Genomic DNA, 57,671 nt, shown 5'->3' on the forward strand with positions numbered 1-57,671 from the left:
CGTGTTCGCTCTTCGGATGGGTGACGACGAGGACCACCTCGTGGTCGGAGTCCAGCAGCGCCTGAAGCGTGCGGTGACCCCAGGTCTGGTAGCCGAGCATGACGACCCGCATGACGTCCTTCCCTTCAACGACTCATTGCAAGGTAAGCCTTACCTTATCTAGCATGGGCCTGCCTGAGGAGGCGATGCCAAGGTGAAGTCACCGCTCATGGGTTCCGACGTCATCCACGACGTCATCGGAATCGGATTCGGTCCATCAAATCTCGCGCTGTCCATAGCGGTCGAGGAGCACAACACAGGCCTTTCGGCAGACCGCCGCCTCAACGCCCTGTTCCTGGAGCGCCAGCCGCGCTTCGGCTGGCACCGGGGCATGCTCATCGACGACGCCACGATGCAGGTGTCCTTCCTCAAGGACCTCGTCACCCTGCGCAACCCGACCAGCGACTACAGCTTCCTCTGCTTCCTGCGCGAGCGGGGCAGACTGATCGACTTCCTGAACCAGAAAACCCTCTTCCCGCTGCGGATGGAGTTCCACGAGTACTTCGAGTGGGCCGCCGCCCGGGTCGCCCACCAGGTCTCGTACGGCAGCGAGGTGGTCTCCGTCGACCCGGTGCGCGACGACGACGGCGAGGTGGCCTTCTTCGACGTCACCTCCCGCGACATCGCGGGCTCCGGCGAGACCGTGACCCGCAGGACCCGCAACGTCAGCGTGGCCATGGGTCTCGAGCCGCATGTGCCGCCGGGTCTCGAACTCACCGAACTCGTCTGGCACAACAGCGAGTTGATTCCACGTGCCACCCGACTGGGCGAGTCGGGCGCCCCGGTACGACGGGCCGTCGTGCTCGGCGCCGGACAGAGCGCCGCCGAGGCGGTGGACTACCTGCACCGCACCTTCCCCGAGGCCGAGGTGTGCTCGGTCTTCGCCAAGTACGGCTACACCCCGGCCGACGACAGCCCGTTCGCGAACCGCATCTTCGACCCCGAGGCCGTCGACGTCTACTTCTCGGCGCCCTCCGAGGTCAAGCAGTCGCTGATCGACTACCACCGCTCCACCAACTACTCCGTGGTCGACATGGAGTTGATCGAGGCGCTGTACGCCACCTCGTACCGGGAGAAGGTGGCGGGCCGGGAGCGGCTGCGATTCCTCAACGTCTCGCGGGTCCGCTCCGTGGAACCCGGCGCCGACGGCGGCCTGGAGGTCGCCGTGGAGTTCCTGCCCACCGGTGAGCGCCAGGTGCTCGCCGCCGACGTGCTGGTGCTCGCCACCGGCTACCGGCCGCGCGATCTGGCCACGCTGCTCGGCGAGGCGGCCAAACTCTGCCTCCGGGACGACGGGGACGCCGTCCGCGTGGGCCGGGACCACCGGGTGGAGACCGCGCCGGAGGTGACGGCCGGCCTCTACCTCCAGGGCGGAACCGAGCACACCCACGGGCTGACCAGCACCCTGCTGTCGACGGTCGCCGTCCGGGCGGAGGAGATCCACCGCTCCGTGCTGGCCGGGAGGCCGGCAGGCTGACCCACCCCGACTCCCCGGGCCCGGAGGGTACGGTCCCTTCCGGGCCCGGGGTCCGCTGCGGCATCGGGCGCCGCCGTCCCCGTGGGCTCGGCGCCCCGACCCGGGACGACGCGCCCGGCCGCGCCCCGGATTCACCCCCGTGCCCGGGGCTCCGGCTCCGGGCCGCCGATCACGTCCGCGACGCCCCGGACGGTTCTGACCGCCCCGCAGGTGGCCGCTATCCAGTCCATGGCCATCCGGTGATCGTCGGGCGCCCGGTCGGCCACCGCGTCCGCGACGACGAAGGGCTCCATGTCCTGCATCCACGCGTCGGCCGCGGTCAGCAGCACCTGCGTCCGGGCGAACACCCCGACGATCACCGGCTGATCGCGCCCCAGCTCCTCGAGCCGGCGGCGCAGCCCGGTGCCCGCGAAGGCGCTGAACCGCTTCGCCACCAGCACGCTGTCGCCGACCTGCGGCCGGATCGCGTCCACGACGGCCCGCGAGCCGTCGCCTCCGGGCAGCCGCGGATGGCCGAAGGCGGTCCCCCGCCCGGCCGGCCCCCGCTCGGCGGTGGTCAGGGTGTAGAGCACGGGAATCCCCGCCGCCCGCGCCGACTCCGTCAACAGGCCGACCCCGGAGACGAGTTGAGCGACCGGCGCGGAGCACTCCCGCAGGACGCGCAGGAAGTGGTTCTGGGCATTCAGGACCACGAGGGCGGCGCGCCGCGGCTGGACGGCCCAGCCCGACCGGTCCGGTGGCAGCGTGGCCGGGCCGGGCATGACGTACGGGACCATGTCGGGTGACGGCATGCGCATCGGCCTCTCACCGGTCGTCTGACCACGTCGGGCACACGGGGAGCGTGGCCGGGCCGCCGCTCCCCGCCTCAGTACGGCCCATGGGTCCAGCGGCCGTCCGTCATCGTGGCGTGCACGGGCATCGCGCGCAGGGCGTCCGGGCCGGCCCCCGACGGGTCCAGGTCGACGACCACCAGGTCGGCCGGGTCCCCGACCCTGATGAGCCGGCGTCCGCGGGCCGCCGCGACCAGCGCGTCCCGGACGGACAGGCGCTGCTCCGGATGCCAGGCGGGGCGTTCGTCGTCGGTCCGGCCGACGGCCGACGCGATGGCGAGCCACGGGTCGAGCGGCGAGACCGGGGCGTCGGAACCGAACTCCAGACGGGCCCCGGCGGCGAGCAGATCGGCGTAGGCGAAGGCGCGTCCGGTGCGCCCGGCCCAGTGCCGGTCCGCCACGTCACGGTCGTCCGTCGCGTGCCGGGGCTGTACGCCCGCCGTGACGCCCAGCCGCGCGAACCTCGGCACGTCCTCGGGGCTCAGCAGCTGCGCGTGCTCGATCCGGCCTCGGCAGCGCACCGCCTCGAAGGCGTCCAGGGCCAGCGTGTTGGCGTGGTCGCCGATGGCGTGCACCGCGGGTTCGACACCGTGCGCGGCGGCGTGCCGCATCAGCCGTACCAGCTCGTGCGGCGCCGTCTCCTCGATGCCGTGGGAGTGCTCCGTGCCCTCCAGCCCCGGATAGGGGTCGCGGCACAGGGCGGTGCGGGTGTTGAGCGAGCCGTCGGTGAAGAGCTTCAGCGGGCCCACCCGCACCAGGCCGCCGGGCGCGCCGACCTCGTCCCCCGTGCGCAGTCCACGCTCCACGGCCGCGTCCAGGCGGCTCGGGTAGATCGCGGCCGACACCCGCACGGCCGGCCGGAAGGCGGCCGAGCGGCGCTCCCAGTCCCCGACCGTGTCGCCGAACTGGAAGTCGATGACGCCGGTGACCCCGCGGGCGGCGGCGGCCTCGCAGGCGTCCGCGATCCAGCCGTCGACCACCGCGGCCGGCGCCTTGGGGAGGGCCGACAGGACCTCGTGGCACTCGGTCTCCCTGACCAGGCCGGTGGGGTGGTCGCCCCGGCCGACGAGGGCGAGACAGGCGGAGTTCAGCCAGGCGGCGTGCAGATCGGCGCTGACGAGGGCGACCGGCCGGCCGGGCAGGACCGCGTCGAGGAGCCGCTTGTGCGGGGCGTCGGGCCACAGCCCGTCCCGGAACCCGTAGCCGAAGAGCACCGTGCCGTCGGGCGCCGCGCCGCCGCGTTCCCGCACCAGTTCGGCGACCGCCCGCGCGGAGGTGGTCCCGGCGAGGTCCAGCCGGTGCCGGGCGCTCGCCCACTCCGCCATGTGGACGTGGGCGTCCCACAGGCCCGGCAGCAGCACCCGCCCGTCCAGATCGACGACGCGCCCGCCGTCGGCCGGCGCCGCCCGTCCCCCGGCCTCCGCGTCCGCGACGACATGGGTGATCCTGCCGTCCGCGATCCGCAGCCGGGCGAGCGGGCCGCCGGCGCCGAGCCGTACCCGGTCGAGCGTCAGCGCGGCGCTCGCGTAGTCCGCCATAAGAGCCTCTCTCTGCGGCGGGCGTCTCTCCGTACCCCGGAACCCGCCCGGTAAAGTTAGGCTTACCTTACCTGGTGATCGCGCTCCCGTCCCCCGGTCCGCCTCACCCAATGAGGGGGTTGGGCAACGGCAGATAGCGGGCGTCGGCGCCGTCCGCCTCCGTCCAGCGCAGCAGCAGGTTCGTCTTGCCGGGCAGGGTCGGCGCGGTCAGCAGGGCGGCGGCCTCGGGAAGGTCGTGCCGGGCCAGTTCGCGACGGACGGCCGGCCAGGGGTCGAGGCCGGGGTGACGTTCGGCGAGCGCCGCCGCGACCTCCCACAGATGGTTCACGACCAGGCAGTACACCAGCCGCTCCCAGCCGGCCGCCCGCTCCACGTCCGGCAGCAGTTTCACGCCCTCGGCGTCCCGGAACAGGGCCCGCACGGGGGTGCCTTCCGCGTCCACGGCGATGAGCGTGTTCTGGAGATGGGCCTCCAGGACCACCCCGTGGTCGGCGAAGGCCGTCAGCGCCGGCGGGACGACGACGGCCAGATACGCCTCCCACCAGGCCGCCGGGTCCGCCGCGGGGGCCGGCGGGCTGCCCTCGAAACCCTCCACGAGACCGGCGGCCAGCAGCGGGGTCGTGCCGGGCGGCAGAGCGCCCTCCAGTCCGTCGCGGACCACGACGGCGAGCTCCTCGAAGGCGAACGCGGCGGTGCGGTAGCCGCGGTCGCTCAGCCAGACCGCCCGGTGGCGGCCGTCGGGGCCGCCGTCGTCCGCCGCGAAGGCCCGGACCACCGCCGCGTCGGTCCGGCGCAGTTTCAGCAGGTCGTGCCGCCACAGCCGGCGGATGTCGTTGGTGATGCGGACGTCGAGGCTGAACTTCAGGCACAGGTCCCGCTCGGGTGCGTACAGCGTCCGCACGGCGGCCGTCGGCCAGGCCTCGAAGCCGGTCGTGCCGAGCCGGACCAGGCGGCCGTCGGCGAAGGCCGGGGCGAGCTCCCGTCCGGCCAGTTCGAGCTGCCAGGGGTGGGCGGGCAGCAGCCGGTAGCCGGGCGGGGCCGTGCCGAGGGCGTCCAGCGCGGAGGTGTCTCCCTCCTCGACGACCGCGTCCTCGCGCAGCCCCAGCAGGACCAGCCCGAAGCGGGCGTGGGCCTCCGGGGCGTACGGCAGCCAGCCGGCCGGCGGGCCGCCGCCGCGCGCCTTGGGGGCGGGATGGTGGGGGTGGCCGGTGAGGAGCGACTGCTCGGAGCGCAGATAGGCGCCGGGCGGCGGGGTGGCGTGCGCCCGTGCGGTGAGCATCGCGGCCACCACGTCCCTGCTGTCGGTCATCTCGGCGGGCAGTTCGTGGTTGTCCAGCCCGGTGTGCCCGCGCAGCACCTCGGCGACGGTCGCGACGAGTTCCGCGTGACCGAGGCGGTGCCAGGCGCCGGCCGTGTACACCTCGGGCTCGGCGGGCCGCCGGGCACCGCGCACGCGCAGCAGCCGGTCGCTGCCGGGCGAGCCGTCGCCGGGCAACCGGTACACGAACCGGCCGTCGTCGCCCGGCGGGCGGGGCAGCGGTTCGGCGACCTCCCGCAGCAGACAGTTCAGCAGCGGCGCGGCCGCGAGTGCGTCGGCGCGCTCGGCGACGCCGTCGGCGGACGCCGCGGCCTCGGCGGGCGGGGGGATGAGGTCCACGCGATCCACTGGTTCCCTGGTTCCCTACGGTTCTTCCGGGCGGAGACGATCAGTATCGCTGTCGTCACGGCCCCTCCGTGACGTCGTACCCGCACCCTCAGGAGCCCACCCGTGCACCGTCCCCCCACCGCCGAGGCCGAGCTGGCCGCGGAACTGGCCGCCGTCCGTCCCTCGCTCGGCCCGCGGTTCACGGCCGCGCTGCCCGGGGCGCGGGCCGCCGTGCTGACCCGGCTGTGGCGGGCCCTCGTCCACGAGCCCCTGCCGTGGATCGCGCACCGCGGACGGTCCGGCGGGGAGAGCCTGCTGCGGCTGCGCGACGGCCGCCGTCTGCACGGCCCGCGCGCGGATCCGTACGCGACCGCCGCCTATGTGACGGACGTACGGCTGGACGGTGTGGCGTACGAGGATCCCGCGCGGCTGATGACGGAGCTGGCGGTGCCGCACGGCGCGGGCTTCGCGGGTGAACTCGGTCACAGTGTCGCGTCGTTGGCGCTGTCACGGGCCGGGCAGGAGCCCGGCTTCGCCTCCTTGAAGGATCCGGACGAGTGGCCGGTGCACGACTGGGAGTGGGAGCAGCGGGTGGTCGACGGGCACCCCTACCACCCCAACTGCCGTGCGCGGCCCGGCTTCTCGGTGGCGGAGCAGCTGGCGTACGGGCCCGAGCACCGGCCCTCGGTGCGGCTGGGCCTGCTGCCGGTGCCGGCCGCCGAGTGTCTGGTGTCCGGCGAGTGGCCGCGGGAGCTGCGGGACGGGACGCGGCTGGTGATCCCGGTGCATCCGTGGCAGGCGGCGCACGTGCTCAAGCGGTCCTGCGAGCGGGAGGTCCCCGCGCATCCGCTGATGTCGTTGCGCACGCTCGCCCTTCCCGGCGGTCCGCACGTCAAGACCGCCCTGAGCACCCGGCTGACGTCCTCCGTCCGGGACATCTCCGTCGGCTCCATCGCCGCCTCCGCGGCCCTCTCGGCGTTCGCGGAGACCCTGACCCCGCACACGGACGGCCTGCTGCACATGACCCGCACCCTGGGCGCGGCCACCGCGAACTCCCCCGATCTGGCGGCCGTGTTCCGCGAATCACCGAGCGTGTTCGGGGCGCCGGGCGAGCACGTCGTCCCGGTGGCCGCCCTCGCCGGCACCGAACTGCCGCGCTCCCCCGCCTGGTCGGCGGAGTTCGCGCGGCTCGCGCTCACTGTCGGACTGCGGCTGCTGGAGCTGGGCGTGGCCCTGGAGGCGCACGGCCAGAACCTGCTGGTCGTGCTGTCGGCTTCGGGCGCCCCGCTGCGGCTGGTCTACCGCGACCTGGCCGACATCCGGGTCAGCCCGGCCCGGCTGGCCCGGCACGGCATCCCGCTGCCGGACGAACTGCCCGAGCGCATCCGCACGGACGACGTGACCGCGCTGCGGCGCAAGCTGTTCGGCTCCCTGGTCGCGGGCGCGCTGGCCGCGACGGCGGGCAGCCGCCCGGCCCTGCGGGCGGCCCTGGAGACGGCCGTGCGGGATCTCCCGCGCTCGCCGGACCTCGTGGCGTTGTGCGAGGAACCGCTTCCGGCCAAGGCGCTGACGCTGATGCGGCTGTCGACGGGGGCGCCCGGGGACCAGTGGGCCCCGCTGCCCAATCCACTGACTGTGTAGGTGTGTTGACCGGAAGACGAGCGCCCGGCGCCGCCGGAGTCCGAGCCCGATGCCGAAACCCGTTCCGCCGCCGTTTTGTGGCGGGACACCTCTGATCAATAGGATCCGCCGATGATCAGAACACAACGGCTGGCGGCGGGCGTCTGCGCCTTGCTCGCCGCGCTCACGGCCGGGATCGCGTTCCCGGCCGGGGCGGTCGCCGACGAGACCACCGCCACCGCGCCCAAGGTCGACCTGGTCCTCGACGTCAGCGGTTCGATGCGGACGAAGGACATGGACGGCGGGACGCGGATGGCCGCGGCCAAGCAGGCGTTCAACGAGGTGCTGGACGCGACCCCGGAGAACGTTCTCCTGGGCATCCGCACCCTGGGCGCCAACTACCCCGGCGACGACCAGAAAACGGGCTGCAAGGACACCGCGCAGCTCTACCCGGTCGGCCCGCTGGACCGGACCGAGGCCAAGACCGCGGTGGCCACCCTGTCGCCCACCGGCTGGACACCCATCGGCCCGGCCCTGCTGAAGGCGGCCGACGACCTCGACGGCGGCACCGGCTCCAAGCGCATCGTGCTGATCAGTGACGGCGAGGACACCTGCGCTCCGCTCGACCCGTGCGAGGTGGCCCGTGAGATCGCGGCCAAGGGCATAGGCCTGACGATCGACACGCTCGGCCTGGTGCCGAACGTCAAGATGCGCCAGCAGCTCAGCTGCATCGCCGAGGCGACCGGCGGCACCTACACCTCGGTGGAGCACACCGACGAACTCACCGACCGGGTCAACCAGTTGGTCGACCGGGCCGCCGACCCCGTGGTGACGCCGGTCGCCACCGAGGGCGCGGCCTCCTGCTCCGCGGCGCCGGCCCTGAAGTCCGGCCTGTACACCGACCGCGAGGAGTTCGGCCAGGAGCGCTGGTACAAGGTCGACGTCGAGCCGGGCCAGGAGCTGCGCGCCTCGGTGAGCGTGTCGGCGGACCGCACCATGAACCCCGACTACGGGGTGCTGCTGCGCGCGGTCACGGTGCACGGCCGGGAGATCGTGCGCGGTGAGGCGGCCGGCAACGGCCGTACCGACGTCATCTCGACCGGTCTGCGCTACCCGAAGGCGGAGAGCGACGAGGACGAGGCTCCCGCCGAGACGGTGTGCGTGCAGGTGACCAACTCCTACTCGGCGGCCGCGGGGGTGAAGACCACGCCGGGCATGCCGCTGGAGCTGACCGTGGACGTGGTCGACGGCCCGTCGCAGGCGAGCGACGTGGCCTCCTTCGGCCTCGGGCGCGGCTGGTGGCTGCTGGGCGTCCTGGTGCTGTTCGGCTTCCTCGCGGGTGTGCTGTGGGGCTGGGTGTCCCGCTGGCGGGTCGCGGTCTGGAGGACCAACTGATGCGAATCACACGTGTGTTGAGCGGAGCCCTGCTGGCGCTCGGTCCGGTGCTCGGGCTGACCCTCGGGCCGGCGGCCGTACCGGCCGCGGCCGACTCCACCCCGTCGGCGAGCCCGTCGGACGACAGCTCCGCGCCGACCGAGGCGGGCACCTCGTTCCGTACGGCGACGGAGATCGACCAGGGGCAGACGGCGACGGCGAGCGGGTCGGCGGGCGACTACCTGTACTGGTCGTTCCCGGCGGACACCGGCCAGCGTCCCACCGTCAAGGCGACGGTGAAGCTGCCTCAGGCCCACTCCACGCAGACCTGGCAGGTCGACGTGTACGACGGTCTGCGGCGCCGCCAGGCCTGCCAGTACGGCGCCCAGACGCGCACCGCCGCCCAGGGCACGGCCTCGCTGGAGCTGGCCTGTGTGCTGCGCACGGTCCGCGGCTGGTCGGAGCCGTGGGCCGACGACCCGCTGCCGGGCACGTACTACGTCCGGTTGACGGCCCTCGACCTGAAGGCGGCCGATCTGGGTCTGCCGGTCGGCGCGGAACTGCGGGTGGACTCCAAGGACATCGGGGGCGCCGCGGCCGTCGACGGTTCGCTGGCGGAGCCGCTGGTTCCCGGCATCGCCGTCACGTCCCAGGCGGACGAGGACGATTCCGACGACTCGTCGGCCACGGCCGTGCTGTCCAGCATCGAGCCGGACGACGGCTGGGCGTCCGGCTGGTGGTCCGACCGCTGGGTCTGGACCGCGATCGGCGCGGTGCTGGCCGCCCTCGCCGGGATCGGCGGGTACACGCTGACACGCGGATCGGGACGGCCACGGCACGTACCGCCGGGCGCGTGAGCGTCGGTTGACCGATCGCCAGAAGGCCCGCCGCTCCACAGCGGCGGGCCTTCTGCCGTCCCCGCCGCCCGCCCCGCCGCCCCGCCGCCCGCACCGAAGCCCGCTCCGCCGCCCGCGCCAAGGCCGCTCGCCGTCCGCACCGAAGTCCGCCCCGAAGTCCGCCCCGCCGTCCGTGACGCCGTCCCCGCGCGCTCTCCCGCGCCCGCCTCATGCCTCCCGCAGGGCTTTGGCCAGGGTGCCGTCACCGCCGACCTCGATCCGCCCGGCCCGTACCGCGTCGAGCACGCCCAACTCGCCCTGGGCGACCGCCGTGCAGGTGTCCGTGTCGAGGACGAGTCGCGCGTCGGGCTCACCGGGCGCGGGTCCGTCGCCGTACACCCGCCCGTCCTCCGCGCCGGCGTACAGATGGAAGACCCCTTCGTCGAGCCGGACCTCGACGAGTCCGGCGCCCCCGGCCCCCTCGCCGTCGAGCCCGCGCAGCAGGGGCAGCGCGAACCAGTGCGCACGCAGGGCGTCGGTGGGCCGCCGCTCGCCGAGTTCGCCCTCACCCCACTCCCCCAGGGCCTGGAGGACGGGCAGCAGCTCCCGTCCGCGTCCGGTGAGTTCGTACACGTAGGCCGCCCCCGGCGGGGGCAGGCGGCGCCTGGTGGTCAGCCCGTCCCGTTCCATGTCCTTCAGCCGTGAGGCGAGCACGTCCGTGCTCACACCCGGCAGATCGGCGTGCAGGTCCGTGTAGCGGCGCGGGCCGGCGAGCAGCTCCCGGACGATCAGCAAGGTCCAGCGGTCGCCCACGACGTCGAGCGCGCGGGCGGCGGAGCAGTACTGGTCGTAGCTTCGGCGAGGTGACATGGCACGCAGTCTAGACATGTCGTTGGACTTTCCAAGCTGGAACTTGGTAAAACCAAGCAACACAACGAACCGGAGGGGCGAGCGCGCATGGAGTTCCGGCAGTCGAACAAGCTGAGCGAGGTCTGCTACGAGATCCGCGGCCCGGTGATCGAGCACGCCGACGCGCTGGAGGCGGCGGGCCACAGCGTCCTGCGCCTGAACACCGGCAACCCCGCGCTCTTCGGCTTCGAGGCGCCCGAGGAGATCCTCCAGGACATGATCAGGATGCTCCCCCAGGCGCACGGCTACACGGACTCGCGGGGCGTCCTCTCGGCCCGCCGGGCGGTGGCGGGGCGCTACCAGACGCTGGGGCTGGAGGTGGGCGTCGACGACGTGTTCCTCGGCAACGGCATCTCCGAGCTGATCTCGATGGCGGTCCAGGCACTGGTCGAGGACGGCGACGAGATCCTGATCCCGGCGCCCGACTTCCCGCTGTGGACGGCGGTCACCACGCTCGCGGGCGGCAAGGCGGTGCACTACCTCTGCGACGAGCAGGCCGACTGGTACCCGGACCTCGACGACATGGCCTCGAAGATCACCGACCGCACGAAGGCCGTCGTGATCATCAACCCGAACAACCCCACCGGCGCCGTCTACCCGAAGGAGATCATCGAGGGCATCCTCGACCTGGCCCGCCGGCACGGCCTGATGGTCTTCGCCGACGAGATCTACGATCGGATCCTCTACGACGACGCCGTCCACCACTCGGTCGCCGCGCTCGCGCCCGACCTCGTGGTCCTCACCTTCTGCGGCCTGTCGAAGACGTACCGGGTGGCCGGCTTCCGCTCGGGCTGGCTGGTGGTCACCGGCCCGAAGCAGCACGCGAAGAGCTACCTGGAGGGCCTGACCATGCTGGCCTCCATGCGGCTGTGCGCCAACGCCCCCGCGCAGTACGCCATCCAGGCCGCGCTCGGCGGCCGCCAGTCCATCCACGAGCTGACCGCCCCGGGCGGGCGCCTGCACGAACAGCGCACCGTGGCCTGGGAGAAGCTCAACGAGATCCCCGGGGTGTCGTGTGTGAAGCCGAAGGGCTCGCTGTACGCGTTCCCGCGTCTCGACCCCAAGGTGCACAAGATCCACGACGACGAGAAGTTCGTCCTGGACCTGCTCCTGAGGGAGAAGATCCAGGTCGTCCAGGGCACCGGCTTCAACTGGCCGACCCCCGACCACTTCCGCATCCTGACCCTGCCGCACGCGGACGACCTGGAGGCGGCGATCGGCCGGATCGGGCGGTTCCTCAGCGGGTACCGGCAGTAGGCGCCGACGGGGCGGGGCCGTCGGACCCTGTTCCCCCGGCCGTCGATCGCCGGCGTGCGCCCGCCCGGGTCCTGTGTCACGGTGCTCACAGGCCTGGCAGGAAGGGGCACGCGCGCGTGGGCGACCTGTTTCTCGTGCGGCACGGGGAGACCGAATGGTCACGCTCGGGCCGGCACACCGGATCGACGGACGTCCCGCTCACCGAGCGCGGCCGGGACGAGGCACGACGGCTGGAACCGCTGATCCGTTCGCACCGGATCGGGGCCGCGTTCGTCAGCCCGGCGCAGCGGGCGCGGGAGACGGCGGAGCTGATCGGACTGCACGAGTTCCAGGTCGACGCCGGCCTGCGCGAGTGGGACTACGGCGGCTACGAGGGCGTCACGACGGCCGAGATCCAGCGGACGCGACCGGGCTGGTTCCTGTTCACGGACGGGGTCGCGGCCGGCCCGCCCGACCGTCCCGGGGAGACGCCCGAGCAGGTCGGCGAGCGGGCCGACCGGGTGCTGGCCCGGATCGACGCGGCACACGCCGAGGCCGGCGCCGAGGAGAACGTGGTGCTGGTGGCGCACGGGCACTTCCTGCGGGTGCTGACCGCCCGTCGGCTCGGCCTGCCGGCGTCGGCCGGAGCGCTGTTCCAGCTGGCCACGGGAACGCTGTGCCGGCTGGGCACGGAGCACGGGCGGCCGGTGATCGCCGCCTGGAATGTCAGACCCGGGCCGTAGCCTTCGATGAGGCCCCCGCCGGGGGCGGCACTCGAGGGGAGCACGCCGTGACACGACCGCCGACCGCCGCCCAGCGGCGTGTGATCGACGCCGCCGACCCGGTCACCGGGCGGCTGCGGGGCACGGCGACCCAGCTGGCGGCGCTGGTGCGGCACGGACTCGCCTTCCGGCACCCGCGCCCGCCGCACGACCATTTCCTGACCCCGGCGGGGCATCGGACACGGGAGGCGGTCCCGGCGCCCGGCGCCGCGTCCGAAGCCGCTCCGCAGGACACCTCGCGACTCGCTCCCGGGCCGCCGCCGGCGGACACCGGGGTCTTCGCCGCGCGCGTCGGCGGCGAGGAGGAGACCGGACAGGCCGCTCCCGCCCGGGCCCGCGAGGTGCACAGCGCCTGGCAGGGCCTGCTCGAACTGCGCCGGATGACCAACCCGGACGGCGGCACGGACCGGCCGTGCGGCTGGGAACGCACCCACCTCGTGCGGGCCGCCGCGCTGGCCCTGGAGGCGGCCGGCCACCCTCCCGCCGGTCCGCGGGGCACCGACGGCTACCGGGTACGGGCGACCCCGCAGCCGGAAGCGGTGTCCGTGCACGGACCGGACGACGCGACACTGCGCGCCTGCGGGGCGACGCTGGAGAGGGCGGGCTGGCAGACGGGCGAGCACACCGATCCCCGCACGAGAGCGCGCTATCTGCTGGCCTCCCCGCGCCGGGTGTGAGGGACATGCCAAGATCGACGGTCAGGCACCGACATCGAGAAAGCGAGAAGGGGACACCGTGAGCGAGCCGTTCTCCGTCCGGATCACCGTGCGCGGATACGAGACCGACGTGCAGGGGCACCTCAACCAGAGCGTGTACATCAACTACGCGGAACACGCTCGCTGGGCACTGCTCCAGGCCGCGGGCATCACCCAGGCCGGTCTGCGCGCCAAGGGGGTGGGCCCGGTCGCCCTGGAGACGACCATCCGCTACCGGCGCGAGCTCCTCGCGGGCGACGAGGTCGACGTGACCTGCGTCTTCGAGTGGGGCGACGGCAAGACGTTCCGGATCCGGCAGACCATCACCAAGGCGGACGGCACGGTGTCCGCCGAACTCACCTCGGTCGGCGGGCTGCTGGACCTCACGGAACGCAGGATGGTCGCCGAACCGACGGTCTACTTCAAGGAACTGGCCACGGATCCCGGCCTGTTCGGCCTGTAGTCCGGCCGGGGTTCGGCCGGTGGTTCGGCATGCAGTCCGGCCTGCAGTCCGGCCGGGGGTTCACACCGGTTCCGTCTCCCGCTCGGTGTCGTAGGCCGCCCGGGCCTCGGCGATATAGACCCGGTTGCGCTCGGCCCAGTTCGTCAGACGCTGCAGGGTCTCGTGCAACTCCTGCGCCACCGGGGTCAGTTCGTATTCGACCTTGGGCGGCACCGTCGGATGCACCGTGCGGGTGACGAGCCCGTCGCGCTCCAGGTTGCGCAGCGTGAGCGTCAGCATGCGGCGGCTGATGCCCTCGATACTGCGCTCCAGCTCCGTGAAACGGATGGGGCCGTGCGCCGCCGCGACGAGGATCTGCACGCTCCACTTCCCCGAGACCCTGTCAAGAACCTCTCGCACCGGACAGGCGTGCGCGTTCACGACCTGCGCGGTAACACCGGTGTTCCCCTGGGACATCGAAGTGCCTCCTTATGCCGTTCTCCATGGTTACCCACGATGGTCCCCGTTACAAGTCGTGCACCAAGGGTTCCCCCGGAGAATGTGGAGGCCACGCCGCCATGACGGCCACAGCCGAGTCCCCGACACAGACATCGACACACACATCGTCGCCGCCACCGACACCGGAGCATCCGTCGGCATCGAAACGAACCCGCTCCCGCTGGGCGTCCCTCGCCGTCCTGTGCGCGGGAACCCTGATGACGATCCTGGACGGCAACATCGTCACTGTGGCGATGCCCGCCATCCAGAGCGACCTCGGGTTCAGCGGCCCGGGGCTGGCCTGGGTCGTCAACGCCTACCTCATCCCCTTCGGCGGTCTGCTCCTGCTGGTCGGCCGGCTCGGCGACCTGGTGGGACGCAAGCGGATGTTCACCGCGGGCCTCGCGGTGTTCACCGCGGCGTCCGTGCTGTGCGGGGTCGCCGGCAGCCAGGGGGTCCTCATCGCGGCACGCGCCCTGCAGGGTGTCGGCGGGGCGATGACCTCGGCGGTGGTCCTGGGCATGCTCGTGACGCTCTTCCCCGAGCCGCGCGAACAGGCCCGCGCCATCGCGGTGTTCAGCGCGGTCGGCGCGGGGGGCGGCGCGCTGGGCACGTTCCTGGGCGGTGCGCTCACCCAACTCGTCAACTGGCACTGGATCTTCCTCATCAACCTCCCGATCGGCATCGTGGCCTGGCTCGCGGCCGTCCGCGTCCTCGCGCCGGAGAACGGCGCCGGGCTCGGCAGGGGCGCCGACTACCCGGGCGCGGCCCTGGTCACGAGCGCGCTGATGCTGACGGTGTACGTCATCGTCGGCGCCGGCGACCGCGACGGCGCCGCCACCGCGCTCCTGGCCCTGCTCGCCGCGGCCCTGTTCACGGGGTTCGTGCTGCGCCAGGCCCGGGCCGCGCGCCCGCTGCTGCGGCTGCGACTGTTCCGCTCCCGGCTGCTCAGCGGGGCGAACGCCGTCCAGATACTGATGATCGCGACGATGTACGGCTTCCAGTTCATCGGCGCGCTGTATCTCCAACGCGTTCTCGGCTACGGCGAGTTGGCGACCGGAACGGCGTTCCTGCCCGCGCCGGTCGCGATCGGCCTGCTGATGCTGGTCCTGTCCGCGCGGACCATCGGCCGCTTCGGCCCGTACCGCGTCCTGCTGGCCGGCCTGGTGCTGATCACCGCCGGCATGGCACTGCTGAGCCGCGCCCCGGCCGACGGCTCCTACGCCGCCGACTTCCTGCCGCCCATGCTGCTGCTGGCCGCGGGATTCGCCGCCGCGATGCCCGCGCTGACCGGGCTGGCCATGGCGGGAGCCCGGGAGGAGGACGGCGGCCTGGCGTCCGGGCTCTTCAACACCACGCAGGTGGTGGGCGGTTCGCTCGGCCTCGCGGTCCTGTCGACCCTGGCCGCGAGCCGCACGGACGACCTGCTGGGCGTGGGCGCGCAGCTGCTGCCGGCCACGGCGGAGGGCTACCGACTGGCGTTCCAGGTCGCCTCGGTGACCGCGGCGACAGCCCTGACACTCGCGGCGACGACCCTCCGCACGAAGCGCACGCAGGAGGACGGGGGCTGAGAGCGACGGGGCCGAGAGCGGCGGGGGCCGAGAGGGCGAAGGGCCGGCGAGGGGGAGGCCCGGCAGGGAAGCCGCAGCGAAGCCGCAGAGCGAAGGGCCGGCGAGGCGGGCGGCCGGGCGGGCGGGCGAAGGCGGGGCGGACGGGTGTGGAGCCCGGCCGGCCCGCCCGCCCCCGCTTCCTCACGCCGTCCCGAAGGCCTCCCGGTGGTCCCGCGCCCATGCGCGGTACGTCCGCGCCGGACGCCCCAGCAGTTCCCGCAGGTCCTCGGTGACGACGGCGTTCCCGCCTCGGCGGACGTACGCGGATCCCCTCGTGATCCCGTCCGCGACGGACCCGGCCTGGCCCAGGCCGAGGAGGTACTCGCGCACCTCGTCCGGGGCCAGGTCGTGTGTCGTCACCGGCCGGCCGAGGACGTCCGCGAGGACGGCGGCCTGGCCGGGCACGCTGATGGTCTCGGGTCCGGTCAGCGTGTACGTCCGCCCCGCCCCCCGCTCGTCGAGGAGGACCACGGCCGCCGCCTCGGACACGTCCCGCGGGTCGACGACGCCCTGGAGCCCGTCGCCGCTCAGGTTCGGCACCGGCTCGTCGGCGCCGATCGACCGCGCCCACCCGAGCGTGTTCGAGGCGAACGAGGAGGGGCGGAGCACCGCCCACTGCGCCCCGCTCTCCCGGACGGCCCGCTCACCGGCGACATGCCACTCCCCTGCCGGGCCCACCTCCGCCTCCCCGGTGCCGATCGCGGACAGCTTGACCAGCCGTCCCACGCCCGCGGCCCGCGCCGCCGCCACCAGTGCGCCGTCGTGCTGCACGGACGGTCCGGGCAGACCCACCAGGAAGGCCGCCGTCACCCCGGACATCGCCGCCTCCAGGGAGGACGGGTCGAGGTAGTCCCCACGTGCCACCTCGACCCCCGAAGGCGCCTTCGACCTCGCCGGGTCGCGGGTCAGGGCACGCACCTTCTCGCCGCGCGCGGCCAGAAGTCGTACGAGTTCGCTGCCGATGGTGCCCGTGGCACCGGTCACGAGAATCATGCGGACCACGCTGACGTCCGCCCACGCCGCGTCTCTAGGAAATTCCGGCACGCTTCGGCCGCCCGGGGGAACCCGGGCCGCGCTTACCGTGGAGACGTGACGAACAGCAAGGTGGATCCGACAGACCCGCCGCCCCCGTCCGCGTCCTCACCTCCGTCCCCGCCCCTCTCCTCACCTCGGTCCCCGTCCCCGTCTCCGTCCCCGTCGGAGCGGGCCCTGCCCGTCCCGTCCGCGCTGCGCCCCTGGTTCACCGGCATCGGGGCGGTCACGGTCGACGGCCCCTTCGACGACGCCTTCGCGCACGTACCGGACACGGACACGAAGGTGGTCGTCCGTGAAGAGGAGAGCGGGCGACGCGACACCCTGGTGGTGGGCCCGCGCACCCGCGCCTCGTACCACACGGACCTGCACAGACGGTCGGTGTCGTGCGTCCAACTGCGCCTGGAACCAGGAGTGGTGGGCCCGCTGTTCGGCGTGGCGGCGGTGGACCTCGTCGGCCGGGTGGTCCCGCTCGGCGACCTGCCCGCCGGTACGGCCCGGCGTCTCGCCCGCGAGCTGACCGGGGTCGCGCGGGACGGGCTCACGGCACGTCTGGCGGACCTGCTCCCGCCCGTCGGGGACGGCCCGCGCGAGCGGCTGCTGCGGGCCGCCGTCGACGCCCTGTCGACCCGCCCGTACCGCACCCCCGCCCCCGTACGCGAAGTGGCCCGGGAACTCGCCGTCAGCGAACGCCAGTTGCGCAACCTGTTCGCCGACGGCGTGGGTGTCTCCCCCAAGCACTACGCCCGTATCGACCGGCTGCGCCACCTCCTCACGCACGCGGCATCCGCCTCGTGGGCCGAACTCGCCGCCGCCACCGGCTACTACGACCAGTCCCACATGACGGCCGACTTCCGCACCCTGATGGGTGTCCCGCCACGGGCGTTCTTCACCGGGCGGCTCCCCCGGGCCACCCCCTGTCAGGCACTACGGCAGGGGTGAATCCGGATGCGGGCAGCCGTACGGACCTGCGATGCTCCGGTCCCATGTCCGTACGACGCGTGAAACCCAGCCTCTACATCTCCGTCGATGTCGAGGCGGACGGCCCGATCCCGGGACCGTACTCGTTGCTGAGCCTGGGCGCGGCGGTCGCGGGGCGGCAGGACGCCGACGGGTTCACCGCGGCCGACCCCACCCGGCAGACCTTCTACCGTGAACTACGTCCGATCAGCGACGAGTTCGTACCCGAGGCGCTGGCCGTGAGCGGACTCGACCGGGGGCGTCTGGCCAAGGAGGGGCTCGAACCCGCCCTGGCCCTGGCCCAGTTCACCCGCTGGGTGCGCGAGGTGAGCGCCGACGCCCAGCCGGTGATGTGCGGCTACCCGGCGTCGTACGACTGGACGTTCCTGTACTGGTACCTGATCCGCTTCACCGGGGAGAGCCCCTTCGGGCACTCCGGCTGCCTCGACATGAAGACGCTGTACGCCACCAAGGCCGGGCTGCCGCTGCGGGCGGTGGCGAAGCGGACGATGCCGGCGCACCTGCTGTCCAGGCGCCCTCACACCCATCATGCGCTGGACGACGCCGTCGAACAGGCCGAGTTGCTCGCGAACCTCATGGCGTGGCCGGGGCCCGGCTCGCCCGGCCGAGTTCCTCCCCCGCCTCCATCGGGTGGGTCACGTCCGCCGCGTTCCGCCCCCGGCCCAGGTGATGGAAGACCAGGTTGAGCAGGACGGCGGCCAGGCAGCCCGTGGAGATGCCCGAGTCCAGGACGATCCTCGCCGTCTCCGGGAAGGCGTGGTAGAACTCCGGCGCGGTGATCGGGATGATGCCGACGGCCAGGGAGACGGCGACGATCAGGACGTTGTCGTCCCTCTCCAGGCCGGCCCGGACCAGCGTCTGGATACCGCTGGCGGCGACCGAGCCGAACAGGACGACGCCGGCGCCGCCGAGCACCGGACGGGGTACGACGGCGATGAGCGAGGCGGCCACCGGGCACAGGCCCATCAGGACGAGGAAGCCGCCGCCGGTGGCGACGACATAGCGGCTGCGGATCCTCGTCATCGCGACCAGGCCGATGTTCTGGGCGAAGGCGCTGCACATGAAGCCGTTGAAGACTGGGCTGAGCGCCGAGCCCAGGGTGTCGGCACGCAGACCCGCCGCGATGGTCCGCTCGTCCGCCGGGCGTTCGACGATCTCCCCCAACGCCAGCATGTCCGCGGTGGATTCGGTCATCGAGACCACCATCACCACGCACATCGACAGGATCGCCGCGAGCTGGAACTGCGGGGCGCCGAAGTGGAACGGGGCGGGAAAGCCGATGACGTCCGCGTCGGCCACCGGCCCGAAGTCCGTGCCGCCGAAGGGGATCGCGACGAGCGTGCCGACGACCAGCCCGAGCAGGACGGCGATCTGCTTGACGAAGCCGCGCGTGAAACGGCGCAGGAGCAGCACGATCAGGAGGGTCGCCGCCGCGAGACCCAGGTTCGTCGTCGAACCGTGGTCGGGTGCCGCGGGGTCGGGGCCCTGCGCCCAGCCGAAGGCGACGGGGAGCAGGGAGACGCCGATCAGGGTGATGACCGTCCCGGTGACGACCGGCGGGAAGAAGCGGACCGCCTTGCAGAAGACGGGCGCGGCCAGAAAACCGAGCAGGCCGGCGACGATCACCGCGCCGAAGATGACGGGCAGGGCGTCCCGCTTGTCGTCGGCGGAGGCCACGATCGCCGTCATGGGGGCGACCCCGGCGAAGGTGACACCGTTGACGAAGGGAAGGCGGGCGCCGATCTTCCAGACGCCCAGCGTCTGGAGAAGGGTGGCGAGGCCGGCCGTGAACAGGCAGGCGCCGGTCAGGAAGGTGAGTTCGGTGCCGGTGAGACCTGCGGCCGCGCCGACGATCAGGGGCGGGGCGACGACGCCCGCGTACATGGCGGCCACGTGCTGAAGGCCGCTCGTCGCCATTCTGAGGGCGGGGAGTTTCTCGTCGACGGGGTGGTCGACTGCATGCGGGGTCACGGCGGCTCTCCTCCGGTCGGGTACACGTCGGCTCTGACGCGGGAATCAGGGAGGTGGTGCGGCGGTGCTGGAAGTACCGGGAAACGTGCGGCACTTGAGAACGGGAGGCGCCCGGAGACGGGGTGCTCCGACACGGGGTGCCCGGACACGGGGTGCCCGGAGACGGGGTGCCAGGAGACGGGGGTGCCTGGAGACTGGGGGCGTCCGAGGACGGAAGCCTCTGGCGCCAGCGCCGGGGACGGGGACGGGGACGGGGACGGTGGGAAACCGTTCCGGGGCACGCGCGTCCGCGCGCGCCCCGGCCACGGCTACCGGTCGAGGGCCGTCCCCCTCGACCGGAGTTCAGTGCCCGCGGGGACCGGGTCCCTCACAGGGCGGGCGTGTTCAGCCCTGAGCGGCGATGCGCGCCAGCCGCTGCGCCTCGTCCCGCGTCGAGCGGGCGATCGCGTCCTCGTCGGCGTGCAACAGACGTCCGTGGTCGACGATCTGACGGCCGTTCACGAAGGAGGCGGTGACGGGGGCGGCCGCGCCCAGGACCAGGGCGGCCACCGGGTCGGCGATCGAGGCGTGGGCGAGGGTGTCCAGCTTCCACAGCACCAGGTCGGCCAGCTTGCCGGGCTCCAGGGAGCCGATCTGTGCGGCGCGGCCCAGGACCTGGGCGCCGCCGTACGTACCGAGGCGCAGCGCCTGACGGGCGTTCAGGGCGGTCTCGCGGTGGGCGCCGAGGCGGTTGATGAGCAGGGCGTTGCGCAGCTCGGTGTGGAGTTCGCCGGACTCGTTGGAGGCCGTGCCGTCGACGCCCAGGCCGACCGGCACACCGGCCCTCAGCATGTCGGGGACCCGGGCGATGCCCGCCGCCAGCCGGGCGTTGGACGACGGGCAGTGGGCGACGCCCGTCCCCGTCCGGGCGAAGGCGTCGATGTCGGAGTCGTTCATGTGGACGCAGTGCGCCATCCACACGTCCTCGCCGAGCCAGCCGGTGGACGCGAAGTAGTCGGTCGGGCCCATGCCGAACAGCTCGTGGCAGAACTTCTCCTCCTCGACCGTCTCCGAGCCGTGGGTGTGCAGGCGCACGCCGAGCCGGCGGGCCAACTCGGCTCCCTGGCTCATCAGTTCGGTGGACACGGAGAAGGGCGAGCAAGGGGCGACGGCGACCTGGGTCATGGCGTCGAAGGAGGCGTCATGGTGCCGGCGGACGGTCTCCTCGGTGGCGGCTAGGGCGCCCTCCAGGGTCTCGACGGCGAAGTCCGGGGGCAGCCCGCCGTCCTTCTCGCTGCGGTCCATGGAGCCGCGGGCCAGGGTGAAGCGGACGCCCATGTCACGGGCGGCGCCGATGATCGCGCCGGAGAGGTCGCCGGAGCCCTTCGGGAAGACGTAGTGGTGGTCCATGGCGGTGGTGACGCCGCCGCGGGCCATCATCGCGAGGGAGCCCTGGGCGGCCGCGCGGACCATCTGCTCGTCGATGCGCGCCCAGGTGGGGTAGAGGGCGACGAGCCAGTCGAAGAGGTTGTGGTCGGTCGCCAGGCCCCGGGTGATCCACTGGTAGAAGTGGTGGTGGGTGTTGACCAGGCCCGGGGTGACCAGGTGCCCGGTCGCGTCGATGCGGCGCTCGACGTTCTCCAGGCCGTCCGGGGCCCTGCCCGCGCCGAGCGACTCGATCCGGTTGCCGGCGAGGACGACGTGACCGTTCGCGTACTCGGTGTCCTGGGCGTCGACGGTCGCGATCGAACAGTTCTCGATGACGGTGCGCCGGTCTGCTGCCATGGTTTCGTCCTTTTCACTCAGTGGACTCTGGTGGAGAGGGCACGGCAGGACCCCGGGAGTTTGAGTGCCGTGGCCGGTGAGGCGCGGGCTCGCCGGCCGCGGGTGCCGAAAATGGAGCGGTTCGGAAGGGGGCGGTTCGGAAGGGACGCCCGGAAGGGGGCGGTTCGGAAGGGGGCGGCTCAGAGGTTGGTGAGGTCCACCGGGATCCTCGCCTCGCAGCCGTCCCGCAGAACGGTGGCCTCGATCAGGCCGTAGGGGCGGTCGGCGGCGAGGTAGACGGCTCCGTCGGCGGTGTCGTTCTTCAGCCCGAACGGCTTCAGGTCCACCAGGAAGTGGTGCTTGTTGGGGAGCGAGAACCGGACCTCGTCGATCTCGCCGCGGTGGTCGATGATCCGCGCGCCCATGGCGTACAGGGTCTGCTGGAGGGAGAGCGAGTACGTCTCCGCGAAGGCCAGCAGCATGTGCCGCTTCACCTGGGCGTACGACTCCTCCCAGTCCGGCGTGCGCTGGTCGTCGTCGGACCAGCCGAAGCGCCAGCGGCTGGACACCTCGGTCGCCAGGATGCGGTCGTGCGCCTCGGGCAGGGTCGTGTACTTGTCCTTGACGTAGCCCCAGAACTCGGAGTTCGTCGAGTTCATGACGGTCAGGTCCTTGAGCCCGGAGACGACCTCCCAGGAGGAGCCGTCGTACGTGATCTGGGCGAGGCGCGTCTCCTGGCCCTTGCGGACGAAGGAGTGTTCGTCGTCGCCGGGCGTCTCGATCCGCTCCCAGGAGTACTCCTCGATCCGGATCCGCGCGGTCCTGATCGGTTCCTGCGAGGTCACGAAGTGGCGGGCGAGGTGGATGCCGAACTGCTCGGCGGACTCGATGCCGTGCTCCTTGGCGAACGCGTACACCGTGTTCTTGGTGGTGTCGGTCGGCAGGACGTTGGCGTTCGAGCCGGAGTAGTGGACCTCGTCCATGTCGCCGCTCAGCGACACGGACACGTTGAGGTCCTTGATGTGGTGGGTGGCGCCGTCCCGCGTGATCTTCACGACGCGGTTCTCGGCCTTGCCGTACTGGTTCTGTCCCAGGAACACAGGGCGGCCGGGGTGGGAATGGGCGGTCATCTAGCTAGCTCCCTCGGTAAACGGAGTAGCCGAACGGGTTGAGCAGCAGCGGTACGTGGTAGTGCTCGCCCGGCTCGACGGCGAAGGTGATCGCCACCTCCGGGAAGAACACACGGGTGGCACCGCTGTCCCGATTCGCGGGGGCGTCCTGCTGCGCATCGGCTTGCTTCTTCTCGGATCGCTCGAAGTACGCCTCCACGGCGAAGTCGAGCCGTACATGGGTGGTCCCCTCCGGCAGCGCCGGCAGGTCCTTGCAGCGGCCGTCCGCGTCGGTCGCGGAACCCCCGAGCGCCCGCCAGTCTCCCTCCTGCCCGTGCCGGGCGTCGCGGCCCGAGCGGGCGGAGAGGTGGACGGCGACTCCCGCGGCGGGCCGGCCGACGGAGGTGTCCAGGATGTGGGTGGACACCGATGCGGTGCTGCTGGTGCTCATGGGGTGCGTCAGTCCTCTTCGACGAGTCGGGCGAGGCGGATACGGTTGATCTTGCCCAGCTCGACGCGGACGATCTCCCGTTCCTGCTCCGGCACGTTGCCGATCCGCTCCTCGACCGCGTCGCGCATCTGCTCGCCGGTGCGACCGGTGGCGCAGATCAGGAAGACATGGCCGAACTTCTCCTGGTAGGCCAGGTTCAGTTCGAGCAGCTCGGCCCTGAGCTCCTCGGAGGCGCCGGCCATGCCGCGCTGTTCGCGGGCCGAGGTCGGGTCGCCGGGCTTCGGGCGGCCGATCGGCGGATGCCCGGCCATCGCCTCCGCCAGGTCCGTGGCGGTCAGGTCGGCCATGGCGGCGTCGGCGGCGGCGTACAGGTCGGCGGCGGTGACGTAGGGGCGGGCCGCGAGCAGTCGGGTGACCCACGCCGTGGAGGCGCACGCCTCGTGGAGCGCGGCGCGGGCCACGGACTCCTCGAGGTCGTTGAACCGGGCCAGGCCCGGGGATGGGGAAGTCGAAGTCACGGGAGCCTCCGTGGCCGCGAGACGGCCTTCGTGCTTGAGCGGGCTGCGGTCAGCTAACGCCTGTCCGCGACATCACGTCAACACTTTGTTGAAAATTCCGGGTAACGAAACCCGGCGGCCCCTCGACCGCCCCGGAGCCTCCCGCGGGAGACCGCTCAGGCCTCTTTCTCCCTGTTTAGGTAGTTGTAGACCGTGAAGCGACTCACCCCGAGGGCGCTCGCCACGGTCTCCACACCGTGCCGTACGGAGAAGGCGCCACGCGCCTCGAGTATCCGCACGACCTCTTGCTTGGCCTTGCGGTCCAGATCGGGGAGCGGTCTGCCCTTCCTGCGCTCCATGGCGGCGAGGATGTGGTCGAGGGAGTCGGCGAGCTGGGGCAGGCGTACGGCGACGGCGTCGGCCCCCTCCCAGGCCAGGACGACGTCGTCGACGCCGGCCTCGTCCGGCGGGATCATCTCCCCGCCCATCGCGTCGACCAGCGGCTTCACGGCCGCGATGAAGGCCTCGTCACCGGAGGTGCTCACACGCCCTCCCCGAAGACGTCGCCGTCCGCGGCCGCGCCCCGGTCCGCATCCCCGATGACGTTGACCTGGAGCGAGATACGGGTGGCGCCCGCGCCGAGGGACTTGCGCAGCAGGGCGTCCACGGCGGCGAGCACGGCGTCGCCGGCACCCTCCACGGTGTTGCCGAACGGCCCGACATCCACCGCGTCCAGATCGGCCGCCTCGATCACCTCACGGGCGGCCAGCGCGTGCGCGGGTGCCTCGTCGAGGTCGAAGGGCTCGGTGGTGAACTCCACTTTCAGTCGCATCGCGCCCTGCACCTCTCTCGACGGGACCGGACCGTCGGCGCCCGGACCCCGACCCTAACGGACCGGGCGGACGATCACCCGGGACTCGGGATTCCACCTCGGCCGGGCTTCGACGCCCCCTCGTCCTCTTGACAAGCCGCCCGACCGAACGGCAATCTTCCAATAAGCAGAAAACAACTTCCGCAATACGGAAACACTCGATACGGAAGGGAGCGCGGAACCCCTATGGGATTCGAGGACCAGCGCTTCAACGTCAACCTGTCGATCCTCTTCACGGAACTCCCGCTCCTGGAGCGCCCCGCGGCCGCCGCCGCGGCCGGCTTCAGCGCGGTCGAGCTGTGGTGGCCCTGGATCGACTCCCCCACCCCGCACCCGTCCGAGCTGGACGCCCTGCGCAAGGCGATCGAGGACGCGGGCGTACAGCTCACGGGCCTCAACTTCTACGCCGGTGAGCTCCCGGGCCCCGACCGTGGCGCCCTGTCGCTGCCCGGCGAGGAGTCCGAGCGGTTCCGCGCCAACATCGACGTGGCCGCAGGCTTCGCGCAGTCCCTGGGCTGCGGCGCGCTCAACGCGCTGTACGGCAACCGCCTCGACGGCGTGGACCCGGCCGAGCAGGACGCGCTCGCGCTGGAGAACCTGGTCCTCGCGGCCCGGGCCGCGCACCGGATCGGCGCGATCCTGCTGGTCGAGGCGCTGAACCGGCCCGAGTCGCCCCGCTACCCGCTGGTGAGCGCGTCGGCCGCGATCGGGATCGTCGACAAGGTCGACGAGGCGACGGGACTCGGCAACGCGAAGTTCCTGATGGACCTGTACCACCTGTCGATGAACGGCGAGGATCTGCCGTCGGTGATCGAGCGGTACGCGTCGAGGACCGGCCATGTGCAGATCGCCGACAACCCGGGCCGTGGCGCGCCGGGCACCGGCTCGCTGCCCCTCGAGGACCTCCTCGACCGGCTGCGGAAGGCCGGGTACGACGGCTGGGTCGGCCTCGAGTACAAGCCGGGCGACCGTCCGAGCGCCGAGGCCTTCGACTGGCTGCCCCGCTGATCCCCCGTACCGAGAGGCACCCCCGATGAGCAACGCAGTTCCCGCACGTCCCGCACTTCCCGAACGTCCCGAACTTCGCGAACTTCCCAAGATCGCCTGGATAGGCCTCGGCATCATGGGCTCGCCCATGTCCGAGAACCTCGTCAAGGCGGGTTACGACGTCACCGGCTTCACCCTGGAGCAGGACAAGCTGGACCGGCTGACCGCCGCCGGCGGCAGCGCCGCGGGATCCATCGCCGAGGCCGTCCGTGACGCCGACGTCGTGATCACGATGGTGCCCGCCTCCCCCCAGGTCGAGGCCGTCGCCTACGGCCCCAAGGGCATCCTGGAGAACGCGCGGTCCGGGGCGCTTCTGATCGACATGTCCTCGATCACCCCGCAGACCTCCATCGACCTGGCCCGGGCGGCGAAGGACAAGGGCATCCGGGTCCTCGACGCCCCCGTGTCCGGCGGTGAGGCCGGCGCCGTCGAGGCCGTGCTGTCCATCATGGTGGGCGGCGAACAGGCCGACTTCGACGAGGCGGAGCCCGTCTTCGAGGCGCTCGGCAGGACCATCGTGCTGTGCGGTCCGCACGGCTCGGGCCAGACCGTGAAGGCCGCCAACCAGCTGATCGTCGCCGTGAACATCCAGGCGTGCGCCGAGGCCGTGGTCTTCCTGGAGAAGTCGGGCGTGAACCTCAAGGCGGCGCTCGACGTCCTGGGCGGCGGGCTCGCCGGCTCGACCGTGCTGGCCCGCAAGAAGGACAACTTCCTCGGCCGCGACTTCAAGCCGGGCTTCCGGATCGACCTGCACCACAAGGACCTGGGCATCGTGACGGACGCCGCCCGCACCGTCGGCGCGGCCCTGCCCGTCGGCGCCGTGGTCGCCCAGCTGGTCGCGAGCCTGCGCGCGCAGGGCGACGGCGGACTGGACCACTCGGCCCTGCTGCGGGCCGTCGAGCGCCTGTCGGGCGCGCGACTCTGAGACTTCCGGGCGGCGGCGTCGCTGACATCTGTCCTGTCGCGCCCAGGCGGCGACGCCGCCCGGAAACCACTGCCGGCAACCTCTCGACGCCCGATACGCACCGTCCCGGCGTCAAGTGAACACCAGTCTCGCGTACGGGATCTGACGGTAGGTCATGATCTCGCACGCGCGGCCCGCCGCCGTACCGTGCGACCCGGATGAGGGTGATCGCCGGGTACGGACGCGGGCAGGGCGAGGACCGCGGCGGCGTGCGAGCCAGTGCGGTGGTGAAGGAACGGGGCCCGCTTCTCGACCTGAGGGAAGCCCGCTCCCGGCTCCGTCGCAACCCGCCGCGGTCCCTGCCCCCACTTCCGACCACACCCCACCGCACCCCGCCCCACCCCCCGCCCTCCTCCCGAGAGCTCCGTCCGGCGGCGCGAACGTCCTGTCGCGCCCGGCCTCGCGCCGTCGGACGGCCACCCGTGCCGCAGCGCTCCCCCGTCAGCAGGACCGACGAGGGAGCGCTGCGCGTTGCCCTGCGGACAGGGCGTCGATCTGGATATGAATACGAATATGAACGATTCACCGCAATATCCGCACATCGTGGTCCACCCTCCGGCGCTGGACGGGTCCCGGCGGGTCACCTCGGGTGATGCCGTGCTCGGAGTCGCCTCGCATCTCGACGACGTCGTCGAGATCCTGCGCCTGGCCGACCTGGACCGGATCGAGGTGGAGGAGAGCGACCTCATCGAGTGGCAGGGCGGCGGGCCCGACGACTGGCCCGGACTGTCGGAGGAGCACGGGCGGCACCACCCCGAGCAGCCCGAGGAATAGGGGAGGAGCAGGGAAGGAGCAGGGAAGGACGGAGGAGGAGTGGAGGAGGAGCGGACCGGGCGCGCCAACCTCAAATCAACCTCTGAACTCTGTTCAACAGGCTTCAACCACCCCTGGGAAAGGGCACATTGTGGTCACGCGGGGCCCGCCGACACGGGGGCGGCGGGCCTCGTTCCCGGGGGTGAGGACATGAGCGGTGGTACGTCGGTCCGGCTGGATCCGTACGAGGTCGCGCTGCTGCGGGGCGGTCCGCGGGCGGCGGTCACGGTGGCCGTGCTCACCCTTCAGCTGAGGGGTCTGGTCGACGCAGGCCGGCCGGGCCGGATCCGGGCGACGGCGGCGCGAGACGCGACGGGGGCGAGAGGGGTGACGGCGGCGGGGGCGGCGACGGGGGCGACTCCGGTCGAGGACCCGGCAGACGGTCGGCCCGCCACGGACGCCCTGCATGCCCCGTCCGGCCCGCATGTCCCGTCCGGCCTGCCCGAGGCGGTGTACGCGGCGCTGCAACGGCCCGCGAGCATCGCGGAGTTGGAGGCCCGGCCGGATGTGCGGGAGACGCTGTCCGGGGTGCGGGCCGGACTGGTGGCGGCCGGGATGCTGCGCTCCCTTCCACCGCGCCGGACCCGCGCGGCTCGACGTGCCCTGCGCGCCCTGCGGGACGGGCATCCTCTGCCGGCCGACAGGAAAGGGCTGGCGCCGGATGACATCCTGACGGCGGTGGCCCTGTACGGCGAGTCCGCCCTGAATGTCGTGGCGGCGCGCTTCGCCCTGCGGGCAGGTCTGATCGCCCGGGCCGAGGTGGCGGACAAGGGGTTCCACCGGCGCTCGCCGCGGGGCGGCGGCACGGGCGGCACGATGTACTCCTGTGGAGACGGGGGTGGCGGGGGCGGAGGCGGGGGCGGCTCGGACTGAGCCACCCTCCCCCTCCTCCTCCCCCTCCAGAAACAGGCCCAGAAAGCGCCTACCGGACTTACGCACGGCAACGCTTTCGGAAAACGCGTACGAAAAGGGCGGCCCATCCCCCGGGACGGGCCGCCCTTCACGACGACACCAAGCCTCGCCAGACCATCGGCATCAGACCTTCGGCGTCTACCTTCGACATCGGGCCATCCGCGTCAGACGTTCAGCATCGGGCCATCGGCGTCAGCCGCTGAGCCTCAGACCTTCAGCGTCCTGATGGATGTCGGCGCATGCCCCGGCTCGGTGGCGAGTTCCTCGAACTCCACCACGTTGCCGATGTCGTTGGTGCCGCTCATCGAGATGTTGGTGACGCGCTCCAGGATCGCCTCCACGACGACCGGCACCTGGAACTCGGCGGCCAGCTTCTTGGCCTGCTCGAAGGCGGCCCCCAACTCCGCGGGGTCCGTCACCCGGATCGCCTTGCAGCCGAGGCCCTCGGCCACCTTGACGTGATCGACGCCGTACACGCCCAGCTCGGGCGAGTTGATGTTCTCGAACTCCAGCTTGACCTGGAAGTCGATGTCGAACGCCCGCTGCGCCTGCCGGATCAGCCCCAGGTAGGAGTTGTTGACCAGGACATGGACGTACGGGATCTTGTGCTGCGCGCCGACCGCCAGCTCCTCGATCATGAACTGGAAGTCGTAGTCCCCGGAGAGGGCGACGACCTGCGCCTCCGGGTCGGCCTTCGCCACGCCCAGCGCCGCCGGGATCGTCCAGCCGAGAGGACCCGCCTGGCCGCAGTTGATCCAGTGGCGCGGCCGGTAGACGTGCAGCATCTGCGCGCCGGCGATCTGCGAGAGACCGATGGTGGTGACGTACCGGGTCTCCGGGCCGAAGGCCTTGTTCATCTCCTCGTAGACCCGCTGCGGTTTGATCGGGATGTCGTCGAAGTGCGTACGGCGCTGGAGGGTCGCCTTCTTCTCCTGCGCGGCGGCCGCCCACGCGGAACGGTCGGGAAGCGTGCCCGCCTCCCTCGACTCCCTCGCCGCCTCGACGAAGAGCCGCAGAGCCGCCTTGGCGTCCGAGGCGATCCCGTAGTCCGGAGCGAAGATCCTGCCGATCTGGGTGGGCTCGACGTCGACGTGGACGAAGGTGCGGCCGGCCGTGTAGACGTCGATGCGGCCGGTGTGCCGGTTGGCCCAGCGGTTGCCGATACCGAGGACGAAGTCGGACTCCAGGAACGTGGCGTTGCCGTAGCGGTGCGAGGTCTGGAGCCCGACCATTCCGGCGTTCAGCTCGTGGTCGTCCGGGATCGCACCCCAGCCCATCAGCGTGGGGACGACCGGAGTACCCGTCAACTCGGCGAATTCCAGAAGGAGTTCCGTCGCGTCGGCCGTGATGACACCGCCGCCCGCGACGATCAGCGGCCGCTCGGACGCGTTCAGCATGGCGAGCGCCTTCGCGATCTGCGCACGGGTCGCGGCCGGCTTGTAGACGGCCAGCGGTTCGTACGTGTCCACGTCGAACTCGATCTCCGTCTGCTGGACGTCTACCGGCAGGTCGATCAGGACCGGGCCCGGCCTGCCGGACCGCATGACGTGGAAGGCCTGCTGGAAGACGCCGGGGACCTGGGCCGCCTCCAGGACGGTGACCGCCATCTTGGTCACCGGCTTGGCGATGGAGGCGATGTCGACGGCCTGGAAGTCCTCCTTGTGGATCACGGCGGTCGGGGCCTGGCCCGTGATGCACAGGATCGGGACGGAGTCGCCGATGGCGGAGTACAGCCCGGTGATCATGTCGGTGCCGGCCGGGCCGGAGGTGCCGACACAGACCCCGATGTTGCCCGGACGGGTACGGGTGTAGCCCTCGGCCATGTGCGAGGCGCCCTCGACGTGACGGGCGAGGGTGTGGTGGATGCCGCCGGAGGCCTCGAGCGCCGCGTAGAAGGGGTTGATCGCCGCGCCGGGGACACCGAACGCGCTGGTGACGCCCTCACGCTTGAGGATCTCGACTGCCGCGCGGGCAGCGGTCATACGAGCCATGGACTACTCCTGCTTCGACTGCTTCAGCTGCTTCAGCTGTCGGATTCGCTCTCCCGTCGCGCCCCGCGGTGAGCCCTTCCATCTGGTTCGAGCGTTTGCGTACTTCTGAACTTCCGCAATACGGAAACTAGTTTCTACTATCTGGAAGTAATGTAAGTGGGCACGCGAAGGTCGTCAAGAGACGGACAAGCGCAGGCCCGAGGAGGACGATGGGGCCATGTCCGAGAGCGTGCCGGTGCGCTGCCCGGCCTGTCGGCGCGAGCGCCTCTACACCGCACCGTGCTACCCGTGCGCGTGCGGTGCCCCCGTCACGCCTGTGCTCGACCGGCGGACGACGCCGACGACCGTCGTCCACCGGGCGTGGGACGACGAGTGGGTCGCCCTGAGGTGCCCCGCCTGCCACCGCCGCCACCAGTGGCCGCACCCCGAACTGGGCTGCGCCTGCGGAGCGGTGATACGGATCCCGGTCACCGACCCGACCCCCGATGCGACCCCCGATCAGACCCCCGACACGAAGCCGGGATCGGAGCTTGGGACAGGGCCCGGGGCACAGGGAACCGGGCCCGAGCCCGAACCGGGGACGGGGCCCAGGCCCGAGTCGGGGACGGGGCTCGGGTCGGGCCACGGCACGGGGCTCGGGGCAGAGCCGGGGGCAGAACCTGAGGCAGAGCCGGGGGCGCAACCTGAGAAAGAGCCGGGGGCAAGGCCGGGGCCCGAGCCGGCGGCGCCGACATCGCCGTCGGCACCGCCGCTCCCATCCCCACCGGCACCGCCACCCGCACCCGCACCCGCACCCGCACCCGCACCCGCACCCGCACCCGCAGCAGAACGGCGGGTCTTCCGACCGGTCGCCATCCGTACCGCCCGCGACGCGGTCACCGCCGCCGCGCTCTATCTGAACTGGCTCGGGCACGGGGACATCCGGCGGGCCGATCAGCGGCCGACCTCCGGCATCGGCCTCGCCGCCCGCGGGCTGGTGGCCCAGGTGGACCCCAGCGTGCGCCCGGCCTCACTGCGGGACGTGGAGTGCCTGTGGCTGACGGCCATGACGGAATCCGCGGACTGCGTCTACTTCTCCCTCGCCGGGTACGCCGAGGACGCCCGGGCCCGCGCCGACCAACTGCGCGTCCCGCTCTTCGTCCTGGACCTCACGGGCACCCCGCAGCCGGTCAACGCCATGGCCGACGCCCTGGACGCCGGGGGCGTCTGAGGCGACGAACAACGGGCAACGCACGACAGGCGACGGCCGACGGCCGACGGGCGACGGCCGACGGGCGACGGGCAACGGGCAACGGGCAACGGGCGACAGGCGACAGGCGACAGGCGACAGGCGACAGGCGACGAGCAACGGCCACCGCTAAGGGGCGTACCCCTCCCGCAGTTCGATCTTGCGTACCTTCCCGGAGACGGTCATCGGGAAGGTCTCCATGATCCGCAGCCTGCTGGGGATCTTGTAGTGCGCCAGCCGGCCCTCGCAGTGGGCGCGCAGCTCCTCCAGCGACAGCGGGTCCGCCGCGTCGGCCGGGATCACGCAGGCGAGGACCTCCTCGCCGTACCTCTCGTGCGGGACGCCGACGACCTGGACGTCCCGGATCCTCGGGTGGCCGTAGAGGAACTCCTCGATCTCGCGCGGGTAGATGTTCTCCCCGCCTCGGATGATCATGTCCTTGATCCGGCCGACGATCTCGACGTAACCGTCCTCACGCATCACCGCCAGGTCCCCGGTGTGCATCCAGCGTCCCGCGTCGATCGACTCGGCGGTCTTCTCGGGCTCGTTCCAGTAACCGAGCATCACGCTGTAGCCGCGGGTGCACAGCTCGCCCGCGACTCCGCGCGGCCGGGTCACCCCGTCCACCGGGTCCACGACCTTCACCTCGATGTGCGGCAGGACCCTGCCCACGGTGCCGGTGCGGTGCTCCAGATCGTCCTCGCGGCGGGTCTGGGTGGAGACGGGCGAGGTCTCGGTCATGCCGTAACAGATCGACACCTCCGCCATGTTCATCTCGGCGACCACCCGTTTCATCACCTCGACCGGGCACGGTGAGCCCGCCATGATGCCGGTGCGCAGGGAGGAGAGGTCGTAGGTCGCGAAGTCGGGCAGGTTCAACTCCGCGATGAACATGGTCGGGACGCCGTACAGGGAGGTGCACCGCTCCTGCTGGACCGCCTCCAGCGTGGCCTTCGGGTCGAAGGACGGGGCCGGGACGACGATGCAGGCGCCGTGCGAGGTGGCCGCAAGGTTTCCCATCACCATGCCGAAACAATGGTAGAAGGGCACCGGGATGCAGATCCGGTCCTGCTCGCTGTAGGCGATCGACTCGCCCACGAAGTAACCGTTGTTGAGAATGTTGTGGTGGGACAGGGTGGCTCCCTTGGGGAAGCCCGTGGTGCCCGAGGTGTACTGGATGTTGACCGGGTCGTCGCAGGACAACTCGTTTCTGCGGGTGCGGAGGTCCTCGTCGAGGTCGGGCGTTCCGCGCCGGAGCAGGGCGTCCCAGCTCGGATCTCCGAAGTAAACGGTCTCCCGCAGTTGCGGGCATCTGCCGCGTACCTCCTCGACCATCGCCCGGTAGTCGCTCGTCCGGTGGCTGAGCGAGGCGAACAGCACGGAGATCCCGGCCTGTCGCAGGACGTACTCGACCTCGTGCGTGCGGTACGCCGGGTTGATGTTCACCATGATCGCGCCGATGCGGGCGGTGGCGTACTGGACGAGCACCCACTCGGCGCAGTTGACCGCCCAGATGCCCACCCGGTCGCCCTTGGCGACCCCGCTCGCGAGCAGCGCGCACGCCAGCCGGTCGACGTCCTCGACGAACCGGCGGTACGTCCAGCGCCGCCCGGACACCACGTCGACCAGCGCCTCGCGGTCCGGCCATCGCCTCGCCGTCCGGTCCAGGTCGGCGCCGATGGTGTCCCCGAGCAGCGCGGTCGCGCTCGTCCCGTGCGCGTACGACGCCCCGCTCACCGGAAGTCCTCCTCGCGGTACTCGTCGGGCGAACCGGCCTCGGTCGCCTCCCGCAGCTCGATCCGGCGGATCTTGCCGCTCACCGTCTTGGGCAGCGGGGCGAACTCCAGGCGGCGGACGCGCTTGTAGGGGGCGAGGACCTCGCGGGAGTGCTCGAACAGCACCTTCGCGGTGTCGGGTCCCGGCTCCCAGCCCTCGGCGAGCACGACGTACGCCTTGGGCACGGCGAGGCGCAGTGGGTCCGGGGCGGGGACGACGGCCGCCTCGGCGACCGCCTCGTGCTCCAGCAGCGCGCTCTCCAGCTCGAAGGGGCTGATCTTGTAGTCGGAGGCCTTGAAGACGTCGTCGGCCCGGCCGACGTAGGTGATGTAACCGTTCTCGTCACGGCTGCCGATGTCACCGGTGCGGTAGTGGCCGCCGGCCATCGCCTCCGCCGTCCGGTCGGCGTCGCCGTGGTAACCGGTCATCAGGCCGACCGGCCGGGCCGCGAGGTCCAGCGCGATCTCGCCCTCCTCCGCACCCGGGGCGCCGCTCACCGGGTCGAGGAGCTCCACCCGGTAACCGGGGCTCGGCCGGCCCATCGAGCCGGTCTTCAGTTCCTGGCCGGGACTGTTGGCGATCTGCACGGCCGTCTCGGTCTGCCCGAAGCCGTCCCGGACGGTCACTCCCCAGGCGCGCCGCACCTGCTCGATGACCTCGGGGTTGAGCGGCTCGCCCGCTGCCACCGCCTCCCGGGGCGGGGTGCGCAGCTGGGTGAGGTCGGCCTGGATGAGCATCCGCCAGACGGTGGGCGGGGCGCAGAACGTGGTCACCCCGGCCCGGTCCATCTCGTTCATCAGCCGGGCCGGGTCGAAGCGGGTGTAGTTGTGGATGAAAACGGTTGCTTCGGCGTTCCACGGGGCGAAGAGGTTGGACCAGGCGTGCTTGGCCCAGCCGGGCGAGGAGATGTTGAGGTGCACATCGCCGGGCCGGAGCCCGATCCAGTACATCGTCGACAGATGTCCGATCGGATACGAGGTGTGGGTGTGTTCCACCAGCTTGGGGCGGGCGGTCGTGCCGGAGGTGAAGTAGAGCATCAGCGGGTCGTCGGCGAGGGTGGGGCCGTCGGGCGTGAAGCCGGCCGGGGCGGTGCGGGCGTCCTCGAACGGCTGCCAGCCCTCGGGTGCGCCGCCGACCGCGATGCGCCGGTAGTCGCCGGGGACCTCGTCGAACTTGCCGGTGTCCTCGGTGCGCACGAGGACGTGCCGGATGCGGCCGCGTTCGACGCGGTCGGTGAGGTCGGCGGGGCCCAGCAGCGGAGTGGCCGGGACGACGACGGCGCGCAGCTTCATCGCGGCCAGCGCGGTCTCCCACAGTTCGGCCTGGTTGCCGAGCATGACGAGGATCCGGTCCTCGGCGGCGACGCCCTGCCCGCGCAGCCAGTTCGCGAGCCGGTCGGAACGCTCCGCCAGTTCGGCGAAGCTGAGACGGGTTTCAGAACCGTCCTCTTCCACGATGTGCAGGGCGGTGCGCCCGTTGCCGTCGGCGATGACGTCGAACCAGTCGAGGGCCCAGTTGAAGCGTTCCGGGCGGGGCCACTCGAAACGCTCGTAAGCGGTTGTGTAGTCCTCGCGGTGTTCCAGCAGGAAGTCGCGGGCTCTGCGGAAACGTGCCGTCGCCGTCGCCGTCGTCATCTGTCCTCCGTGCTTTCTCGGCCTGCTCGGTCGTGCACCTTCGGGGCGCTCCCAGCCCCTGCGGCTCATCCCCGTGGTGCCGGACCATTGCCGGGCGGCTCTCTGCCATCGTGTAATCCGTGGTGCAGGTCTCACTACCCCCGGACGGGGGTGTGCGGCACCACGCCGCGCGGAAAGGGCGAGAACGTGGCGGCAGACGCGGCCGGAACGGTGGAGATTCGCGGTGCGCTGGCGCGGCTGCGGCGGGCGACGGGGCTGCCGGTCGCCTTCGGCGGTCTGGTGGAGCCGGGGCGGCAGCGGATGCGGATCAGCGAGTTCAGCGGCGCGGCCGGTCTCGCGCTGCGCGGGCTGGCGGTGACCTCCGGCAACGGCCTCGGCGGCAAGGCGGTGGCACTGGCCCGCCCGTGCGCGGTGACGGACTACTCCCTCTCCCGGCAGATCAGTCACGAGTACGACGCGGCCGTCGCCGAGGAGGGCCTGCGCTCGGTGCTGGCGATCCCGGTGATCGTCCGGCGCCGGGTGCGCGGGGTGCTGTACGGCGCCCTGCGCACGGCCCAGCCGCTGGGCGACCGCACGCTGACCGCGGCCGTGCAGGCGGCGCGGGACGTGGAGCAGGCGCTGGTGGTCGGGGACGAGGCGCGCGACCTGCTGACGGCGGCCCGGCCGGGCGGGGCGGGCACGGGACCCGGTCCGGGCGCCGGGACGGGTCCCGGGGCGGCTCCCGGGGCCGGGGCCGGAGCGAGCCGGGAGCAGGTGCGGGAGGCGCACACGGCCCTGCGCGCCCTGGCTCCGCGGATCGCCGACCCGACCCTGCGCGCCGAGCTCCTCGCGGTCTGCGGGCTGCTGACCTCGGGGCCGCCGGAGCGGTCGGCGGGGCAGCCGGCCGCCCTGGCCCCGCGTGAGCTGGACGTGCTGGCGTGGGTGGCGGCGGGGGCGACGAACGCGGCGGCCGCCGAGCGGCTGGGGCTGCGCCCGGAGACGGTCAAGGGTTATCTGAGGTCGGCGATGCGCAGGCTGGGCGCGCGCACCCGGGGAGAGGCGGTGGTCGCGGCCCGGCGGGCGGGCCTGCTGCCCTGAACGCGGGGCGCGCAACACGCCCGTAGCGCGGGCGGTGCAAGATGCCGGGGAGCAGCGATCACATCAAGCCAGGGAGGCCCCTCACGACAAGTGACCATTCATTCATCGTCTCCATGAATTTCCCTATGCGTCACGTTGTTATATGGCTCACCACGCCGTGTCTCCGAATTTCAAAGGGACGTTGCCTAGAATTTGGCCCGGACACGACACTCGGAGGGGAGCGGTGACCGTGCGACGGGACTTCAAGGAGCCTGCCAGATGCCGCCCCGACCTGGTCATCGGCAGGGACGAGCTGTTCACGGCCGCCCGCGAGCAGCTGACGCGGGGCGGCAGTGTGCTGCTGCACGGCCCGGCCGGAATAGGAAAGTCGACCGTGCTGCGGGCATTGGCCGCGGATTACGGCGAGTCGGCCCGCACCGTCCTGCGCTGCTCGGCGACCGAGTCCGAATCGCACCTCCCCTTCCTGGCTCTGGCCGACCTCTTCGGCCTCGTGCTGGACGAGATCTCGGACAAGCTGCCCGTCGCCCAGCGCACGGCCCTGGAGTCGGCGCTCACCGGCCGAGGCGAATCGACTCTGCAACGCGACGGCCTCGCCCTGCGGCTGGCCGTGCTGTCGGCCCTGCGCGCCCTCGCCGCCGCGGGTCCCGTCCTGCTCGTCGCCGACGATCTGCAGTGGCTGGACTCGGCCAGCGCCGAACTCCTCGGCTTCGCCGCCCGCCGCCTCGGCGACACCCCCGTCCAGCTGCTGTGCGCGGTGCGGACGGAGGAGCAGGAGTACGACCGGCATCTACGCGCGTCCCCGCCCGACACCCTGGCCGTCCGGCTCAACCCCCTCTCCCGCGCCCAGGTCTCCGCGCTGCTCGACCACCGCGGCTACACCGACCTGCCCCGCTCGACGATGCGGGAGATCCACCGCACCAGCGGCGGCAACCCGCTCTTCGCCCTGGAACTGGGCCGCGCCCTCGGCGAGAGCCCGACGCCGCCCAGGCCCGGCGAGCCCCTGCCGGTGCCGACCTCCCTGCGCGCCCTGGTCCTCAGCCGCCTCGACATGCTGTCCGACGAGGCCCGCCGCACCCTGCTCGTGGCCAGCGCCGGCGCCCGCCCCACGCTGGCCCTGCTGCACGCGGCCGGCCGTGAGAACGCCGAGGCCGAGACGGCGCAGGCCGCGGCCCTCGGGCTGCTGGCGACGGAGCCCGAGGGTCCGGCCGTACGGTTCGCGCATCCGCTGATCTCGGCCGCGCTGTACGCGGAGGCGCCCGCCCAGGAGCGCCGGGCCGCGCACGCCGCGCTGTCCACCGCCGCCTCCGATCCGATCGAGCGGGCCCGCAACCTCGCCCTGGCCACCACCGGCACCGACCCGGAGGTCGCCGCCCGGCTCGCCGAGGCCGCCGCGCTCGCCCGCGACCGGGGCGCCCCCTCGGTCGCCGCCTCCCTCGGGCTGCTCGCCGCCCGGCACACCCCGCCGGAGGGCGCCCCCGCGCCGGACGACCGGCGGCTCCAGGCCGCCGAGGACGCGATCACCGCCGGCGAGGTGGACCTCGCCCGGGACATCGCGCGCGAGGTGCTGACCCGGGCGACCGTGCCCGCCGAGCGGATCCGGGCCTGGGAGGTGGTGATCGAGGCCGCCGGGCAGTCCCTGGGCGAGGTCGACGCCGTCTTCCCGCAGGCCCTCGCCGACGCCGGTGACGACCCGCGGCTGCTCGCCCTGGTCCACTACCGGCTGGCCTGGCGCAAGCTGATCGTGGAGGGCGACTTCGCCGAGGCCCGCGAGGAGGCCGCGCACACGGCCGACCTGGCGGCCCGCGGGCACGACCGGCGCACCGAGCTGATGGCGCTCTCCTTCCAGGCCTCGACGGAGACCCTGATGGGCCACCCGAACGCCCCCACCACCATCAAGCGGGCCCTGAGGGAACCCCAGGACCCCTACGTGGCGTGCCATCACAACGGCGTCGGGGCGGCCCGGTTCCGCTGGCTGCTGATGAGCGATCAGCTGCCCGAGGCCAGGGCGACCATCACCGCGCTGCTGCGCGAGGTGCGCCGGCGCGGGATGGTCGAGAGCGAGGTGCACTTCCAGCGCTTCCTCGCCGAGACCGAGCTGCGCTCCGGGCACTGCGGGCGCGCCCTCGACCTGGCCCGCGAGAGCCTCCGGCTGGCCCGGGACTCCGGCATCGGCCTGGGCGCCTCCGCGATGCTGGCCTCCCTCGCCGAGGCCTCCGGCGGTGACGTCGACCGGGCGCTGGCGCTGGCCCGGGAGGCGGCGGGGAAGGCCGAGGAGGACGGCGACCAGATGTACGTCTCGCGCGCGCTGGCCGCGCTCGGGCACGCCCAGTTGGTGGCCGGGGACGCGGCGGGCGCGGTCGGCTCGCTGCGCCGGGTGCGGGAACTGGAGCAGGGTCTGGGCATCACCGACCCCGCCCGGGGCCGCTGGCAGGGCGACCTCGCCGAGGCGCTGGTCCGGGTCGGCGAGCCGGGCGAGGCACAGGACGTCATCGACGTGACGCGCGAGCACGCGCTGAGGCTGGGCCGGGAGAGCGTGCTGGCCGTGCTGGACCGGGCGGAGGCGATGGTGCGGGCGGCGCGCGGCGATCACGAGGCGGCGCTGTCCCGGCTGACGTCCGTCCAGGACCGGCTCGCCAAGCTGGGGTACGGCCTGGAGGAGGCGCGGGCGGCGTTCGCGCTGGCCGTGCTGCGCACCGGGCGGCCGGGTCCGACCTCGTACGACGAGGCGGCGCGGTTGTTCCGGCGGTGCCGGGCGCTGCCCTGGCTGCGCCAGGTGGACGCGGCGGCCGCGGCGGCCACCCCCGAGGCGCTCGCCGTGCCCCGGCCGACGGCTCCCCCGTCCGACGCGCTGGAGGGACTCGCCTCGATGGAGCGTCAGGTCGCGGCGCTCGTCATGGAGGGCGCGACCAACCGGGAGATCGCCGCGCGCCTGTTCATCAGCGTCAAGACGGTCGAGGCGACCCTGACCCGGGTCTACCGCAAGCTGGGGATCCGTTCCCGGGTGGACATCGTCCGACTGGCGGCGGGGCATCACGCGAAGTGAGGATTCCGCGGGTTAACTGCCCCTCGGGGGCTCCCCACCCCCGGCGGGTGCCGGGCCCCGCGATGCGGGTTCTCTGAGCGTCCCCTCGGCGGCGACTGTGGCTTCCCTGAGCCGACCGAGGGTTTTCCCTGCCCCAACTCCCTTAGGGGGTTCCCTCATTGGGGGAAGCGGGTGCCGGGTTCTAGCTTAAGGGACGTGCCGCTCGCCCGGGCATACGGGGGTCGGTCCCGCGACCCCCGTGTAACCCCCCACACCCGCGCGACCCCCCACCGGCAATCCCCCACCGAGGAGATCCATGTTCGGGCTCAACCGGTTCAAGAAGACCGCCGCCGTCCTCGCGGCGACCGCCGCGGCGGCGGCGACCGCACTGCTCAGCGCCCCCACCGCTGTCGCAGCGCCGCAGCCGATCGTCGGCGGCACGACGACCACGACCACGACGTACCCGTTCATGATGCAGATCACGGACGCCTCGCAGAACCAGTTCTGCGGCGGCACCCTCGTCTCGGCGACCAAGGTGGTCACGGCCGCCCACTGTATGGTCGGCGAGACCACGAGCAGTGTGCGCGTCGTCGGTGGGCGCACCTACCTCAACGGCACCAACGGCACGGTCAGCCGGGTCAGCAAGATCTGGATCAACCCGAGCTACACGGACGCCACCAACGGTGACGACGTGGCCGTCCTGACCCTGTCGACGTCGATGCCGTACACCACGGCCTCGTACGTCTCCTCGTCCCAGACCGGCGTGTACGCGGCCGGCACCACCGCCCGCATCATCGGCTGGGGCACCACCTCGGAGAACGGCAGCTCCTCCAACCAGCTGCGGACCGCGACCGTCCCGATCGTGTCCGACACCAGCTGCAAGAGCTCCTACGGTTCCGACTTCGTCGCGACCGACATGGTTTGCGCCGGATACACATCCGGCGGCGTAGACACCTGCCAGGGCGACAGCGGCGGTCCCCTGCTCATCGGGGGCGTCCTGGCAGGGATCACTTCTTGGGGCGAGGGCTGCGCGGAGGCCGGTTACCCGGGTGTGTACACCCGGCTGACCACCTTCTCCAGCCTGGTGACGACGCAGGTCAACTCCTAGCCGGTCGGCTCCCGACCGGTGACCGCGTAGCAGTCCCCGAGATCTCCTGAGTACCCCTCAGGGAAAGACCGGGGGGCGCTGCGAGCCTCCACGAGCGGCCCGCAGCGCCCCCTATCCAAGCCCTCACCGGTCGCCGGTGGGGGCTTCTCGACTGCCGGGGGGCCGCCCGTCCGGCGGTGCAGCGCGGTGGTCACGGCCGCAGGACGGTCCCGAACCGGATGTCGTGGGGCTGCCCCGGGAGCACGGTGGCCAGCATCCGCTCGCCCTCGGCGGCCACGTCCCGCCGCTGGGCCTCGGTGAGGGCGCCGAAGGGCTCGACGACCAGGGCGTCCTGCTCCAGTTTCCACACGCCCGCCAGGAAGCCGTCGACGAGGAGGGTGCAGTACGCCTGGTTGCCCTGCCAGGAGCGGCCCCGGTAGTCCGCCGGGACGATCCGGGTGCGGTCGGCGTGGGAGAGGAGGAGGTTGTCGAACTCGGGGAGGAAGCGGGGCGGGGCCGGGGTGTGCGGGTCGGGGCGCGGCGCGTCGGGCAGGTCGAAGAGCTCGACGCCGTGCTCGTCGAGGAAGGTGAGGAGCTGCGGGCGCAGGCGTTCGAAGGCGTCCCGCAGCCGGGTCAGGCCGGCCCAGGTCTGCATGTCCTTGACGGAGGCCGGGCCGAAGGCGGCCAGATAGCGCAGGACCACGGAGTCCGCCGTCGGGGCGGGCTGCGCGGGCCGGCCCAGCCAGTGCTCGGCGGTGGTGAGCGCGACCTGCCCGCTCCGGCCCCACAGTCCGCGCGGGGTGACCTGGACGAGGGGCAGACGGCAGCGGGCGGCGACGGCGAGGGACTGGGCGTCGGCGTCCGGCCACTCGACGGAGAGCGCCTCGCGCAGCTGCTTCATCGTCCGCGGCTCGGCCTCGACGAGGTCGCGGGCGAGGACGGCGAGCCGGTCCAGGTCGACTCCGGCGAGGCCCTTGCGGAAGTACGTCAGCTCACGGTCGCGGGCGGGCTGGACGAACGGCCGCAGCGACAGGCAGTCGTCGGCGGTGTGGGTGTGGATGGTGGACCGCATGCTGACGATGCGCACCGCCTCCCGGCCGGCCATCAGCTTCGACAGCTCCTCGGGGACGAAGCCGTCGAGACGGGCGGCCAGCGCGTAGTACGGCGGCTTGACGTTCTGCGCCTGGAGCCCGAGCAGATGCGCCACGGCGGCCCCGGCGGACATCGACGACGGCCGCAGCAGCAACTGCCGTTCGAGGGTGGCGCGGTTGAGGGCACGAGCGCCGAGCACGGGGCCCGCGGGGTACGTCGTCTTCGTCATGTACGGCAACGTAGCGGGGGTTGCGGACACCTTTCGTCCGCAACGCGCGAGGCGCGGCCCGGCCGGCGAGGCCCGGCGGCCGCTGCCCCGGGCACGGCTTCCGTCCCGGTTCGGTACACCGAAACATCACTCTTACGTGATTGTGTGAACCTCTTACGGGGAGTGACCGCACGATGCTACAACTACCACCTAGCACGGTTCTCTCAGGGCGCCAGGGGGGTGGTCCGGTGCGGACGGGCCCCTCCGAACACCGGTCTGACAAGGGCAGTTCGCCACGGTGCGCACGGCGTGGTGGCTCGGTCACGATCGTCTGCGCGCTGCTGCTGATGCTGGTCACCGCGCTTCCGACGGCCCGCGCCCACGCGGCGGACGCTCTGGGAGTCGCGCCCGTGGACTTCGTGATCCTCGTCGACGAGTCGGGCAGCCTGTCGGCGAAGGACGTGGCGGCGGAGCGGGCGGCGGCCTCGTTACTGGTGCTCGGGGAGGTGTCCGACAAGTCCCGGGCGGCCGTGGTCGGCTTCGGCAGCTCGACCGGGCAGGGCCAGGCGCCGGTGGACACCGTATGTCCGCTGACGAGAGTGGACACGGGGGGCCGAGAGCAACTGAGCGCGTGTGTATCGAAGTTACGCAGACGCACCGACGCCGAGGGCAACGGAACGGACTTCCCGGCGGCTCTGGCGCAGGGTTTGTCTCTGCTGAAGAACAGCGAAGCCGACACTCCGAAGATCGTCTTCCTGCTCACCGACGGACGTCTGGACGTCAGCGACAGCCCTGCCTACGGCAATGACGCCACCTCGCGCAATGCCAACGCCCAAAAGGCACTGCGGAAGCAGATCTCGCAGGCCCGGTCGGACAGGGTGCAGATCTGGCCGCTCGGTTTCGGCTCCGGCATCGACAGGGCGCAGTTGGACGAGCTCGCTTCGGGGGGCTACCAGAGCCGCTGCGCGAACCTGTCCTCGGCCCGTCCCACCGTCCATGTGGCCAAGGGTTCCTCCGATGTCGCCCAGTTGCTGCTCACCGCCTTCGCGGGTGCTCGGTGCGCCACGGCGACTCCTGGGCAGTCAGCCCCGTCGGTGTCGTCGGCCGCCGATCTGAAGGTGACGATCCCGCCGGTGGCCACGGACGGCTCGATCGCGGTGGTCAAGCAGAACCCGGACACCGTCGCGGTGACGTACTACGACCCGCGCGGGCGCAAGGTGCCGCTGCACGGCAAGGCCGACGGCTCGGAGTTCGACCTGGTGGGGCAGTCCGGGCCCGTGGAGGCGCTGCGGATCCGCAATCCGTATCCGGGTACCTGGCGGGTGCACGTCGAGGTGCTCGGCGGAGCACAGGCACAGCGGATCACCGCGAGCGCGATCTGGCAGGGAGTGCTGCGCTCGTACATCGTGGTGGACCCGCCTCTGCCGACCGCCGGGCAACGGGTCGCGGCGCATGTCACCCTTCAGACCCGGCAGGGTGTGATTCTCACCGAACCGGGGCAACTGACCGGGATCAACGTGTCGGTGAAACTCACGGGCGACGGGTTCGACGCGCGGTCCCTCCGTCTCAGGGACGACGGAAAGGGCGCCGACTCGGCGGCGAACGACGGCGAGTTCTCGGCACACGTCACGGTCCCGCGCACCGCCACCGGCGCGTTGTCCTTCACCGGGGTGATGACCGGCGAGGGCATCGCGGGCGACCAACGCTCCTACACGACCGAGGTGGCCTCCGCGACACCTCTGCTGACCGGAGCCATCGTGTTCGAGGACCGCCAGGTGCACCCCGGCGGCACCGCGCAGGGCGGCATCGAGTTGCGCAACAACGACACCGTCGCGCACCGCCTGCGGTTGGCACTGACAGGTGGCTCGGCCCGCAGCGCGCTCACCGTGACGCCACAGCGGATGACGGTTCAGGCGGGCCAGCAGGTACGAGTGCCGTTGCGGCTGCGGTTCGGGACCGCGGCGGATCTCGGAGCGGTTCCCGGCAACCTGACGGTGCGGGACGAGGCATCGGGCCAGGTCGTCACACAGGCCTTCGTGACGGTACGGGTGGTACCGGTGCCGGACGTCCTCGACCGGTACGGAAAGGGCATCGGCCTGGCCGCCGCGCTGCTGCTGGCCCTGCTCGTGGTCGTGGGGCTGCGCTGGCAGGACCGGCGCCGCAACCGGGACGCCTCCGACATCCAACTGATCCTCTATCGGGGCGAGTCCGAGATGAGCAGGCTACGAGCACCCGCGCGGGCCGGCTCCGAGTTCGGCTTCTCGCTGCGCGTCGGTCCGGGCGGCACCCAGCGTCTTCTGCTGGACGATTCCGGTGGTCGCTACCGGGTACGCCGGGCGGGCGACGGCGGTCTGACGGTGCGGTTGCCCGGCGGCGAGCGTATCGCCGTCCCGCGGGGACAGCGCGCGATGTTGACCGACGGGGTCTCGCTCGGCTTCGCCGACCACCGTCCCGCCACCCGGGCCGCCGGGACGACCGGTACGGCGCGGTCCAGGGTCTCCGGGACCCGGCACGGGCAGCGGGCCACACCGCAGGAGAAGCCGTCCCGAGGCGGCGAACGCAGTCGCAAGAGCGCCACCGACAGCACCACCCTCATCACGCGGCGGCCGTATGACGACGACTTCTGAGGCCCGCGATGCCCGGGCGGCGCGCCAGGAGGACCCCGCCGCGGCCGGACACGAGGCCCCGTGTCGCCCCATGATCATCAGGCCACCGAGTGCGTCCCGCATGCCATCGCGAGGTGAACACCAGTGAAGATCTACCAGCCGATGCTCTTCGTCGGCCTCGGCGGCACCGGGTGCCTGATCGGCGCGGAGCTGGAGAACCGGCTGCGTGAGGCGCTGTGCGGGCCGGACGGTACCGCGCTGTTCCCCGCGTTGCGGGGCCGACAGTTGCTGCCCTACCAGTTGCCGGACTGCCTCCAGTTCGTCTACGCCGACCTCAACGAGGCCGAGCTGAACCGGCTGCCGCACATGCGCGCGGACGGCGCGCTCAAGGCCGCGTACAGCAGGACCTCGCGCGCCACGTTCGGACTGCTGCCGCGCTTCGACTCCTACCCGGAGGTGGCCCGCAGTCTGCGCACCAACCTGCCGGGGCCCCTGTGCCACTGGCTGCCGCCGCGCGCGGGCGAGCCCCGGATCGCGCCGTTGATCCGGGGCGCGGGGCAGCTGCCCACCGTGGGGCGATCCGCTCTGTTCGAGACGTTCCGCAGCGGTCTGAGACCGGCGCTGGAGCCGCTGCGGGAAGCGATCTCGCTGATCAGCAAGTCCGGAGGCGACCTCACGTCGCTGGGCGGCACGCTGGCGGACAGCTGCGACGTCTTCGTGGCCTTCTCGGTGGCGGGCGGCACAGGTTCGGGCATCTTCTACGACTATCTGCATCTGATCGGACAGGCCTTCGAGGAGGCCCACTACCGGGTCAAGATCTACCCCCTGGTCCTGATGCCCTCCGCCTTCGACGACGGCCGGGGCGGCGGCCGGGCGGCCCGGCTCAACGCCGGCCGCTCGCTGGTGGACCTCTTCCGTCTGGTGGACGACCAGAACGCTCCTGAGACCGACGACAGCCTGGACGACGTGGGGACGCAGGGCCGGCTTCGGCTGGAGTACCCGGGCGGACTGGCGGTGAGGCTGCGGCCGTCCACCGCGCAGACCGCGTTCCTCTTCAGCCGCACCTCCGGAATCGAGCGGGAGGATCTGCACCGCAGCGTGGTGTCCCTGGTGATGTCGCTGCTTGGCACCGAACTCGGCGACGACGACGGGCGGACACGCGACAGCGACCACCTCTACCAGTCGTTCGCCGACTCGTTCATCAACACGAACGTGGAACGGGCCGCCGTCGCCCCCACCGGTATCGGTCATCGCGGGGTGTCGACCAGTCTGGTGGCCTCCATGACGGTGCCCGTCGACGAGTTGGCCGAGCTGCTGGCCTCTCGGCTCCAGGCCACGGCCCTGCGCCTCCAGAGCTCCGCCACACGGCCGCCCGACGGCTCCAGACGGGAGCTCGTCCGCGACTTCTTCACCGCCTCCAACATCGACCCGTTGTGGGGCCGGGCCAGTCTGCCCTTCAACGAGCCGCGACCGGTCACCGGCGCCCGCGCCATCCTGGACGCGCTCGCCACGCGCCAGGCCGCGATGGAGGACGCCCTGGGCGACCTGGACCGCCAGCTGCGCCAGCAGGTCGCCGAACTGGCCACCGGTTTCGACCCGGTACGGGGTGTACGCCAGTTGCTGGGCCGGTGCGATCTGCTCGAGGCACATCAGGTCGTCCTGGGCGACCCGGCCTCTCGGGACCGGGTGGAACGCGTCGGCTTCGCCGGACTGTTGGAGAACCGCCGCCGCGACCCGGAGCGTCCGCCGGGGCTGATGGCCGGCCCACCTCAGCCACAGGGCGTCCGGGACCGGATGGGCGGGCTGGTGAAGGCCAAGTGGACCGACCCCGAGGTGTCCGCCGTCCTGGCCCAGCAGGACGCCTGGTACCAGTGGGAGTCCCGGCGCACCTGGCATCGCCACTGGGCGGACCACGCGATGCGCTGGGACCGTGCGATGGCCGGGCTCAAGGCGGAGATCAACGCCCTGGTGGCCGCGTTTCAGGAGCAGGCCGACGACGAGCACACCTCGTTCACCCAGCGCACCCGGCACCTGTACCGACCGCGCACCGGCGTCTCGTATCTGGTGCCGGCACAGAGTGCTCTGACGTCGTTCTACGACACGGTGGTGCGCCGGCTGCTGTTGGCCGAAGGGCTGCGGGAGACCGACAGTGAACACGCGCTGCTGGGACGGTTGGTGAGTGCCGAGCAGTGGCGGGCGGCCTTCAACGAGGCACGGACCGACCCCCGGCGCGCGGTCACAGTGATCAAGGAACATCTCCAGCACCGCGTCAAGAGGCTGTTCGTGGAGCCCGGCAGCAGGGAGGAGCGGCCCCTGCTGCCGAGGCTCGGCACGCTGCTCGCGGAGGCCGCTGCGGGAGGTGGCGGGCAGGTCGGCGACGACGCCCTGGAGCAATGCCGGCACAAGCTCGCCTCGCTGCTCCCGGTGGGCTTCTCCCCGGAGGGCAGCGGCCGGCTCAAAGTCCTCATCGTGTATCCGGCGACTTCGTCCGACGCGACGGTTCGACGATTCCTGGAGCGGGAAATGCGCCTGCCCCGGGACAGCGAACGGGAGATCGAGTTCCGGCCGGTTTCGACGGAGTCGATCACGGTGGTGCTGTTCCGCAGCGCGATGAGCCTGACCGAGGTACCTGAGGTACGCGGGACGCTGACGCTGTGGGCGGAGGCGCTCGCGTCCGAGCAGCCCGGCGATCACCTGAGGTGGCGTCAGAGGCTGGGCTACGGCTACGACTTCCTGATGGGCACGGAGCAGGACCGGCGGCACATTCTGCACCGGCTGCTCTGCGCCATGTGGAACGACCAGTTCCATGTATTCGGGGACATCATCAATCCCTGGCAGATCCGCATCGGGCTTCAGGACCGTGACTCGGCCGCCATGGTCTGCCCGCTGGAGTCACCCGGCGGTGGCATGTCCAGCTGGGGAAGCCTGCTGCGCGCATACGAGTCCTGGACTCTCGCCGACGACAGCGGGGGTATCCGCAACGCGTTCTGCTCGCAGCTCATGGCGACCACCCCGCACGGTCTGGAAGGGGCTCCGGTACCGCCGCACGGACTGTTCCGCACGCTGGTGCACGAGGTGGCGCCGCAGCAAAGCACGCTGCTGGAACGCATGGCCGACCAGCCTGACGGACAGTGGACCGTCGGGTACAAGGAGCTGGTGGCGTTCTGGAACGAGACCCTGCCCGGCGCCCTCGACCTGCCCTTCCCGCGGGCCCACCGGATGTCCGGCTGGACGCTGCGCAAGCTCGACCAGGCCTTCCGCCCCGCCCCCGGTCCGTTTCCGTCCGGGGCGCACGACCGGCGCTTCGGCACCGGTGACCCGGATGTGGCACTGGGGCCCCAGGGGTTCATGAGTCCCCCGAGTTCCCGGGGGGAGGAACAGTGAGCGGCCCGAACGGCGACAAGCTCGTCATCTGCCTGGACCTGCGCCACGAACTGGCCGATGTGATGGATCCTCAAGCCCTGGACGAGCGCTTCCGGGACGCGATGCGCGAGGCACATGTGCGATCGGCGGACGTCTCCCGCGTCCTGGTCATCGACACCACCTCGACCCTGCTCTCCCACCATGCCGCATACGAACGGCTGTGCTCGAAATCCCTGGTGTCCACGGTGCTCTGCCTGGCCGTGGGGCCGGCCCCGGATCCGGAAGCGCATGTGCTGGACCTGCCCGCGCAGCTGAGGCCCCCCATGGCGGCAACCCTGTGGATCGGGGATGTCCGGGGCATCGGCTGGCGTCCGGGGCAGGGCCGTTCGCTGGCACTGACCGACACGGAGCTGGCCGCGGACGACATCGCGGGTCTGGAGCCCCTGATCGAACTGCTCCAGGTGGCCGAGGTGTTCGACGAGACGGTCTCCGCACTGGGCGAGCTCCCCTCGGCCGTGGCCAGTCCAGCGCTGCGGCTGCTGGTGCACGAGGTGCCCGAAGAGGACCTGATGCGTGCGCAGCTTCAGGCACTGGACTCCTGCACCTCGCCGCCGGACGACCTGCGAGCCGGGCCGGCGCCGGGCGGCGCGCTCGCCGTGCTGGCCGGGTACGCCGAGCCCGAGGACCTGTCGGTGGCCGACTGTCTGCCGGAGAGCAGCCTGTTACGGCAGGCACACTGGCGCAGCGTGCAGGGGCTCAGCGAGGCGGACGACGGCCTGAACCGGCTGGCGAGCTGGCGCGGCCTGCTGGGGCTGGACAATCCGGCCACCGAGGTGGTCGAGGCCCTCCACGATGCCGGGCACGCCCTGGCAGACTACCGGGACTCCATCGAGCAGACCTTCGAGTGGGTCGACGGCCGGGCCGGACTGAACGCGGACGGCCGCGACCATCTGACGCAGATGGGTATCCAGCTGCCCCACGTGCCCGGCACCCGTCCGGACGAGGTGGGCGCGGAACTGCGCCGACAGGTGATCGTGCGGCTGGAGCGCCGTCGCCCCCTGCCGGAGATCGTCTCCTGGCTGCGGGAGTTCGCCGGGCGCGCGGTGCCCACCGGCAGCGCCGCCCAGGTCGAACGGCTGCACCGGATCTGCCCCGACGGGCTGCTGGACACCCTGGTCGAACCGCCACCCCCCTCCGGGGGCACCGCCCTCGTCCGGCCGGCGTTGTGGGGTGCCGCCGCCGCGCTGCTCGCCGCGGCGAGCCCGCTGGGTGTGTGGGGGGCGGTGCTGGTGCTGATCCTGCTGGCGGCGGGGGCGGTGCGCACGGTGGGCTCGGTGCGTCGGCTGTCTCCGCCGGTCGCCGTGGCACTGGCGGGCGCGTCGGCGGTCGGCGGTGCCGTCGGTCTCGCCCTGCGCACGGCAGGGGTGCCTGCCTGGGCCGACGCGCCACTGCTGGTGCTGTGCCTGCTGGCGGTGGCGCAGTCGGCCCGCGCCCTGTGGACCACCGCGATACGGGACTGGCGTGCGGCGACCCGCCTGGGCGAGGCCGTCACGGCGGCCGAGAGCCTCGGCGAGGTGCTCGACCAGGGCGTACTGCGCCACTGGTTGCTGGCCGACGCGCGGGCCGGGGCGTCCGATCAGGCCAAGGCGCTGGCCCATCTGGTACAGACGGTCTGCGACACCCTCGCCGAGTTCGCCGAGCAGCTGGGCCGCAGGTCCCGCCCGGCCTGGAACGCCGCCCCGCGCGGCAACGAACGCACCGGCCTGTCCGGCAGACGCGGTGGCAGCACGTTCGCGGTGGAGTACATCGGTCAGGCCGGACAGACCCTCCAGACCACGCTGGCCGGCGACATCAACGATCTCGTGGTCGAGGTGCTCTCGCCGTACTGGCACGTCGTGCTGCGGGATCCGTCCAGCGCGGCTTCGCTTCCGGTCGTGGCCCGCACCGACGAGCTGGTCCACGGGTACCAGCGGCAGCTGTCCCGGGTCGGCACCACGCCTCCGCCACCCTTCGCGCGCGTACCGGCGAACCGGCCGGATCCCGCCACGCTGGTCGGGGTGGACCTGCACCGCATCGTGGACGTACTGCTGCCGGACAGCCGTGGTGACGCCCTCCAGCTCTGCTCTCCCGACCAGTTGCGCCTGCTCGACCGCACCCCGGCCGCGGCCCACAGCTTCGGATTCGTGCCGCAGGCCGTACAGGGTGCGTTCTGGAAAGCGGCGGAGGACCAGTCGGGCGCCGGCCGGGGTGACGGCGGCGGCAGGGACGAGGGCGTGCACAGCGGCGTCCGGTCGGCGGCCGGAGCATCCGCGCCGGTGTCGGTGCGACTCCCGGAGATCGTGTGGACGGGGTCGGGAAGGTTCGCCGGACTGCTGCGCCTGGTACCGCTGTCAGCGGGCGCCGTGCGCTCGGTGTGGCCCGGGGACACCGACGGCAACGGCACCGCACGAGACGCCTCTTCGTTCCCGTCGGCGCCCCGTGCGCCGGGCGAGGCGGGGTAGCCCGGGCGGGCACGGAAGGGTTGGGTTGACGCGCCGAGGTGTTTCCGGAGAGTGGCGGTATGAACGAGACGCTGTCCTTTGTCGATTCCTCCGGGATGCCCGAACGCGTACGGGTACTCGACATCGGCTCGGACGATCCGTACCAGCCCGGTACGGGATTCCGCACCCGGACTCTGCGGCTGGAGGACGGGCGCACGCTGCTGCAACGTCGGCTGCTGCCCACATTCGTCCAGCGAGCGGAGTGGGTGGACGCGCTGGAGGCGGAGATCCGCTCGGGGCTGGCCCTGATCCGGGCGTTCTCTGAGGTGGCGTACCCTCCCGAGTTCACCCGGCTGGCCGGGTACGCCATCGAGGAGGAGTCTCCCTACCTGCTGCTCGATCCGCTGCGGGGCGGGCAGCCGATGGCCGAGATCGCCCGCGGGCTTGTGTTGTCGACGGAGCAGAAGAAGTTCGAGAGCAGCCTGTTCCGGGCCTTGCGGCTGCTGCAATGGGCGGCTCTGGTGCACCGGTCGATCAGCCCCGCGACCGTTCGCTGGGACGGCACCCGCGTACAGCTCACCCATCTCAGCACCGCCGACCAGGTGGGTCGGCCCCGCCAGCGGTTGGGCACCCTGCCCTGGGCCTCGCCCGAGCAGCGTGAAGGAATCGGTCTCAACGACCATCGCGACGACATCTGGAGCGCCGGCCAATTGGTGTACTTCGTCGCCAACTCCCGTGAGGCGAGCGGTCATCGGGTGCCGCCGCTGGCCGGCCCGGTCCGCGACGACCTGCTCAAGGACGTCTTCGCCGAACGCGCTGAGCAGCGGCCGGACGCCCGGACGATGCTGCGACGCGTAGCCGCAGCGGACCCCTGGGACGACCTCGGCCGCCCACCGGACCCGCTGCGCGCGGCCCGGCAGCGCTTCGCCGCCCTGCTGGCCGACAAGGGGCCGCTGGCCTGGCCCCTGTCCCCTGCGGTCCGCCGTCCGGATCCGCCCGAGGCCGACACGCCCTCGGACGCGGAGGCACAGCAGGAATCCGGCACGGCCTGGACACGGCGCCGTTCGCGCGCCGGCGGGGCCGGGCGCTGGGGCACAGGCCACCGCAGGGCAGAGGAAGGCGGATAGTGGACAACGCGATGCCGGACGATCGGCCGCAGCAGCCGGTGCGCTGCCCGAGCTGCCTGGAGAATCTGCACTTCGACGACAAACGGCTCTTCGTCCCCGATCCCCGGACCAACAAACTCGCCCCCTGGGACCCTGCCTCCGAGCCCAATGCGATCCGGCGCCAGGACCAGCTGAACCAGGCCTTCCTCAAGTGCCCCAACGAGAGCGCCCAGGCACACTTCCTCCCGGTGCCCTACCTGGCTTTCGGCCGGCCTCTCACGATCGCCTTCGTCGGGCAGTCGGGCACCGGCAAGACACATCTGCTGGCCGCGATGATGGCCGAGATCGGGCGCGGCGGTCTGGACTCCCTCGGAATCCGCTGCCGTTCGGTCAACACCTCCCAGCACCACGCCTTTCTGGCCCGGGCGGTCAATGAGCTGGAGGCAGGCCGGGTGTTGCCGGCCACCAGCGTCACGGACTTCGTGGAGTTCACCGATGCCCTGCTGGTCACGGTCAACGGGCGGACCCGGCCGGTGGCTTTCTTCGACATCGCCGGCGAGTCCCTCCAGCTGCCGGGGAAGGTGACAGAGTTCCTGCTCGGTGTGGACGCGCTGATCTTCGTCGTCGACGCGCTGCGCGCGCTGCGCCTCAAACAGCTGATCCCCGCCAGGCAGACCGCAGGCGTTCCCCAGCAGCAGGCGGGCATCGCCGACCCCACCTTCTCGGCCGTCCTGGATCGGCTGCCGCGCAACGGCGATCTCTGCGATGTGCCGACGGCCGTCGTGCTCAACAAGTGCGACGTCCTGCGCTTCGAGCCGCCCATCGACCATTGGCTGCGCGAGGACGGGCGCATCGAGAGGAGCCCCGACCCCGCGGAGGTGTTCCGTGAGAGCCAGGACGTCTTCGCGTTTCTGACCCATCATCAGGCAGCGCCGTGGCTCAGGCCGTTCGTGGAGTGCCGTCGCTGCACCCTGCACTTCGTGTCGGCCACCGGAATGTCCCCGGCCGTGCTGCCCGCCGTGAACGGCCACGGTGGGGCCACGGGGCAACCCATCGCCTTCACGGGGGGCATCCGGCCGAGGCGGGTCCTCGGCCCGCTGCTGTCCGTCTTCCAGATGTGCGGCCTACTGGACTCGCCGGGACCGGTTCCCCGGCTCAGGGAGGTGTGAGGCCATGCCCGTGCCCAGCTCCGATGTCCACCAGATGGTGTGCGCCTACGATCCCGACAACCCTTCCGACAACAAGGGGTTCGGGCCGGTCGCCGTGTCCTTCGCCATGGCGGAGGCGCTCAGCCTGTTCAAGGTCGCCGGGCACATGCTGCGCCCTCCCGGGGACTCCCCCGCCGAACTGGATTCCATTGCGTGCGCGCTGCTCCCCTCGGGCCAGGAGCTGCTCGTCCGGCGCATCGTGGCCCGTGACGCGCTGCGCCGCGGCAACGTACTGAGTCAGGCTCTGATCGGTGCCCCCGGCCGGTTCCCCGCCGAACTCGGCCTCGGTCTCGCACCGGAGGACTGGCCGCTGGGCGAAGCCGTCACGGAGGTTCGGCTGGGCGAACCGCTGCACCGCGTGGACTACGCCGAACTGCACCGACGCGCTCTCGACGGCGCCGCACGCCTGCGCTCGGTCAGTCGCGACCCCGCGCTCACCGAGCCGCTGCACCAACTGGTGACGTGGATGCTCAGCGAACCCGCCCAGAACCTGTCGGTCGACGCCTCGCTCCTCGGCGACGAACCCCGGGCCGTCCTGCTCGGCCTCGTGGACATCCTCGGCCCCCTCATCCCCGGCCCGTGGTCCCTCTCCACGCTGGAATCGGTCGAGGCCGGCCCCTACCGTCTGATCGTCATGCCGGAATGGCCCCGCGCCGGAAGCCCCGAGTACGACCGCCTCCGCCTGTTCGGCCAGCTGCCGTCCGACGGACCGGCTCGCGCCACAGCTTCCCAACTGGTCGCCCGTTATCAGGAACACGGTCTGGAGGGGCTGGCTCACCTGAGCAGGCAGCCCCAGCGGTGGCAGCGGATGCAGCCTGTCGAACGGGTGGAGTCGCTGCTCGGAACGCTGGCGGTACAGCCGGCCGAACCGTTCCATCTGGCGCTGCCGGCGGGCACCGGGACCGCATCGGTCGCCCCGGCCCAAAGCCTGGTGGAAGCCGAGGCAGGGGCAGGGTCCGGCGAGTCCACCACGCACACGGCCCCGGACCGGCCGGACACCGTATCGCCGGAAGCTGCCCGTGTGCCCGATACGCCGGCCGAGCCGCGCCCGCCGACCCCGGAATTCCCGCCCGCCCCGGCCGAGCCTCCTGCCCCTGTCTCTGTCCCTGTCGAAACTCCCGTGGCGTTGTCCGTGCCGGATTCCGGGACCGACCCCTTCGGCAGGCACGACCTGATCGAGATGCTCATCGAGCCGCAGAGCAGAACCGACCACCAGAGAATGCGCCTGGCGCTGGAGAACGCGGTCGGTGGCTGGAGTGAACAAGAGATCGACGCCGCCTGCCGAACGGTGATCGGCCTCCGCCTCGGACTCCAGGATCCCCGCAGAAGAATGTTCCGGTGGGGGCCGATGCCCCCCGAGGAGCCCATGTACTTCTACGACGTGCTGATCAGCGGGGCCCTCCATCGAGAGAAGCCCGCCCGTGCCTGGGCCGAGTTCCTCCTGGCCGAGTCCCCGACGCCGCTGCCCGAGCCTCTGATGGCGGTGGTCCGGCGCATGTTCGAACAACTCGGCTGCCAGAGCATCACCGTTCACCCGGTCTTCTTCCGCACGCTGGGTGAGTGGGCCATCCCGCACGCGCTGGGTCTGAACCCGCCGGACAGTCCACCCCCTCAGCAGGAATCCGGTGGCGGCCACCACTGGAGTGCGAACCCGGCCCCCGAGCCGGGACCGGCCCATGACCTGCGGTTGATCAGCAAAGTGTTCTTCTTCATCTACGCCCCTCTCGCGGTGCTCGTGATCGTGGCGTGGCGGGCTCTCTCCTGAGCCCTGGCCTCACCCGGGCACCTCACAGCAGACCGAGGCCGAACATCTCTTCCTTCGGGATGTGCGACAGCAGCCGGACCCGGGCCGCCGCAGAGTCCCCCACACCGTGTGCCGCCATGAACTGCTGGAGCCGTTCGGCCACTTGCCCCGCGGTCCGGCCGAAGCCGATGGCGTAGCCGAGTGCCGCCGCGCGCCAGGTGCCGTCCGGGTCCGACCGCACCGGGCCGAAGGCCAGCACCACCGGCACATAGCCGAGGAGGTGCAGCTGATACGCGAACAGGTCACGCAACTGCGATTCGCGGCCGTCGGCCATGTCCTGCGGCAGGGCGTCCAGCACCAGCAGTGGCGGGGGCTGCCGCCGCCGCTTGCACAGTCTGCGTACCGCCTGGTCCACGTCCTCGGGGCGGATGGACCGGGCGCTGCCGGGCAGGCGCAGAGCCGCGCCCCGGTCCAGGGGCCGCATCTCGCCGTGCAGCAGGATGACGTCGACCGCTGTGCCGTGGCCCACATCGAGGTCGGCGTCGGAGAGCAGGAAGTTCTCCGTCACCCGCCAGACGACCGGCCCCCCGGGGGACTCGGACGGCTCCGCCACGGGCGACGGAGGCGGTGCGACGCTCCCGAGGGCGGTGTCGCCCTGGACATCGACCTCGATCTGGGTGACCGGCCGCTCGGTGGCGGCCCTCAGCACGGCTTCCCGCAGGTGCGCCGGAGCAGTTCCCGGAGCCTCACGGTCCAGCATCGCCCAGGCCTTCCGCCAGGCCTCGTCGGGCGTCCCGACGGGCAGGGGCTCCCCGTCGTACCGTCCGAGCCGCTGCAGGGCGAACTGGAGGTTCTGGCGACGTGACTCCTCCAGGAGCGGGGTGCGCAGCCGCTCGGCCAGCGCGGTCGCGCCCAGACCGACGTCGGCGCCGTGACCGGCGGCGCACAGATGCCATTCCGTGGGCTCGGCGGTGGCGGGACCCAGAAGCTCAGCGGCCTGGGCGGCGGGTTTGCGGGCCCGCCACCGCCCGCTGTGATATGCCCGCGCCAGCATGTCCGCGGCGCGCAGGGCGGGCCGTTGGGCGTCGTGGGCCTCGGCGAGGCGAAGGGGAGCGGGCGCCAGGTCCGCCGGCAGCAGCCGGTGCAGTTGCAGCCATGCGGAACGCACCTGCCCGTTGTCCCGGCCCAACCTCGCCATCGCCGTGCGCATGTCGGCCGTCGCCCGGGGGGTGGCACCCAGCAGCCGAGCGTGCAACTGCGCCGACCACAGGGCCGTCAGCCCGGTCGTGCGCGGGTTCTCGTCGCGCTCGGCACGGCAGCGGGCCAGCAGGCGCCGGCCCGCGTCGACGCGCTCCTTGCCGCTCAGCAGGGGCTTGTCGGCGATGGGCCCGTACAGGCGTACTTCCTCGGCGAGCAGCATCAGTCTGCGGCTCGTCTCCGGGATGGACTCGAGCGCGGTGGTGATCGTCGCGAGGTGAACCCTGGCCTCCTGCGGTGCCCCGCAGACCAGCGCGTGCAGCCCGTACGCGAGCCACTCCGCGGGAGTCGGCGGCGTGCCCTGTCCCAGCAAGCCCCGTCGACGGCCCCGCAGCTCCGCGAGCCAGCGGGTCAGCAGCGCCGCCACTTCGTCCGCGCGCCCCCAGCGGTGCAGCAGCACACACTCCGCGCGGTCGACGGCCGTTCCCGCCCCAGTGTGCGATTCCTCGCGCAGCGGCCGGGCCCGGGCGATCCAGCGGTCGGCGACAGCCAGGTCGCCGGAGACGGCCAGCGCGGTGCCGGCGCGCAGCGCCATGACCGAGAGGCGTTCGTCATTTCCCGGGGCACGCTTCATGGCTCTCTCGGCCCAGGTCTCCGCGTGCTCGAGCTCCAGCATTTCCGCGTTGGCCCGGGCCAGGACCATGAGTGTGTCGAAGGCCAGCTCCGGCTCCACCTGACCGGACACCGCCGGCAGGGTCAACTCCCGCAGCAGCGACTCGGCGGCCTCCGGTTCACCGACCAGCAGGGAGGACCTGGCCCGCAGGATGTCGGAACGCAGGGCCACGGCATCCAGCCCTGAGCCACCGGGCAGCTCTCGCGACAGCGGGGCTCCCGAACCCAGGTCCGCCTCGGCGCCGGCGAGCAGCACCCAGTCGGGCGTTCGGCCGGTCTGCTCCGGATACTGGGCGGGGTACCGCTCCTCGTATCGCCGCAGCCATGCACGCACCAGGTCGGGGCGGTCCGCCGCCTGCCAGTCCTGTACCGCGTACCGGGCGACCAACAGCGCCTGCGGGGCCCGCCGTTCGACCGCCTCGTCGAACACCTCGGTGAATGTCGCCTCGGCCTGTGCGTGGCTGAGGCTGCCGTTCTCCTGTGTGCGGCCGATGCGGACCCGGCAGCTGGCCAGCAGAAGGCGGGCGTCGACGGTCCAGAGGTCCTTCAGGCTGTCACGGGGCCCTGTGTCGCCGGCATACGTTTCGAGGACCCGCCGAAGCTTCGCGTCGGCCTCCCGTACCTGGTCGACCCCGGCGCTTGTGCCCTCGTGCAGTTTCAGGGCGGCGGCGATCACCTCCGCACGACCCTCGTCGGGCGTCACCGGGGGCTCGCCGTCGACCGTCAGGCCGGCCCGCTTGGCGGCCAGCCCCAGATAGCGGTTGACGTCCCACCAGCTGTGCCTGCCTCCGTAGAGCACGGCATGCAGCTCCCCGTAGGCACGTTCCAGGGCGATGTCGTACCAGAATTGCAGCGGCATCACCCGGGGGTCGGGCCTGCCGAGTCCGTCACGTTCGCTCTCCGGAGTCTCCAGGTCCGCGCTGAGCAGCCGATCGGCCAGGTCGATCACTCCGGTGAAGGCTCCACGCCGCCAGGCGCGGTCGACTTCGCGCTGCCAGGTGTGCGCCGCCGACGCCAGCCTCTCCCGGTGGCCCTGCGTGCGTTCGGCCGCATCGTGAAGCTGGTGGTAGACCTGTTCGGCGACCCATCCCGCTGCCTCGTCGAACTGCCCCCTGCCGACCGCCTGCTCGGCGAGTTCGGCACAGCGGTCGGTGCCGTCGCGGTGGAGCCGACGCCATTCCGAGCCGTTGTCGGAGCGCATGCTCTGGCGAAGTTCGCGCCGCACGTTCACGTGGACGAACAAGCGCTTGTCCTCGGCCTTGATCCATGCCGAGCGTTTCGCGTACTGGATCAGCGTGTCCCACAGCCGCATGGGATCGTCGTCCTCCTCGGTGCCGTCGCCCGTGCTCTGTCCGGTGTCGAGCAGCGGCGCGAGGACCTTGGCGAAGTACTCCCGGGTGGGATGCCGGGCGACCGAGCAGTAGGCGAGCGCACGACGGGTGCGCTCGTCCTCGATGTTGTTCAGTTCCCGGTCCACGACGAAGAGGTAGAGCGACTCGCCGGTGACGGACGGCAGTTCGGACGGGGTATCGGCCAGCAGCGCGAGAACGAGAGGAGTGAAGCCGGGCGATCCCTCCACGTCCTGCTCGCACACACTCACTATCCGCTCGGCCTGCCCGGGGTCGATGCCCCGAAGGTCCTGGAGATAGCGGTTCGCCTGGCGCGCCGTGAAGGGCCCCAGCTCCAGAGCCCGCCACGGCACTTTCTCGAAGGCCTTCCGGAAGACATCGCGCTGGGTCACATCGGCGCGGCCGGAGAGCACGATACGCAGCCAGAGGATCTTTTCTGCCAGTACGCCGAGCAGCTGAAGGAGGCCCTCGATTTCTGCCGTGCTCGCTTGCAGGAGTTCGTCCGTGGTGTCGAGGCACAGCAGCAGGGGTGCCCGCGCCACCTCGTTCAGGGCGTCGATGAAGTCGTCGCTCATGCCCTCCGGAGGCGGCGCCGAATTCCACTGGAACGGGGTGTCGGCAGGATTGTCGAATTTCGGGTCGAGTGCCAGCCGGTAGTCCCGGTACCGCGCGCAGAACGCGTACAGCTTCGCGCTGCGCTGCTCCATGCCGAGTGCCCGGGCCTGGGCCAGGAAGCGGTCGGCGATCTTCACCAGCAGCAGGGTCGGGCGGGCCAGCAGCCGGGAGGAGACCAGCGTCTGGACGTCACAGACGGCGGAGAGCACCGGAGGGTCCTGCTGAGCCCCGTACCTCGCCACGAGCCAGGCAAGTTGTGTGCTCTTGCCCATGCCGCCGGGTGCGTGCATGTGG

At 72.1% G+C, this 57,671-nt stretch carries 44 protein-coding genes (2 of these 44 running past the window's edge); 25 read left to right on the forward strand and 19 right to left on the reverse strand.

Annotated elements, in window-relative coordinates:
* Nucleotides 1-112, reverse strand: partial view of a methionyl-tRNA formyltransferase gene (locus ABT070_RS12980; RefSeq protein ID WP_351758750.1) — the beginning only. The gene continues 842 nt to the left of window position 1, outside the view; the window shows 112 of its 954 coding nt (coding positions 1-112); its start codon is at nucleotides 110-112; the stop codon falls past the left edge of the window.
* A gap of 96 nt (nucleotides 113-208) precedes the next feature.
* On the opposite strand from ABT070_RS12980, the gene ABT070_RS12985 reads away from it, so the two are divergent.
* Nucleotides 209-1,516, forward strand: a complete 1,308-nt coding sequence (locus ABT070_RS12985) for a lysine N(6)-hydroxylase/L-ornithine N(5)-oxygenase family protein (protein ID WP_451101589.1) — start codon at nucleotides 209-211, stop codon at nucleotides 1,514-1,516.
* Nucleotides 1,517-1,647: 131 nt separating this feature from the next.
* On the opposite strand, the gene ABT070_RS12990 is transcribed toward ABT070_RS12985, so the two are convergent.
* The 3 genes from ABT070_RS12990 to ABT070_RS13000 all read right to left on the reverse strand — a co-directional run bounded on the left by ABT070_RS12990 (nucleotide 1,648) and on the right by ABT070_RS13000 (nucleotide 5,550).
* Nucleotides 1,648-2,307 carry an isochorismatase family protein gene (locus tag ABT070_RS12990; RefSeq protein WP_351758756.1) on the reverse strand — a complete coding sequence of 220 codons (660 nt, stop codon included), beginning with the start codon at nucleotides 2,305-2,307 and terminating at the stop codon, nucleotides 1,648-1,650.
* 74 nt (nucleotides 2,308-2,381) lie between these two features.
* Entirely contained in the window at nucleotides 2,382-3,884 is a 1,503-nt protein-coding gene (locus ABT070_RS12995) for an amidohydrolase (RefSeq protein ID WP_351758759.1), read from the reverse strand.
* A 103-nt stretch (nucleotides 3,885-3,987) separates the two neighbouring features.
* Nucleotides 3,988-5,550, reverse strand: coding sequence for an IucA/IucC family protein (locus ABT070_RS13000; RefSeq protein ID WP_451101562.1), 1,563 nt, complete (start codon nucleotides 5,548-5,550; stop codon nucleotides 3,988-3,990).
* A gap of 102 nt (nucleotides 5,551-5,652) precedes the next feature.
* Between ABT070_RS13000 and ABT070_RS13005 the strand changes: the two genes are divergently transcribed.
* The 3 genes from ABT070_RS13005 to ABT070_RS13015 all read left to right on the forward strand — a co-directional run bounded on the left by ABT070_RS13005 (nucleotide 5,653) and on the right by ABT070_RS13015 (nucleotide 9,380).
* Nucleotides 5,653-7,170, forward strand: coding sequence for an IucA/IucC family protein (locus ABT070_RS13005; RefSeq protein ID WP_351758765.1), 1,518 nt, complete (start codon nucleotides 5,653-5,655; stop codon nucleotides 7,168-7,170).
* A 111-nt stretch (nucleotides 7,171-7,281) separates the two neighbouring features.
* The gene (locus ABT070_RS13010) at nucleotides 7,282-8,544 is read left to right on the forward strand and encodes a VWA domain-containing protein (protein WP_307166089.1); all 1,263 of its coding nucleotides are present in this window, start codon (nucleotides 7,282-7,284) and stop codon (nucleotides 8,542-8,544) included.
* Nucleotides 8,544-9,380: a hypothetical protein gene (locus ABT070_RS13015; RefSeq protein ID WP_351758768.1), complete on the forward strand. Its 837-nt coding sequence runs from the start codon at nucleotides 8,544-8,546 to the stop codon at nucleotides 9,378-9,380. The genes ABT070_RS13010 and ABT070_RS13015 overlap by 1 nt, the downstream gene beginning before the upstream one ends.
* A 207-nt stretch (nucleotides 9,381-9,587) precedes the next feature.
* On the opposite strand, the gene ABT070_RS13020 is transcribed toward ABT070_RS13015, so the two are convergent.
* Nucleotides 9,588-10,229 (reverse strand): winged helix-turn-helix transcriptional regulator, encoded by a 642-nt coding sequence (locus ABT070_RS13020; RefSeq protein WP_351758771.1) that lies wholly within the window; start codon nucleotides 10,227-10,229, stop codon nucleotides 9,588-9,590.
* Between the two features lie 87 nt (nucleotides 10,230-10,316).
* On the opposite strand from ABT070_RS13020, the gene ABT070_RS13025 reads away from it, so the two are divergent.
* The 4 genes from ABT070_RS13025 to ABT070_RS13040 all read left to right on the forward strand — a co-directional run bounded on the left by ABT070_RS13025 (nucleotide 10,317) and on the right by ABT070_RS13040 (nucleotide 13,444).
* Complete coding sequence (locus ABT070_RS13025; RefSeq protein ID WP_351758774.1) at nucleotides 10,317-11,525, forward strand: pyridoxal phosphate-dependent aminotransferase; 1,209 nt, start codon at nucleotides 10,317-10,319, stop codon at nucleotides 11,523-11,525.
* A 116-nt stretch (nucleotides 11,526-11,641) separates the two neighbouring features.
* Nucleotides 11,642-12,247, forward strand: coding sequence for a histidine phosphatase family protein (locus ABT070_RS13030; RefSeq protein WP_351758776.1), 606 nt, complete (start codon nucleotides 11,642-11,644; stop codon nucleotides 12,245-12,247).
* A gap of 47 nt (nucleotides 12,248-12,294) precedes the next feature.
* On the forward strand, nucleotides 12,295-12,963 hold the full coding sequence (locus tag ABT070_RS13035; protein ID WP_351758778.1) for a hypothetical protein: 669 nt from the start codon (nucleotides 12,295-12,297) through the stop codon (nucleotides 12,961-12,963).
* 58 nt (nucleotides 12,964-13,021) lie between these two features.
* Nucleotides 13,022-13,444, forward strand: coding sequence for an acyl-CoA thioesterase (locus tag ABT070_RS13040; RefSeq protein WP_351758781.1), 423 nt, complete (start codon nucleotides 13,022-13,024; stop codon nucleotides 13,442-13,444).
* Between the two features lie 60 nt (nucleotides 13,445-13,504).
* Here ABT070_RS13040 and ABT070_RS13045 read toward each other — a convergent pair whose 3' ends face one another.
* Nucleotides 13,505-13,900: a winged helix-turn-helix transcriptional regulator gene (locus ABT070_RS13045; protein ID WP_351758784.1), complete on the reverse strand. Its 396-nt coding sequence runs from the start codon at nucleotides 13,898-13,900 to the stop codon at nucleotides 13,505-13,507.
* A 239-nt stretch (nucleotides 13,901-14,139) separates the two neighbouring features.
* Between ABT070_RS13045 and ABT070_RS13050 the strand changes: the two genes are divergently transcribed.
* Nucleotides 14,140-15,492 (forward strand): MFS transporter, encoded by a 1,353-nt coding sequence (locus ABT070_RS13050; protein WP_351758786.1) that lies wholly within the window; start codon nucleotides 14,140-14,142, stop codon nucleotides 15,490-15,492.
* A gap of 180 nt (nucleotides 15,493-15,672) precedes the next feature.
* Here the strand turns inward: ABT070_RS13050 and ABT070_RS13055 are convergent, their stop codons facing one another.
* Nucleotides 15,673-16,524 (reverse strand): NAD(P)H-binding protein, encoded by an 852-nt coding sequence (locus ABT070_RS13055; RefSeq protein WP_351758789.1) that lies wholly within the window; start codon nucleotides 16,522-16,524, stop codon nucleotides 15,673-15,675.
* Between the two features lie 216 nt (nucleotides 16,525-16,740).
* On the opposite strand from ABT070_RS13055, the gene ABT070_RS13060 reads away from it, so the two are divergent.
* Nucleotides 16,741-17,505, forward strand: a complete 765-nt coding sequence (locus ABT070_RS13060) for an AraC family transcriptional regulator (RefSeq protein WP_451101587.1) — start codon at nucleotides 16,741-16,743, stop codon at nucleotides 17,503-17,505.
* A 44-nt stretch (nucleotides 17,506-17,549) separates the two neighbouring features.
* Entirely contained in the window at nucleotides 17,550-18,230 is a 681-nt protein-coding gene (locus ABT070_RS13065; protein WP_351758792.1) for a 3'-5' exoribonuclease domain-containing protein, read from the forward strand.
* Here ABT070_RS13065 and ABT070_RS13070 read toward each other — a convergent pair.
* From ABT070_RS13070 to ABT070_RS13100, 7 genes are all read right to left on the reverse strand, one after another.
* Nucleotides 18,118-19,461, reverse strand: a complete 1,344-nt coding sequence (locus ABT070_RS13070; protein WP_351759629.1) for a nucleobase:cation symporter-2 family protein — start codon at nucleotides 19,459-19,461, stop codon at nucleotides 18,118-18,120. The genes ABT070_RS13065 and ABT070_RS13070 overlap by 113 nt on opposite strands.
* A gap of 438 nt (nucleotides 19,462-19,899) precedes the next feature.
* Complete coding sequence (locus ABT070_RS13075; protein ID WP_351758794.1) at nucleotides 19,900-21,279, reverse strand: 8-oxoguanine deaminase; 1,380 nt, start codon at nucleotides 21,277-21,279, stop codon at nucleotides 19,900-19,902.
* A 179-nt stretch (nucleotides 21,280-21,458) separates the two neighbouring features.
* Nucleotides 21,459-22,388, reverse strand: a complete 930-nt coding sequence (gene pucL / locus ABT070_RS13080; protein WP_351758797.1) for a factor-independent urate hydroxylase — start codon at nucleotides 22,386-22,388, stop codon at nucleotides 21,459-21,461.
* 4 nt (nucleotides 22,389-22,392) lie between these two features.
* Nucleotides 22,393-22,818 (reverse strand): hydroxyisourate hydrolase, encoded by a 426-nt coding sequence (uraH, locus tag ABT070_RS13085; RefSeq protein WP_351758799.1) that lies wholly within the window; start codon nucleotides 22,816-22,818, stop codon nucleotides 22,393-22,395.
* An 8-nt stretch (nucleotides 22,819-22,826) separates the two neighbouring features.
* Nucleotides 22,827-23,336, reverse strand: a complete 510-nt coding sequence (gene uraD / locus ABT070_RS13090; RefSeq protein WP_351758802.1) for a 2-oxo-4-hydroxy-4-carboxy-5-ureidoimidazoline decarboxylase — start codon at nucleotides 23,334-23,336, stop codon at nucleotides 22,827-22,829.
* A gap of 155 nt (nucleotides 23,337-23,491) precedes the next feature.
* Complete coding sequence (locus ABT070_RS13095; protein WP_351758805.1) at nucleotides 23,492-23,860, reverse strand: helix-turn-helix domain-containing protein; 369 nt, start codon at nucleotides 23,858-23,860, stop codon at nucleotides 23,492-23,494.
* The gene (locus ABT070_RS13100) at nucleotides 23,857-24,147 is read right to left on the reverse strand and encodes a YkoF family thiamine-binding protein (RefSeq protein ID WP_351758808.1); all 291 of its coding nucleotides are present in this window, start codon (nucleotides 24,145-24,147) and stop codon (nucleotides 23,857-23,859) included. The genes ABT070_RS13095 and ABT070_RS13100 overlap by 4 nt, the downstream gene beginning before the upstream one ends.
* Before the next feature lie 225 nt (nucleotides 24,148-24,372).
* On the opposite strand from ABT070_RS13100, the gene ABT070_RS13105 reads away from it, so the two are divergent.
* From ABT070_RS13105 to ABT070_RS13120, 4 genes are all read left to right on the forward strand, one after another.
* The gene (locus ABT070_RS13105; protein ID WP_351758811.1) at nucleotides 24,373-25,194 is read left to right on the forward strand and encodes a TIM barrel protein; all 822 of its coding nucleotides are present in this window, start codon (nucleotides 24,373-24,375) and stop codon (nucleotides 25,192-25,194) included.
* A 25-nt stretch (nucleotides 25,195-25,219) separates the two neighbouring features.
* The gene (locus ABT070_RS13110; RefSeq protein WP_351758813.1) at nucleotides 25,220-26,158 is read left to right on the forward strand and encodes a 2-hydroxy-3-oxopropionate reductase; all 939 of its coding nucleotides are present in this window, start codon (nucleotides 25,220-25,222) and stop codon (nucleotides 26,156-26,158) included.
* Between the two features lie 552 nt (nucleotides 26,159-26,710).
* Complete coding sequence (locus ABT070_RS13115) at nucleotides 26,711-26,971, forward strand: hypothetical protein (protein ID WP_351758816.1); 261 nt, start codon at nucleotides 26,711-26,713, stop codon at nucleotides 26,969-26,971.
* Nucleotides 26,972-27,160: 189 nt separating this feature from the next.
* Nucleotides 27,161-27,883, forward strand: coding sequence for a TIGR04222 domain-containing membrane protein (locus tag ABT070_RS13120; RefSeq protein ID WP_351758818.1), 723 nt, complete (start codon nucleotides 27,161-27,163; stop codon nucleotides 27,881-27,883).
* A gap of 245 nt (nucleotides 27,884-28,128) precedes the next feature.
* Here ABT070_RS13120 and gcl read toward each other — a convergent pair whose 3' ends face one another.
* Entirely contained in the window at nucleotides 28,129-29,913 is a 1,785-nt protein-coding gene (gene gcl, locus ABT070_RS13125) for a glyoxylate carboligase (RefSeq protein ID WP_351758821.1), read from the reverse strand.
* Between the two features lie 985 nt (nucleotides 29,914-30,898).
* On the opposite strand from gcl, the gene ABT070_RS13130 reads away from it, so the two are divergent.
* Nucleotides 30,899-31,123: a hypothetical protein gene (locus ABT070_RS13130; protein WP_351758824.1), complete on the forward strand. Its 225-nt coding sequence runs from the start codon at nucleotides 30,899-30,901 to the stop codon at nucleotides 31,121-31,123.
* A 147-nt stretch (nucleotides 31,124-31,270) separates the two neighbouring features.
* Here the strand turns inward: ABT070_RS13130 and ABT070_RS13135 are convergent, their stop codons facing one another.
* Entirely contained in the window at nucleotides 31,271-32,878 is a 1,608-nt protein-coding gene (locus ABT070_RS13135; RefSeq protein WP_351758826.1) for an AMP-binding protein, read from the reverse strand.
* Nucleotides 32,875-34,551, reverse strand: coding sequence for an AMP-binding protein (locus ABT070_RS13140; RefSeq protein ID WP_351758829.1), 1,677 nt, complete (start codon nucleotides 34,549-34,551; stop codon nucleotides 32,875-32,877). The genes ABT070_RS13135 and ABT070_RS13140 overlap by 4 nt, the downstream gene beginning before the upstream one ends.
* 186 nt (nucleotides 34,552-34,737) lie before the next feature.
* Between ABT070_RS13140 and ABT070_RS13145 the strand changes: the two genes are divergently transcribed.
* The 3 genes from ABT070_RS13145 (at nucleotide 34,738) to ABT070_RS13155 (ending at nucleotide 39,758) form a co-directional block, all read left to right on the forward strand.
* On the forward strand, nucleotides 34,738-35,628 hold the full coding sequence (locus tag ABT070_RS13145) for a helix-turn-helix transcriptional regulator (protein WP_351758832.1): 891 nt from the start codon (nucleotides 34,738-34,740) through the stop codon (nucleotides 35,626-35,628).
* A 223-nt stretch (nucleotides 35,629-35,851) separates the two neighbouring features.
* Nucleotides 35,852-38,671: an AAA family ATPase gene (locus ABT070_RS13150; protein WP_351758834.1), complete on the forward strand. Its 2,820-nt coding sequence runs from the start codon at nucleotides 35,852-35,854 to the stop codon at nucleotides 38,669-38,671.
* A 295-nt stretch (nucleotides 38,672-38,966) separates the two neighbouring features.
* A complete protein-coding gene (locus tag ABT070_RS13155) occupies nucleotides 38,967-39,758 on the forward strand; it encodes a S1 family peptidase (RefSeq protein ID WP_327185776.1) in 792 nt (263 codons plus the stop codon).
* 190 nt (nucleotides 39,759-39,948) lie between these two features.
* Here the strand turns inward: ABT070_RS13155 and ABT070_RS13160 are convergent, their stop codons facing one another.
* Entirely contained in the window at nucleotides 39,949-41,058 is a 1,110-nt protein-coding gene (locus ABT070_RS13160) for a winged helix DNA-binding domain-containing protein (protein WP_351758838.1), read from the reverse strand.
* Nucleotides 41,059-41,384: 326 nt separating this feature from the next.
* On the opposite strand from ABT070_RS13160, the gene ABT070_RS13165 reads away from it, so the two are divergent.
* From ABT070_RS13165 to ABT070_RS13190, 6 genes are all read left to right on the forward strand, one after another.
* A complete protein-coding gene (locus tag ABT070_RS13165) occupies nucleotides 41,385-43,664 on the forward strand; it encodes a vWA domain-containing protein (protein ID WP_351758839.1) in 2,280 nt (759 codons plus the stop codon).
* 123 nt (nucleotides 43,665-43,787) lie between these two features.
* Nucleotides 43,788-47,027, forward strand: coding sequence for a tubulin-like doman-containing protein (locus ABT070_RS13170; protein ID WP_351758842.1), 3,240 nt, complete (start codon nucleotides 43,788-43,790; stop codon nucleotides 47,025-47,027).
* A complete protein-coding gene (locus ABT070_RS13175) occupies nucleotides 47,024-49,507 on the forward strand; it encodes a hypothetical protein (RefSeq protein WP_351758846.1) in 2,484 nt (827 codons plus the stop codon). Before ABT070_RS13170 ends, ABT070_RS13175 begins: the two co-directional genes overlap by 4 nt.
* 59 nt (nucleotides 49,508-49,566) lie before the next feature.
* Nucleotides 49,567-50,613, forward strand: a complete 1,047-nt coding sequence (locus ABT070_RS13180; RefSeq protein WP_351758848.1) for a serine/threonine-protein kinase — start codon at nucleotides 49,567-49,569, stop codon at nucleotides 50,611-50,613.
* A gap of 11 nt (nucleotides 50,614-50,624) precedes the next feature.
* Nucleotides 50,625-51,761, forward strand: a complete 1,137-nt coding sequence (locus ABT070_RS13185; RefSeq protein ID WP_351758850.1) for a TRAFAC clade GTPase domain-containing protein — start codon at nucleotides 50,625-50,627, stop codon at nucleotides 51,759-51,761.
* Nucleotides 51,762-51,765: 4 nt separating this feature from the next.
* Nucleotides 51,766-53,565: a hypothetical protein gene (locus tag ABT070_RS13190; protein WP_351758853.1), complete on the forward strand. Its 1,800-nt coding sequence runs from the start codon at nucleotides 51,766-51,768 to the stop codon at nucleotides 53,563-53,565.
* Nucleotides 53,566-53,587: 22 nt separating this feature from the next.
* Here ABT070_RS13190 and ABT070_RS13195 read toward each other — a convergent pair whose 3' ends face one another.
* A protein-coding gene (locus tag ABT070_RS13195; protein WP_351758856.1) for a hypothetical protein crosses the window boundary here: on the reverse strand, nucleotides 53,588-57,671 show its 3' portion. Its footprint extends 758 nt past the window's final position; only the last 4,084 of its 4,842 coding nucleotides appear in the window; the start codon falls outside the window, past its right edge — the gene reads right to left on this strand; its stop codon occupies nucleotides 53,588-53,590.

The sequence above is a fragment of the Streptomyces sp. NPDC002884 genome (assembly GCF_040295245.1).
GTDB lineage: Bacteria > Actinomycetota > Actinomycetes > Streptomycetales > Streptomycetaceae > Streptomyces.

Coding starts and splice junctions, on each gene's coding strand:
- pucL (WP_351758797.1), bottom strand. CDS start 22,388: ATGACCGCCCATTCCCACCCCGGCCGCCCTGTGTTCCTGGGACAGAAC.
- ABT070_RS13075 (WP_351758794.1), bottom strand. CDS start 21,279: ATGGCAGCAGACCGGCGCACCGTCATCGAGAACTGTTCGATCGCGACC.
- gcl (WP_351758821.1), bottom strand. CDS start 29,913: ATGGCTCGTATGACCGCTGCCCGCGCGGCAGTCGAGATCCTCAAGCGT.
- ABT070_RS13010 (WP_307166089.1), top strand. CDS start 7,282: ATGATCAGAACACAACGGCTGGCGGCGGGCGTCTGCGCCTTGCTCGCC.
- ABT070_RS13160 (WP_351758838.1), bottom strand. CDS start 41,058: ATGACGAAGACGACGTACCCCGCGGGCCCCGTGCTCGGCGCTCGTGCC.
- ABT070_RS12990 (WP_351758756.1), bottom strand. CDS start 2,307: ATGCCGTCACCCGACATGGTCCCGTACGTCATGCCCGGCCCGGCCACG.
- ABT070_RS13065 (WP_351758792.1), top strand. CDS start 17,550: ATGTCCGTACGACGCGTGAAACCCAGCCTCTACATCTCCGTCGATGTC.
- ABT070_RS13190 (WP_351758853.1), top strand. CDS start 51,766: ATGCCCGTGCCCAGCTCCGATGTCCACCAGATGGTGTGCGCCTACGAT.
- ABT070_RS13105 (WP_351758811.1), top strand. CDS start 24,373: ATGGGATTCGAGGACCAGCGCTTCAACGTCAACCTGTCGATCCTCTTC.
- ABT070_RS13050 (WP_351758786.1), top strand. CDS start 14,140: ATGACGATCCTGGACGGCAACATCGTCACTGTGGCGATGCCCGCCATC.
- ABT070_RS13110 (WP_351758813.1), top strand. CDS start 25,220: ATGAGCAACGCAGTTCCCGCACGTCCCGCACTTCCCGAACGTCCCGAA.
- ABT070_RS13015 (WP_351758768.1), top strand. CDS start 8,544: ATGCGAATCACACGTGTGTTGAGCGGAGCCCTGCTGGCGCTCGGTCCG.
- ABT070_RS13025 (WP_351758774.1), top strand. CDS start 10,317: ATGGAGTTCCGGCAGTCGAACAAGCTGAGCGAGGTCTGCTACGAGATC.
- ABT070_RS13115 (WP_351758816.1), top strand. CDS start 26,711: ATGAACGATTCACCGCAATATCCGCACATCGTGGTCCACCCTCCGGCG.
- ABT070_RS13165 (WP_351758839.1), top strand. CDS start 41,385: ATGCTGGTCACCGCGCTTCCGACGGCCCGCGCCCACGCGGCGGACGCT.
- ABT070_RS13180 (WP_351758848.1), top strand. CDS start 49,567: ATGAACGAGACGCTGTCCTTTGTCGATTCCTCCGGGATGCCCGAACGC.
- ABT070_RS13020 (WP_351758771.1), bottom strand. CDS start 10,229: ATGTCACCTCGCCGAAGCTACGACCAGTACTGCTCCGCCGCCCGCGCG.
- uraH (WP_351758799.1), bottom strand. CDS start 22,818: ATGAGCACCAGCAGCACCGCATCGGTGTCCACCCACATCCTGGACACC.
- ABT070_RS13055 (WP_351758789.1), bottom strand. CDS start 16,524: ATGATTCTCGTGACCGGTGCCACGGGCACCATCGGCAGCGAACTCGTA.
- ABT070_RS13155 (WP_327185776.1), top strand. CDS start 38,967: ATGTTCGGGCTCAACCGGTTCAAGAAGACCGCCGCCGTCCTCGCGGCG.
- ABT070_RS13120 (WP_351758818.1), top strand. CDS start 27,161: ATGAGCGGTGGTACGTCGGTCCGGCTGGATCCGTACGAGGTCGCGCTG.
- ABT070_RS13185 (WP_351758850.1), top strand. CDS start 50,625: ATGCCGGACGATCGGCCGCAGCAGCCGGTGCGCTGCCCGAGCTGCCTG.
- ABT070_RS13100 (WP_351758808.1), bottom strand. CDS start 24,147: ATGCGACTGAAAGTGGAGTTCACCACCGAGCCCTTCGACCTCGACGAG.
- ABT070_RS13045 (WP_351758784.1), bottom strand. CDS start 13,900: ATGTCCCAGGGGAACACCGGTGTTACCGCGCAGGTCGTGAACGCGCAC.
- ABT070_RS12985 (WP_451101589.1), top strand. CDS start 209: ATGGGTTCCGACGTCATCCACGACGTCATCGGAATCGGATTCGGTCCA.
- ABT070_RS13140 (WP_351758829.1), bottom strand. CDS start 34,551: ATGACGACGGCGACGGCGACGGCACGTTTCCGCAGAGCCCGCGACTTC.
- ABT070_RS12995 (WP_351758759.1), bottom strand. CDS start 3,884: ATGGCGGACTACGCGAGCGCCGCGCTGACGCTCGACCGGGTACGGCTC.
- ABT070_RS13070 (WP_351759629.1), bottom strand. CDS start 19,461: ATGGCGACGAGCGGCCTTCAGCACGTGGCCGCCATGTACGCGGGCGTC.